Source organism: Bacteroides sp. AF32-8BH, from assembly GCF_003435205.1.
Taxonomy (GTDB): domain Bacteria; phylum Bacteroidota; class Bacteroidia; order Bacteroidales; family Bacteroidaceae; genus Bacteroides; species Bacteroides ovatus.
The window spans coordinates 1-56,378 of record NZ_QVLZ01000027.1 but is presented as its reverse complement, the minus strand read 5'-3'; the positions used below and the strand labels follow the sequence as shown (position 1 = coordinate 56,378).

69 protein-coding genes and 1 tRNA gene (1 of these 70 running past the window's edge) are annotated in these 56,378 nt (G+C 39.1%); 64 read left to right on the top strand and 6 right to left on the bottom strand.

Annotated features, from left to right (window positions below):
- The 29 genes from DWZ47_RS18920 to DWZ47_RS18785 form a co-directional block, all read left to right on the top strand.
- Nucleotides 1-9 carry the end of a GNAT family N-acetyltransferase gene (locus DWZ47_RS18920; protein WP_117514185.1) on the top strand. The gene continues 891 nt to the left of window position 1, outside the view, so the window shows 9 of its 900 coding nt (coding positions 892-900); its start codon lies off the left edge, out of view; its stop codon occupies nt 7-9.
- Nucleotides 6-884: a hypothetical protein gene (locus tag DWZ47_RS18915; protein ID WP_117514182.1), complete on the top strand. Its 879-nt coding sequence runs from the start codon at nt 6-8 to the stop codon at nt 882-884. The genes DWZ47_RS18920 and DWZ47_RS18915 overlap by 4 nt, the downstream gene beginning before the upstream one ends.
- Nucleotides 862-2,949 (top strand): amidoligase family protein, encoded by a 2,088-nt coding sequence (locus DWZ47_RS18910; RefSeq protein ID WP_117514180.1) that lies wholly within the window; start codon nt 862-864, stop codon nt 2,947-2,949. Before DWZ47_RS18915 ends, DWZ47_RS18910 begins: the two co-directional genes overlap by 23 nt.
- Before the next feature lie 71 nt (nt 2,950-3,020).
- The gene (locus DWZ47_RS18905) at nt 3,021-3,662 is read left to right on the top strand and encodes a ParB/RepB/Spo0J family partition protein (RefSeq protein ID WP_117514178.1); all 642 of its coding nucleotides are present in this window, start codon (nt 3,021-3,023) and stop codon (nt 3,660-3,662) included.
- Complete coding sequence (locus DWZ47_RS18900; RefSeq protein ID WP_158570388.1) at nt 3,640-4,005, top strand: phBC6A51 family helix-turn-helix protein; 366 nt, start codon at nt 3,640-3,642, stop codon at nt 4,003-4,005. Before DWZ47_RS18905 ends, DWZ47_RS18900 begins: the two co-directional genes overlap by 23 nt.
- The gene (locus DWZ47_RS18895; RefSeq protein WP_117514174.1) at nt 4,002-5,513 is read left to right on the top strand and encodes a hypothetical protein; all 1,512 of its coding nucleotides are present in this window, start codon (nt 4,002-4,004) and stop codon (nt 5,511-5,513) included. The genes DWZ47_RS18900 and DWZ47_RS18895 overlap by 4 nt, the downstream gene beginning before the upstream one ends.
- Nucleotides 5,514-5,753: 240 nt before the next feature.
- A complete protein-coding gene (locus DWZ47_RS18890) occupies nt 5,754-6,005 on the top strand; it encodes a hypothetical protein (protein ID WP_117514172.1) in 252 nt (83 codons plus the stop codon).
- Between the two features lie 13 nt (nt 6,006-6,018).
- Nucleotides 6,019-6,375: a hypothetical protein gene (locus tag DWZ47_RS18885; protein WP_147330789.1), complete on the top strand. Its 357-nt coding sequence runs from the start codon at nt 6,019-6,021 to the stop codon at nt 6,373-6,375.
- Nucleotides 6,376-6,386: 11 nt separating this feature from the next.
- Nucleotides 6,387-6,569, top strand: coding sequence for a hypothetical protein (locus tag DWZ47_RS18880; protein WP_117514169.1), 183 nt, complete (start codon nt 6,387-6,389; stop codon nt 6,567-6,569).
- Nucleotides 6,570-6,728: 159 nt separating this feature from the next.
- On the top strand, nt 6,729-7,046 hold the full coding sequence (locus tag DWZ47_RS18875; protein ID WP_117514167.1) for a hypothetical protein: 318 nt from the start codon (nt 6,729-6,731) through the stop codon (nt 7,044-7,046).
- A gap of 8 nt (nt 7,047-7,054) precedes the next feature.
- The gene (locus tag DWZ47_RS18870; RefSeq protein WP_117514165.1) at nt 7,055-7,327 is read left to right on the top strand and encodes a hypothetical protein; all 273 of its coding nucleotides are present in this window, start codon (nt 7,055-7,057) and stop codon (nt 7,325-7,327) included.
- A gap of 78 nt (nt 7,328-7,405) precedes the next feature.
- Complete coding sequence (locus DWZ47_RS18865) at nt 7,406-8,806, top strand: phage portal protein (protein ID WP_117514163.1); 1,401 nt, start codon at nt 7,406-7,408, stop codon at nt 8,804-8,806.
- 20 nt (nt 8,807-8,826) lie between these two features.
- Complete coding sequence (locus DWZ47_RS18860) at nt 8,827-9,117, top strand: hypothetical protein (protein ID WP_117514161.1); 291 nt, start codon at nt 8,827-8,829, stop codon at nt 9,115-9,117.
- A 21-nt stretch (nt 9,118-9,138) separates the two neighbouring features.
- Entirely contained in the window at nt 9,139-9,858 is a 720-nt protein-coding gene (locus DWZ47_RS18855) for a DUF2829 domain-containing protein (RefSeq protein WP_117514160.1), read from the top strand.
- Between the two features lie 137 nt (nt 9,859-9,995).
- A complete protein-coding gene (locus DWZ47_RS18850) occupies nt 9,996-10,301 on the top strand; it encodes a hypothetical protein (RefSeq protein WP_117514158.1) in 306 nt (101 codons plus the stop codon).
- Nucleotides 10,282-10,644, top strand: coding sequence for a hypothetical protein (locus tag DWZ47_RS18845; protein ID WP_005676525.1), 363 nt, complete (start codon nt 10,282-10,284; stop codon nt 10,642-10,644). Before DWZ47_RS18850 ends, DWZ47_RS18845 begins: the two co-directional genes overlap by 20 nt.
- Before the next feature lie 2 nt (nt 10,645-10,646).
- Nucleotides 10,647-10,775: a hypothetical protein gene (locus DWZ47_RS31275; protein ID WP_255421425.1), complete on the top strand. Its 129-nt coding sequence runs from the start codon at nt 10,647-10,649 to the stop codon at nt 10,773-10,775.
- Nucleotides 10,775-12,391 (top strand): hypothetical protein, encoded by a 1,617-nt coding sequence (locus DWZ47_RS18840; RefSeq protein ID WP_117514156.1) that lies wholly within the window; start codon nt 10,775-10,777, stop codon nt 12,389-12,391. Before DWZ47_RS31275 ends, DWZ47_RS18840 begins: the two co-directional genes overlap by 1 nt.
- Nucleotides 12,392-12,415: 24 nt before the next feature.
- On the top strand, nt 12,416-12,643 hold the full coding sequence (locus tag DWZ47_RS18835) for a hypothetical protein (protein ID WP_117514154.1): 228 nt from the start codon (nt 12,416-12,418) through the stop codon (nt 12,641-12,643).
- Nucleotides 12,630-13,061 carry a GTP pyrophosphokinase gene (locus DWZ47_RS18830; RefSeq protein ID WP_117514152.1) on the top strand — a complete coding sequence of 144 codons (432 nt, stop codon included), beginning with the start codon at nt 12,630-12,632 and terminating at the stop codon, nt 13,059-13,061. Before DWZ47_RS18835 ends, DWZ47_RS18830 begins: the two co-directional genes overlap by 14 nt.
- A gap of 236 nt (nt 13,062-13,297) precedes the next feature.
- Nucleotides 13,298-14,005: a hypothetical protein gene (locus tag DWZ47_RS18825; RefSeq protein ID WP_117514150.1), complete on the top strand. Its 708-nt coding sequence runs from the start codon at nt 13,298-13,300 to the stop codon at nt 14,003-14,005.
- 17 nt (nt 14,006-14,022) lie between these two features.
- A complete protein-coding gene (locus tag DWZ47_RS18820) occupies nt 14,023-14,424 on the top strand; it encodes a hypothetical protein (RefSeq protein WP_117514148.1) in 402 nt (133 codons plus the stop codon).
- A 13-nt stretch (nt 14,425-14,437) separates the two neighbouring features.
- Complete coding sequence (locus DWZ47_RS18815; RefSeq protein ID WP_117514146.1) at nt 14,438-15,775, top strand: major capsid protein; 1,338 nt, start codon at nt 14,438-14,440, stop codon at nt 15,773-15,775.
- A gap of 3 nt (nt 15,776-15,778) precedes the next feature.
- Nucleotides 15,779-16,117 carry a hypothetical protein gene (locus DWZ47_RS18810; RefSeq protein WP_117514144.1) on the top strand — a complete coding sequence of 113 codons (339 nt, stop codon included), beginning with the start codon at nt 15,779-15,781 and terminating at the stop codon, nt 16,115-16,117.
- A 1-nt stretch (nt 16,118) separates the two neighbouring features.
- Nucleotides 16,119-16,445, top strand: coding sequence for a hypothetical protein (locus tag DWZ47_RS18805; RefSeq protein ID WP_117514142.1), 327 nt, complete (start codon nt 16,119-16,121; stop codon nt 16,443-16,445).
- Between the two features lie 3 nt (nt 16,446-16,448).
- Nucleotides 16,449-16,991 carry a hypothetical protein gene (locus DWZ47_RS18800; protein ID WP_117514140.1) on the top strand — a complete coding sequence of 181 codons (543 nt, stop codon included), beginning with the start codon at nt 16,449-16,451 and terminating at the stop codon, nt 16,989-16,991.
- Nucleotides 16,991-17,413, top strand: a complete 423-nt coding sequence (locus DWZ47_RS18795) for a hypothetical protein (protein WP_117514138.1) — start codon at nt 16,991-16,993, stop codon at nt 17,411-17,413. The genes DWZ47_RS18800 and DWZ47_RS18795 overlap by 1 nt, the downstream gene beginning before the upstream one ends.
- A 29-nt stretch (nt 17,414-17,442) precedes the next feature.
- On the top strand, nt 17,443-17,991 hold the full coding sequence (locus DWZ47_RS18790; protein ID WP_117514136.1) for a hypothetical protein: 549 nt from the start codon (nt 17,443-17,445) through the stop codon (nt 17,989-17,991).
- 218 nt (nt 17,992-18,209) lie between these two features.
- A complete protein-coding gene (locus tag DWZ47_RS18785; protein ID WP_117514135.1) occupies nt 18,210-18,926 on the top strand; it encodes a hypothetical protein in 717 nt (238 codons plus the stop codon).
- A gap of 104 nt (nt 18,927-19,030) precedes the next feature.
- Here DWZ47_RS18785 and DWZ47_RS18780 read toward each other — a convergent pair whose 3' ends face one another.
- Nucleotides 19,031-19,528 (bottom strand): hypothetical protein, encoded by a 498-nt coding sequence (locus DWZ47_RS18780; protein WP_117514133.1) that lies wholly within the window; start codon nt 19,526-19,528, stop codon nt 19,031-19,033.
- Between the two features lie 19 nt (nt 19,529-19,547).
- Entirely contained in the window at nt 19,548-20,672 is a 1,125-nt protein-coding gene (locus tag DWZ47_RS18775) for a type I restriction endonuclease (protein ID WP_117514131.1), read from the bottom strand.
- A 183-nt stretch (nt 20,673-20,855) separates the two neighbouring features.
- Here DWZ47_RS18775 and DWZ47_RS18770 point away from each other — a divergent pair, with 183 nt between their 5' ends.
- The 28 genes from DWZ47_RS18770 (at nt 20,856) to DWZ47_RS18635 (ending at nt 44,143) form a co-directional block, all read left to right on the top strand.
- Entirely contained in the window at nt 20,856-25,079 is a 4,224-nt protein-coding gene (locus DWZ47_RS18770) for a tape measure protein (RefSeq protein WP_117514129.1), read from the top strand.
- A gap of 26 nt (nt 25,080-25,105) precedes the next feature.
- Nucleotides 25,106-25,531 carry a hypothetical protein gene (locus tag DWZ47_RS18765; RefSeq protein ID WP_117514127.1) on the top strand — a complete coding sequence of 142 codons (426 nt, stop codon included), beginning with the start codon at nt 25,106-25,108 and terminating at the stop codon, nt 25,529-25,531.
- 72 nt (nt 25,532-25,603) lie between these two features.
- Nucleotides 25,604-31,051: a hypothetical protein gene (locus DWZ47_RS30690; protein WP_199488159.1), complete on the top strand. Its 5,448-nt coding sequence runs from the start codon at nt 25,604-25,606 to the stop codon at nt 31,049-31,051.
- A gap of 5 nt (nt 31,052-31,056) precedes the next feature.
- Nucleotides 31,057-31,317 carry a hypothetical protein gene (locus tag DWZ47_RS18755; RefSeq protein WP_117514125.1) on the top strand — a complete coding sequence of 87 codons (261 nt, stop codon included), beginning with the start codon at nt 31,057-31,059 and terminating at the stop codon, nt 31,315-31,317.
- Nucleotides 31,318-31,331: 14 nt separating this feature from the next.
- Entirely contained in the window at nt 31,332-31,628 is a 297-nt protein-coding gene (locus DWZ47_RS18750) for a hypothetical protein (protein WP_117514123.1), read from the top strand.
- Nucleotide 31,629: 1 nt separating this feature from the next.
- Nucleotides 31,630-31,881: a hypothetical protein gene (locus DWZ47_RS18745; RefSeq protein WP_117514121.1), complete on the top strand. Its 252-nt coding sequence runs from the start codon at nt 31,630-31,632 to the stop codon at nt 31,879-31,881.
- Nucleotides 31,882-31,915: 34 nt separating this feature from the next.
- Nucleotides 31,916-32,524, top strand: a complete 609-nt coding sequence (locus tag DWZ47_RS18740) for a BACON domain-containing protein (RefSeq protein ID WP_117514119.1) — start codon at nt 31,916-31,918, stop codon at nt 32,522-32,524.
- On the top strand, nt 32,524-32,799 hold the full coding sequence (locus DWZ47_RS18735; RefSeq protein WP_117514117.1) for a hypothetical protein: 276 nt from the start codon (nt 32,524-32,526) through the stop codon (nt 32,797-32,799). The genes DWZ47_RS18740 and DWZ47_RS18735 overlap by 1 nt, the downstream gene beginning before the upstream one ends.
- Nucleotides 32,792-33,202 carry a hypothetical protein gene (locus DWZ47_RS18730; RefSeq protein ID WP_117514115.1) on the top strand — a complete coding sequence of 137 codons (411 nt, stop codon included), beginning with the start codon at nt 32,792-32,794 and terminating at the stop codon, nt 33,200-33,202. The genes DWZ47_RS18735 and DWZ47_RS18730 overlap by 8 nt, the downstream gene beginning before the upstream one ends.
- Nucleotides 33,203-33,214: 12 nt before the next feature.
- Nucleotides 33,215-33,751, top strand: coding sequence for a DUF4376 domain-containing protein (locus DWZ47_RS18725; RefSeq protein ID WP_117514113.1), 537 nt, complete (start codon nt 33,215-33,217; stop codon nt 33,749-33,751).
- Between the two features lie 19 nt (nt 33,752-33,770).
- Nucleotides 33,771-34,271, top strand: a complete 501-nt coding sequence (locus DWZ47_RS18720) for a hypothetical protein (protein WP_128131966.1) — start codon at nt 33,771-33,773, stop codon at nt 34,269-34,271.
- Complete coding sequence (locus DWZ47_RS18715) at nt 34,268-34,528, top strand: hypothetical protein (protein ID WP_117514109.1); 261 nt, start codon at nt 34,268-34,270, stop codon at nt 34,526-34,528. The genes DWZ47_RS18720 and DWZ47_RS18715 overlap by 4 nt, the downstream gene beginning before the upstream one ends.
- Before the next feature lie 66 nt (nt 34,529-34,594).
- Nucleotides 34,595-34,723, top strand: coding sequence for a hypothetical protein (locus DWZ47_RS31270; RefSeq protein WP_255421424.1), 129 nt, complete (start codon nt 34,595-34,597; stop codon nt 34,721-34,723).
- Nucleotides 34,724-34,793: 70 nt separating this feature from the next.
- Nucleotides 34,794-35,195 (top strand): structural protein P5, encoded by a 402-nt coding sequence (locus tag DWZ47_RS18705; RefSeq protein WP_117514104.1) that lies wholly within the window; start codon nt 34,794-34,796, stop codon nt 35,193-35,195.
- Between the two features lie 24 nt (nt 35,196-35,219).
- Nucleotides 35,220-35,507 (top strand): hypothetical protein, encoded by a 288-nt coding sequence (locus tag DWZ47_RS18700; protein WP_087318697.1) that lies wholly within the window; start codon nt 35,220-35,222, stop codon nt 35,505-35,507.
- Complete coding sequence (locus DWZ47_RS18695) at nt 35,507-37,480, top strand: hypothetical protein (protein WP_117514102.1); 1,974 nt, start codon at nt 35,507-35,509, stop codon at nt 37,478-37,480. Before DWZ47_RS18700 ends, DWZ47_RS18695 begins: the two co-directional genes overlap by 1 nt.
- Before the next feature lies 1 nt (nt 37,481).
- Complete coding sequence (locus DWZ47_RS18690; RefSeq protein ID WP_117514100.1) at nt 37,482-38,774, top strand: SGNH/GDSL hydrolase family protein; 1,293 nt, start codon at nt 37,482-37,484, stop codon at nt 38,772-38,774.
- Between the two features lie 80 nt (nt 38,775-38,854).
- Nucleotides 38,855-39,139 (top strand): hypothetical protein, encoded by a 285-nt coding sequence (locus tag DWZ47_RS18685; RefSeq protein ID WP_117514099.1) that lies wholly within the window; start codon nt 38,855-38,857, stop codon nt 39,137-39,139.
- The gene (locus DWZ47_RS18680; RefSeq protein WP_117514097.1) at nt 39,136-39,522 is read left to right on the top strand and encodes a hypothetical protein; all 387 of its coding nucleotides are present in this window, start codon (nt 39,136-39,138) and stop codon (nt 39,520-39,522) included. The genes DWZ47_RS18685 and DWZ47_RS18680 overlap by 4 nt, the downstream gene beginning before the upstream one ends.
- 365 nt (nt 39,523-39,887) lie before the next feature.
- Nucleotides 39,888-40,184 (top strand): hypothetical protein, encoded by a 297-nt coding sequence (locus DWZ47_RS18675; protein WP_117514301.1) that lies wholly within the window; start codon nt 39,888-39,890, stop codon nt 40,182-40,184.
- 69 nt (nt 40,185-40,253) lie between these two features.
- Nucleotides 40,254-41,219, top strand: a complete 966-nt coding sequence (locus DWZ47_RS18670; protein ID WP_117514095.1) for a hypothetical protein — start codon at nt 40,254-40,256, stop codon at nt 41,217-41,219.
- 22 nt (nt 41,220-41,241) lie between these two features.
- The gene (locus DWZ47_RS18665) at nt 41,242-41,658 is read left to right on the top strand and encodes a hypothetical protein (protein ID WP_117514093.1); all 417 of its coding nucleotides are present in this window, start codon (nt 41,242-41,244) and stop codon (nt 41,656-41,658) included.
- Nucleotides 41,659-41,705: 47 nt separating this feature from the next.
- Nucleotides 41,706-42,248, top strand: coding sequence for a hypothetical protein (locus DWZ47_RS18660; RefSeq protein WP_117514092.1), 543 nt, complete (start codon nt 41,706-41,708; stop codon nt 42,246-42,248).
- Nucleotides 42,249-42,255: 7 nt separating this feature from the next.
- Complete coding sequence (locus DWZ47_RS18655) at nt 42,256-42,531, top strand: hypothetical protein (protein ID WP_229092803.1); 276 nt, start codon at nt 42,256-42,258, stop codon at nt 42,529-42,531.
- 46 nt (nt 42,532-42,577) lie between these two features.
- Entirely contained in the window at nt 42,578-42,997 is a 420-nt protein-coding gene (locus DWZ47_RS18650; RefSeq protein WP_117514299.1) for a hypothetical protein, read from the top strand.
- A gap of 2 nt (nt 42,998-42,999) precedes the next feature.
- The gene (locus tag DWZ47_RS18645; RefSeq protein ID WP_117514088.1) at nt 43,000-43,425 is read left to right on the top strand and encodes a hypothetical protein; all 426 of its coding nucleotides are present in this window, start codon (nt 43,000-43,002) and stop codon (nt 43,423-43,425) included.
- Between the two features lie 252 nt (nt 43,426-43,677).
- Nucleotides 43,678-43,926 carry a DUF6965 family protein gene (locus DWZ47_RS18640; RefSeq protein WP_117514086.1) on the top strand — a complete coding sequence of 83 codons (249 nt, stop codon included), beginning with the start codon at nt 43,678-43,680 and terminating at the stop codon, nt 43,924-43,926.
- A gap of 1 nt (nt 43,927) precedes the next feature.
- Nucleotides 43,928-44,143, top strand: coding sequence for a fructan hydrolase (locus DWZ47_RS18635; protein ID WP_117514084.1), 216 nt, complete (start codon nt 43,928-43,930; stop codon nt 44,141-44,143).
- A gap of 28 nt (nt 44,144-44,171) precedes the next feature.
- Here DWZ47_RS18635 and DWZ47_RS18630 read toward each other — a convergent pair whose 3' ends face one another.
- The 3 genes from DWZ47_RS18630 to DWZ47_RS18620 form a co-directional block, all read right to left on the bottom strand.
- Nucleotides 44,172-45,422, bottom strand: a complete 1,251-nt coding sequence (locus DWZ47_RS18630) for a site-specific integrase (RefSeq protein WP_117514082.1) — start codon at nt 45,420-45,422, stop codon at nt 44,172-44,174.
- A 156-nt stretch (nt 45,423-45,578) separates the two neighbouring features.
- Nucleotides 45,579-45,651: transfer RNA gene (locus DWZ47_RS18625), tRNA-Thr, on the bottom strand.
- A gap of 108 nt (nt 45,652-45,759) precedes the next feature.
- Nucleotides 45,760-47,802, bottom strand: coding sequence for a toxin-antitoxin system YwqK family antitoxin (locus DWZ47_RS18620; protein ID WP_117514081.1), 2,043 nt, complete (start codon nt 47,800-47,802; stop codon nt 45,760-45,762).
- Between the two features lie 212 nt (nt 47,803-48,014).
- On the opposite strand from DWZ47_RS18620, the gene DWZ47_RS18615 reads away from it, so the two are divergent.
- The 7 genes from DWZ47_RS18615 to xpt all read left to right on the top strand — a co-directional run bounded on the left by DWZ47_RS18615 (nt 48,015) and on the right by xpt (nt 55,243).
- On the top strand, nt 48,015-48,596 hold the full coding sequence (locus tag DWZ47_RS18615) for an epoxyqueuosine reductase QueH (RefSeq protein WP_004297549.1): 582 nt from the start codon (nt 48,015-48,017) through the stop codon (nt 48,594-48,596).
- A 27-nt stretch (nt 48,597-48,623) separates the two neighbouring features.
- Entirely contained in the window at nt 48,624-49,502 is an 879-nt protein-coding gene (locus DWZ47_RS18610; protein ID WP_117514079.1) for a DNA/RNA non-specific endonuclease, read from the top strand.
- A 458-nt stretch (nt 49,503-49,960) separates the two neighbouring features.
- The gene (gene mltG / locus DWZ47_RS18605) at nt 49,961-50,998 is read left to right on the top strand and encodes an endolytic transglycosylase MltG (RefSeq protein ID WP_117514078.1); all 1,038 of its coding nucleotides are present in this window, start codon (nt 49,961-49,963) and stop codon (nt 50,996-50,998) included.
- Nucleotides 50,999-51,081: 83 nt separating this feature from the next.
- The gene (locus DWZ47_RS18600; protein WP_004297545.1) at nt 51,082-52,674 is read left to right on the top strand and encodes a thiamine pyrophosphate-dependent enzyme; all 1,593 of its coding nucleotides are present in this window, start codon (nt 51,082-51,084) and stop codon (nt 52,672-52,674) included.
- Between the two features lie 3 nt (nt 52,675-52,677).
- Nucleotides 52,678-53,259 (top strand): indolepyruvate oxidoreductase subunit beta, encoded by a 582-nt coding sequence (locus DWZ47_RS18595; RefSeq protein WP_004307241.1) that lies wholly within the window; start codon nt 52,678-52,680, stop codon nt 53,257-53,259.
- Nucleotides 53,260-53,273: 14 nt separating this feature from the next.
- Complete coding sequence (locus tag DWZ47_RS18590; RefSeq protein ID WP_004297543.1) at nt 53,274-54,581, top strand: phenylacetate--CoA ligase; 1,308 nt, start codon at nt 53,274-53,276, stop codon at nt 54,579-54,581.
- An 89-nt stretch (nt 54,582-54,670) separates the two neighbouring features.
- On the top strand, nt 54,671-55,243 hold the full coding sequence (gene xpt, locus DWZ47_RS18585) for a xanthine phosphoribosyltransferase (RefSeq protein WP_004297542.1): 573 nt from the start codon (nt 54,671-54,673) through the stop codon (nt 55,241-55,243).
- A 17-nt stretch (nt 55,244-55,260) separates the two neighbouring features.
- On the opposite strand, the gene DWZ47_RS18580 is transcribed toward xpt, so the two are convergent.
- Nucleotides 55,261-56,022, bottom strand: coding sequence for an EFR1 family ferrodoxin (locus DWZ47_RS18580; protein ID WP_032843327.1), 762 nt, complete (start codon nt 56,020-56,022; stop codon nt 55,261-55,263).
- Nucleotides 56,023-56,378: the final 356 nt, after the last annotated feature.

Genomic DNA, 56,378 nt, shown 5'->3' with positions numbered 1-56,378 from the left:
GAGCTATGAAAGTTATTGTCTATACCAAGAATATAATAGAGAACATTGAAAAGGCGCAATCGTTTGTTAATGTTCCCATTTCATTAATGTTTAAGGACTTCTATGAAGATATTCATGAGCATATAGCGGATAAAATAAGAAATAAGATTTTCGGGTTACATTTGAAAGATAGCGTATGTTATTCTATTGGGAAAGCGACAAAAGATAATATAGGTGCAGTAGTAACATCATTTGCTGACTCTTGGAAATATCTCACTATTAATGGAGAGGGTTGCCAAGGAATACACAACTACTACATTCCAATTGACGCTTACGATAACAGAGAAGGTTTAAGCATTCATGAAGCAAGCAAACTAGCTAACGAAATAAGGATGCTTTCAGATGCTCATATATACGGTATGATTACTTCCGGTTGCCTCAATGACAAATACCCGCCAATGTCGCGATTATACGACATCTGGGACAACCTAAAAGGATATATTGAATCCATCAGTTTAGGAGGAAGTTTTTGGCTCGGACAGTATGACAAACTTCCAAACTTCATAAGTGATGTGCGAATAGGAGAATATATGCTGTTTGGCACTATTCCATATTGCAATAATGAAGAGAAAAAAGGCTTTAATGGGATAGAACTACAAACAAGAATAATAGGCATCTATCCAGAGCGTAATCAACTCATTCTCGATTGCGGTTATTCAATGGCGGACATGGCTAAATGCAGAATTCCCTATTATACCAATTTGAAGTATGTAGATAGCTCCAGCGAATATACAATAATGCAATGTGACCATGTTTCGGATTATCACATTGGTGATGTGGTTCGTTTTGTCCCTGATTATAAATCATTAGTCAAGTTGAGATATGCAGAACACGAATATAGATAAACCGTGGATTGACTATATAGCCAATCGCACATTTGGCATGGAACTGGAGTTCGCTGATGGTGATAAAGAGCACATTCCTCTTCCATCGGGTTACAAGTGGACGGATAACAAGCTAACCATGATGAATAACTCGGATGGATCGGCAGTTACGCATCACGGTCAATTTGGCGGGGAAATAAACACACGCCCATACCATTATTGTATAGAAGATTTGCAGGAGTTGAAGAATTTTATTCAGACCATGAGAGATGCAGGAAGTTATCTCATGTGGAATGAAGGTTTTGATGCACATCTATACATCAAAGATATGGACTTGAATGTTATCAAACGTTTGTTTGCCCTCTCCTACTACACCGCTTATCCAATCAAACGAATATTTGACATTGCCGAGTGGTGGGAAACAAAATATCTCGTACCCAGTCCACCTTGGGATGTTGTAAAACGAGTTCTTGAAGCAGATAATATTGAGAATTTACTGAAAGTTTTTAGTAATGGGTCAGATAGAGGACATATCCGGTACTGGCTCAACTTATGTTCTATTGAAAAGATAGGAACAGCAGAATTCCGTATCTTCAATAGTTCATGGGACTTCGACAAGGTGCTGGAAACAATCAAATTCATGTATTCATTTGTAGAATATGCCTATCTACATGAAGACATGGAAGAGTATAAGCAACTCACCACTATTGACAAATGTCTTGAGACATTCCATATAGACTATTCCAAGGTTCCCCAAAGACATAAACCGTTACTTTGGGCAGCAGAACACTCGGACAATGTTACGATAGTAGGCTCCATGTTTAAGAAAACTAATCGTATGCTTTCCTTCATCAAGAAAGAAGCGGCCAAATTTGATATTGCTCATGTGGTAAACTCATACTATATGGATATAGAGCAAATACTTACCAACCGTGAGATTAAGGTGTATACAAAGGAGTATTTTATCTACATGATGTATAAGGCAATCAAGGGAGAGATAAAAGAACTGCGTTTTAATGATGAATATGAGTTTCTGAATATCAAGTCTGAAAGTCCGGCTGAAATTATTGCCACTATCCATCTGTTCAATGCCATCAAGAAGCATAAGAACTCACAAGATATTTACCATAAGTCGCTTTATGACGATTTTATGGCAAAATTGGAGCATTACCATAAGAAGTATACGGAACGTTACCAAAAGCTCGTAGACAGCCTTAAAAGTAAGTCTATTGAAATATTTTATTGTGCTGATATATCAGATGCAATTCTTAACTGCAAAGAGAATGACATATTAATCTATCAGAATGAATTTCATTCCGGTATGAAAGCCACAAGCAACGCATTACAGCGTTTCTTATTGGATGATTTTGGATCTCAAGAACGAACTAAAACGAAATATGCAGAAATAGATGAAGAACAAGTTAATTACATGGCTCTCTCGCAGCATGGATTTATGGGCAGAAGAGAGGTATTCAAAGACCAACGCACATATATTTGGTCTAATGTGGTAGAAAGTGGAGACAGCAGTTTTAACAAGCGGACTATCATCCCTCTAAAATATAAACGGTTGCCAGACGATTACGTACTTACAAATAATAGCAAACTCCGGTTTGTTCGTGCTTCTATGGCAGAAATTGATTATCTGCGCATGATTTACTTGAAGAAAGGCATCATACTCGGATCAGCTCCGTTCTGTTATTTGTGGTTCTTGGATGATTACGTGTTCGGAGCTTGTATGTTTGACTTCCTGAAGGTCAGCAAATACGGCATGGATGCAGTTTGGATGAAATCGGATTTTGTCATAGACCACCCTCTGCCTAAGTTGAGCCGATTGCTAATAATGGGCGTTCTTTCATCAGAATTTAAATCAGAACTGGATATAAGATATAAACATCAATGTGGTGTTATTGCTACTTCCGTGTTCACCGATAAACCTGTAAGTATGAAATATCGTGGTGTATTCAAATTACATGAACGTTGCGTTGGTAAACTCCATTACATACAAGATGCAGGTATTCGTGGCAACTTAGATGATATTTTAAAAACATTTGTAGAAAAATACAGTGATGAACCAAGAAAGGAATAATATATGGGAAAATTCAAGATAGCAGAAGTACAGTTGTCTGATATTAAACTAGTTAAAAAAATGCACATTTCATGCAGCAAGACACGTTTAATGCATTAGTAAATAACATACGTAGAGACGGACAACTTTCATCCGTTCCGTTTTGTGTGAAACATCCGGATGGCACATATACAGTAGTAAGTGGAAATCATCGTACACAAGCTGCAAAAATGGCAGGTCTTACCTCTATCCATGTCATGTATATAGATGAAGAGGAGACAAATAATGACTGGTTACTTGCTACGCAGTTAAGCCACAACAGTATTGTCGGTCAAGACGATGCAGAAATTTTAAAGCAATTACTTGATGAAATAACGGATGTCGCACTGAAAGAGTATGCTCATATCAGTAATGAAGTACTAGAAAGCGTTAAAGACATCAACTATACAGTTGAAATGCCGAATAATGAAATTGTTCCAGTAACTCTTATGTTTGTAGATACACAGAAAGTCTCATTTGACAAATTAATGGAAACATTGGATTGCTATTCAGAAAAAGAACTTGGCAACCTTACTTTATTGGACATGGAAACAATGTATCGATTAAATGAAGTATCCGCAAAAGTTCAGGCGAAATACAAAATCAAAGCACAGGCTTTGAGTATATGCAAAATGTTGGAAATTGTGAATAATGTATTGGAGGGAAGTAAAAATGGCACAGAAGTACAGGCTTAATACAAGGCAAAAGAAAGCTAAGTTCTTAAAAGCATTGGAAGCAAGGATGCTGAATGTTACCGCAGCTTGTGAAGCTGTAGAAATCTCACGCTCCATTGCTTATAAATGGAAATCGAATGATCCAGATTTTGCTGAAAAATGGAAAGAAGTAGAAGAAAGTTTCTATGATAAGCTAGAAACGACAATGTTTGCTAAAGCTTTGACGGAACAAGATAACACCATGCTTATTTGGTTAAGTAAGACTAAAATGAAGCATCGCGGTTACGTTGAAAAAGTAGAGCAAGATTTGAATATTAATCCATTTGAGAAATTAATGCAAGAATTGCCAGACGATGAAGAATGAGCAAAGATAACAAGTCTATAAGATACATGAGAGCATGGCGGGAGGATTGGTGCAAATTCGCTCATGATGTTCTTCATTCAAGGTTAGACAAGGAGCAACAAGCCATTCTTCAATCCGTTCAGCATAATCCAATGACTGCTGTAGCGTCAGGCACGGCAAGGGGAAAGGATTATATTGCGGCTTGTGCATCTATGTGTTTTATGTATCTTACTCCACGTTGGAAAGAAGGTAAGTTAGTTAAGAATACCAAGATTGCCATGACAGCTCCTACAGCCCGTCAGGTTCAAAATATCATGATACCTGAAATATCCCGCTTATTTAGAAATGCAGGGTTCTTGCCCGGACGCTTATTGTCTTCCGGCATTAAAACTGATTACGAAGAGTGGTTTCTAACTGGGTTTAAAGCTGGTGACGACAATACAGAAGCATGGTCTGGTTTCCATGCTGTAAATACCATGTTTGTTGTTACTGAAGCTTCCGGTATATCAGAAGCGACTTACAACGCTATTGAGGGTAACTTACAGGGTAATTCTCGCTTTCTCATAGTGTTCAATCCTAATGTTACTACTGGTTACGCAGCTCGTGCCATGAAGTCTGACCGTTTTGCAAAATTCAGACTTAGCTCTCTAAATGCAGAAAATGTAGTAAAGAAGCAAATAGTAATACCCGGTCAAGTGGATTATGAATGGGTTAAGGACAAGGTGATAAATTGGTGCTCCCCCATTCAGCGAACAGATTTCAACGAGGGAGAAGGCGATTTCAATTGGGAAGGTAAGCTATACCGACCTAACGATTTGTTTCGCGTCAAGGTACTTGGTATGTTCCCGAAAGTTTCTGAAGATGTGCTTATTCCTTATGAATGGATAGAAATAGCAAACAGGAATTGGCAGGAATTACAGGCAAGCGGTTTCACCCCAGCCAAATCTTGTAAGCTAGGTGTTGACGTTGCCGGTATGGGACGCGATAATAGTGTGCTTTGTCCGCGATACGGTAACTACGTTTCTCAATTTGAAGTTCATCAATCTGCCGGACGTGCGGATCACATGCACGTAGTAGGTATGACGATTCCCTACCTGAAGAAGAAAGGAGCAAAAGCGTTTATTGATACTATCGGTGAAGGAGCTGGAGTATATTCCAGGCTACTAGAAGAAGAGTATAGGAATGCTTTTTCTTGTAAATATTCCGAAGGTGCAGATGGCTTACACGATATTACTGGCGAATATGAATTTGCCAATGTGAGAGCATACCTATATTGGGCTTTACGTGACTGGCTCAATCCTAAAAATGGTTTTGGAGCTGCTCTCCCACCCTGCGATCAACTAATGGAGGAAGCTACCGAAACCAAGTGGAAATTCCTTAGTAATGGAAAGATTATCATTGAGCCTAAAGAAGATGTCAAGAAACGTATCAAACGTTCTCCTGACTATATGGACGCATTAGCGAATACGTTTTATCCTAGAGATTACAACTTTATTAGTGATGAAGAGTTGCTCAAAGATTTTTTGTAGTTGTGTTTCTTTTAGTACCTTTGCGTTTGAAAACACTTCTTTTTGGTGTTTTCATTGCTCTTATGTGCGCTGGCTTGTGAAAGTCGGCGCCATTTTTGTTTTATAGCAAAAGTTAAATATTTGATTTTGAACGAATTACGCCTAAAATAATTGAATAAATATTTGGTTAACTCACTGATAATGAGTATCTTTACAATACTAAAAGAAACCAATAATACTAACAATTAAAACATAAGAGCAATGAAAAAAGAAGAATGGATGAATAAAGAAAAAGAGTTGCAAGCTAAATTTGATGAAGCCCAAGCTAAATTTGATGCAAATCCCTGTACGAAAACAGCAACAACACTCTCTAATGCAAGAGAAGAACTCAAAAAACATAATAGAAATGGATACGATGGCCGTGACAAAGAACATAGTCGAAGATTAGCTAAAGAAATAGCACAAATTTTCGCTTATGCAAATGGTCAATCAGAAACTCTTCCAGCTTTTTAATTCCGATATTACAATGGAACATTCAAAAGAACAAATAAAAGAAATTATGTTGTCCCTATACCAACAACTTGGTGGACATAAATTTGTAGTTATGACGGGTTCAGAATTTACCGGTTATATGGAAAATGAATCTGGCAACATGGAGCAGATTATTAAATTGAGCAGGAACAAATCTGGCGCGGATAAATTAATCGTCACTTATGAAGAAGGTAAGGATGTTTATTCTATGAGATTCATCAAATCCTCGAAATTCAACAAAAGGACCTTCTCTTTCTCTGAAACTGAAGAGATCTACTTTACGAGCGATATTTATTCTGAACAGTTGCAAGAAGTGTTTACACAAGTGACAGGTTTATATACTCATCTTTAAAACAGGTTTTAATGAAAGCAACAATTATCCAACAAAGAACAATAGAAAAATTTATCATGTCAGAGTTTGTACAAGGTAATTTGGATACGAAAGAACAAGTTAATTGTATGCTTCTTCTGATTCAGAAAAAACTGAATATGTCAGTAGAGCAAGCGAGTAACTTTATGAGAAATGCAATTGGTATCAACGCTTAAATATACGATTATGACAAAAGAACAATGGATTCACCATAAAAACGTAATGTGTGAAATTAGCCTAAATTTTCATTTTGCTTGGCTCGCCAACCCTAGCCCGTTGAGATCAAGATTGTACAATAACCACTGTAAAATGTTTTTCTATTAGCATACACGATTATGAAAGTATATGATATAAATGGAAATGTAGTAGCAGAAGGCTACTTAGTACCCAATCCTAATTTCATTCCCAAAGGTGAATACAAAGAAACAGAACTTGATTGTCAAAAGAAGAGAGCTGATATGTTGATAACTTCGATTGATGGCAATTTCTATGAAATCAGTTTACCTAAAAGTACTACACTCCGCCAGAAGATAAACAAAGACATACAAGGATATGGCAGAAACGTAAAAAGGTATAATGAAGATATAATTCATGTAACAGAAAAAGTTCTAAGGATTTTGCAAACTAAATATACTATAATGTGTGACTTTTAAAAATAGATATGACACAAGATCGAATTGATATATTTGAAAAAGTACTCCTCCTTTATGGAGAATACGTCTTACTCAATCTTTATTCTTCTGCTAAAGTTACGGAAAGATATGAAGACTGCGCTATCATGAGAGATTTAATGAAGAAGTACAATATTGATGAACGTGATGATATACAAGATTGGCAGGCTGAATTATGGCGTTGTGGATATTCTGGTGAGATTGCTGTCATTAATTTCCCTTATTACATGCATGAAGCTATCAAATTAGTTGGATATTTATAAATAAAAGTGATATAAATTACGCGACTTTTATTATATTTGCACCAAGTAAAAACGAATATTAAGTAATATTCTACTCAAATGGACGAAATCACCTCTATCTTAGACAGTACGCGGCCCGTTGATAACATAATCAACGATTTGAAAGAAAAGTCTGTAACAGTCCCCTCATGGGATAAACTTCTCAAAGACTACGAACCAACAGAACATGATATAGTATCTGACACAGTTACCCGTAAAGATAAGATCCGATCTAATGGAGATACAGAAAAAGCTTCCCGTATCTACATCGGACTTGAAAAACTCCTCACCAAGCGAATGACTGAATTCATGTTCGCTATCCCGGTTAAACGTGTATATCACAATATAGAAGACAATGAAACCCGCCAAAGTATTGCGAAAGCGATTGAAGCGATATATAAGTATGCTCGTATTGACAGTGAAAATATTAAGCGAGGCAATGCTTACTTTGCTTCATGCGAAGTGTTCACCATTTGGTACACAGTTGAGAGTCCCAACACTCTATACGGCTTTAAAAGTAAATATAAGCTAAAATGTAAGACCTACTCACCAATGGACGGTGTTAGGTTATACCCTCTACTTGATGAGCTTGGCGATATGATCGCAATGTCTTTTGAATACACAAAAAAAGTCAAAGACGAAGAAATTACGTATTTTGAGACATACACGGCAAACATTCACTATAAATGGAAACAACAGGGAAACGGTTGGGAATTAGTTAAATCAGAGCTGGTCGTTATTCTGAAAATACCCGGAGTATACGTTTATCGTCCTGTTCCCATTTATCACGGTCTTTCCTATATCAGAAAAGAAATCGAATATACCCTTTCACGCAATAGCGATGTCATAGCATATAACTCCGCTCCTATCCTAAAAATAGCAGGTGGCATAAAAGGAGGAGAAGATAAAGGAGAAAGCCGTAGAGTTTACCGAGTAGAACAAAACGGGGACGTGTCCTATGTTTCATGGGCACAATCTATCGAGGCGTTAAAATATCATGTCGATACCCTTGTTAAGTTGTTCTGGTCACAATCACAAATGCCGGATATTTCCTTCGAAAACATGAAGTCTCTTGGCAATATCGGATTTGATGCAAGGCAGACTTTACTTACTGACGCTCATTTAAAGGTTGGAGATGAAAGTGGTGCATGGATAGAAGCATTTGAACGTGAATGTAGCGTAATCAAAGCTTTCCTGAAAATGATGAATGTTTCTTGGAAAAATGAAGTAGATAATGTTGAGATTGAGCACATCATAACTCCATTTATCCAAAATGATGAAAAGTCAGAAATAGAAAAATGGGTTACAGCAAGTGGTGGAAAAGCTGTTGTCAGCCAATTAGAAGCCATCAAGAACTTAGGTATCTCTACTGATCCACAAGAAACTCTTGCCCAAATCCAAAAAGAAGATGCAGATGCTTCCAGAAGCAGGATAAGCAATATATTCGAAGAACCGGAATAACAATCTAAAATATAAATATTATGGCAAAAACTGATGTACTAAAATTTAGTAAAGAAAAACAGGGCTATTCCTGTGAGTTTACTTCTGTTGGAAAATGTGTAATACAGATAGACAGAGAGAAGAGTGGAACACTTAGTATATACGCAAAGTTGGAAGGAATGGATTATGCGCTATTGTATCAATATCCTGCCTCTCAATTCAATGACAATATGATTTTTGAGCTTGACGTACAAAAGGGGCTTTCTATCAAAATGCTAAGTTCGGTGGGTGTTATGATTGCAAAGATGGCTTATGAAGAGGAAGATGTTTAATTTGTAAATAAATATACTATCATGAAAAAGTACATTGGAACAAAACAGATTGAAGCCGAGCCGATGACATTGGGCGACTTCGTTCAAGAAACCGGTAAAAATCCCTATGGTAAGGGCATTGAGAAGCATGAGGAAACAGAGCAAGGTTATCATGTCCGTTATGAAGACGGATATGAAAGCTGGTCGCCTAAAGATGTCTTTGAAAAGGCTTATCACGTGGCTGACACTGTCCTTGACCGTTTGCATATTGAACATTCTAATTTGATAGAAAAGTTCGAGAAATGCGCTGTTTTTGTAGATTCTGAAAAATTCCGTGAAGCAATTAAGGAAGATTATCCGGCTTTCTTACTTTCGTTGCAACGTGAGATTATGGGAAGATACGGATGTATCCTTGAACAAAGAATGGCTATCGCGAAAGGAAAAACAGATATCACTACACTACCTAGAATGTCCTTTGGCATTGCAATCGAAGCGTTGAAGTTTGGTTTTGCTATCCGTAGAAACGGCTGGAACGGCAAAGGCCTGACGGTATTCAAGCAAGTGCCTGCACATATTGAAAGCGATACCATTCCCAAGATGCAATCGCTTCCTCAATCAGCAAAAGACCTTATTCTGAAAGGAAAAGGTTTTATTGACTATACAAGTCAGTGCCTTATCTATAACGAGAATACGGGACGTGCTGATTCGTGGGTACCATCCATCAGTGATGTGTTTGCAGAAGACTGGGAAATTGTACAATAGCCTATCTGCCAAGCTGTAGAAAAGGTTAAAGCAGCGTAGGCAGATGTTTACGCTGCCGGCTTAAAACTTAAAATCATGAAGACAAAAATATCAAACTGGCTTATTAGATTAGCAAAAAAATCAATCCACAAGAAAGATTGAGCAGTATTGAACGAGTTGAGAACTACGAAGCAAAGAAGCTTGGTATCTGCCTTGCCCGAACTAAAAAAGAAATCAAGGATTACCGGAAAAAGAAGAAACTTGATGAAGGTTGGTCTAATCGAAAATCAGATGAAATGTTTATCAAGGAAGTTAAAGATGAAATTCGCCAATCAATTATCAGTTCGATCAACCAAAGGGGACTAATAGAATACTCCGTTGAAAAAGTAGGTGATGAACTCCACGTTACTGGTGAAATCAAAGTATATATAAAAAAATCAGAATATGCAGGTTCCTATAGATAACATAACTTTTAGCGAAAGTGAATATCATCGTGGAGACAAGATCTGGAAAGCTCAAACGCTCTACGATTTTGCCAAGGCAAAGGAATACCCAGTGCTTGATATGCCGCTATGGAATATAGACCTTACAGCTGAACCATTTGAATGTAATCAGCTTCACAGTTTCATTTTTCAATGCAAACGGGTGAATCAATGTTCTCTTGAATATCCTATTATCCTTGACGAAGTAGGTCAAATTGCTGATGGCTACCATCGTTTATGTAAAGCGATATTGGAGGGAAAGGAAACAATTAAAGCTATCCGATTATTGGAGATGCCAGCACCTGATAGAATTTCGGAGGAATAAATATGAAAAAGCATACTAGAGTAGTCACAGTGGAATACATAGTACAGGATTGTCCTATCTGTGGTAAGATTATAGTAAAACACCACCTCTACCCTACCGACGACAAGGATAAGAAAAAGCAAATGAAATAATGGCAAAACCCAAGATTCCAAATCAGAAAAAGAAGTACCAAGAACTCAACAGGAGATTAAACAGATATGTAGCCCTCGTTGAGCAAATATACGATACCCTGAATTTGGAAGCTGCCAAAGCCGTTTCACGTACTAAATATTCCCCTGATAGCGATAAGCCGTTTAAATGGTCTGACTACCCTCAAACTAAAAAGCAAATTGACGATATACAGAAGCACTTTGTAGAGGATATAAACGCAACTATCTATCGCGGTACTACCGAAGAATGGAAGAACAGTAATGAAGCACAGGATTTAATAGCAAACAAAGTATTAATAGCTTATAACGCCCAAGTTGACAGAGAGAAATATAAAGTTTTGTATCAAACAAATTCAGGTGCTTTGAAAGCATTCCAGAACCGAAAAGATAAAGGATTCAATATATCTGCAAAACTCTGGCAGCAATCTATGATCTACAAAGAAGAACTAGAGGCTGCGATCTCATGCGCTATTCAAAAAGGAACCAGTGCTGTTACGTTGAGTAAGCAAATAAGTAAGTATCTTCTTGATTTCCCATTACTGCAAAAAGATTACAAAGACAGATATGGCAGTGCTGAACATATACAAGATTGTGAGTATCGTTCCATACGTCTAGCTCGTTCAGAAATAAACATGGCTTATAGAACAGCCGAAAACGAAAGATGGAAACAAATGGATTTCGTAGTCGGATATGAAATAAAACTAAGTTCTTCTCATCATAGTCGTATGCCACATGGAGACATTTGTGACACACTTGCCGGTAAATATCCTAAAGACTTCACCTGGACAGGATGGCATCCGAATGATTTATGTTATAAAGTTCCTATCCTCAAAACAGAAGAAGAATTCTGGGAATGGGATGGACGAAGCGATGTTTCCACAGAAAGTATAAATGAAGTAAAGGATGTTCCTGACGAATTCAAAAAATGGGTACTCGAAAACCATCAAAAGATCGAGAAAGCCCAGAAAAGAAACACCCTACCTTATTTTTTGAGAGATAACAAATCAATTGTTCAAAATATAAATACCGAGAATTCAGCTAAAGAGCTTGTTAATCGTGCTTCTTTAGTCGGGAATGAGGTACAAAGTTTAGCGGAATCCATAGCTAAAAAGAATAAAGGATTTGTAACGCCAATCAATTACAAAAGCATCTCATCAATAACAAGAAAGGTTACAACGGAAGGTATAACTCCATACGATATAAAAGACGCAGTTAGGACGACAATTATAGTCCCCAGATCACAAATAGATCAAGTATTAAACGAACTGTCTGAAAGCGATTCGTTTGTACGACTGAAAAGGCAAAAACCAGAATCATTTATGGGATATAGTGGCAATATAGTCAATATCCAAACATCTAACGGATTAATTGCCGAAATTCAAGTTAATACAGAACGTATGATTTATGCCAAAGAAAAGCCGGAAGACGCAAAAAGAATTCTTGGAGAAAAACGTTGGAAAGAAATACAGAAGCAAACAGGTATGGAAGGAGGATTAGGACATAAATATTATGAAGAATGGCGAGTATTAGACAAAGCTGATAAAAAGGCACAAAAAATAGCTGAAAAATCAATTGAATATTATAGTCATTTCCAATAAAAATCACTATCTTTACATATAAAAATGAACCAAAAGGAATTATATAATAAATTACAGTCAGGTGAAACGGTTTATTTACTTGACGATTTTGAGGAAGCAGTTATCCGTTTACATCTCGATAACGGTCAAACAAAATCGTATATAAAACATCGTGGGCGTAACGAGATAGAAATTCCACAATCCAATAAAACAGTTTGTAATATAATTCTTGGCGGAAAAGAAATTTCAAAATCAGAATATGACAGATATTAGTACTTTATTAGAGAAAGCGCTTCATATAGCAACAGATGCGCATATTTATCAAGTTGACAAAGCAGGAATGCCTTATATACTTCATCCTATCCGCGTCGCAAATAAATGTTCTACAGATAACGAAAGGATTGTTGCTTTGCTGCATGATACGATAGAAGATACTGAAGTTACCGCTGATTTTTTACTAATGGGAGGATTCCCACAATATATTGTTGATGCTATTATTTCAGTTACTCGTAATAAAGGAGAAAGTTACGAAGATTTTATAAAACGTTCTAAGCTTAACCCTATAGGAAGACAAGTTAAATTGCATGACTTGGAAGACAACATGGATATAACACGTTTGAACGAACTTGCAGAGAAAGATATTTACAGATTAAACAAATACCTAAAAGCATATAGATACCTAAAGGAATAGCCTAATTAAATGCCTTTCATTCAGGCAAATCCAAACATTTACTTTTTATATACTTTAACACTAAAAGTGATTGAGTTTACGCCACTTTTACTACTTTTGTATCAGATGCGTATGAAGACGTACGCCACAGAACTTGTCGTAAAAACTCATTGCTCTATTGTTTGGTAAAGTTCTAAGCGAATAGTCTGCTGGTATACGTACTTCGCAGACTATTTTAGTAACCAAAACATTGTACAATGGACAGAAAACAACAAGTGTTTCTAAAATTGAAACCGAAAGTGAAGGCATTCGGGTTCAATAAAAAGGAATTGATGAGTGTCGCTGCCAAGATTGCCGACAATCTAACTTCCACAGACGATGCCTCCGATGAGGACGTAAACGCAGAAATTGATACAGCTATTGATGCGGTTCTCCCCTACCTACAAGTCAGCCAGTCTTTTGCAAATCGAGTAATCGAAGAAAACCGCAAAAAGAATGACGACGACGATGAAACCGATGACGACGATGACGATGAGTCATCAAATTCCACTAATCGCCAACCGGGTTTAAACAAAAAGAATTCCCAAAACAAAGGAAAGAATGATGCCCCCGATTGGGCTAAAAGTATGATGCAAACCATTGAAGCTTTAACAGGCAAAATCTCCGCATTAGAGGGAGAAAAGCTAACAGCTTCTCGAAAATCAAAACTTGAAGCCCTTTTAAAAGATGCTGGTACATTCGGAACTCGCACATTGAAATCCTTCAATAAAATGAAGTTTGAAAATGATGAAGAGTTTGAAGAATTCTATTCCGAAGTTGAGGAAGATTTGAAATCTTACAACCAAGAACGTGCCGACGCAGGACTATCTAGTTTGGGGAATCCTCCAGGTGCAGGAAGTAAGAAACAAGAAAAAAATGAAGTATTAACTGATGAAGAGGTCATAGCAATAGCTAAAGGCCTTTAATCAAAAACAAATTAAAAATGGGTGCAAAAGCAGATTTAGTCAACGAACAAGAAACAATCCTAACCGGAATGGATTCGATTGTTATTCGTAACTATTTGGGCGGAATTATGAATGGCCGGACGTTAGACATGACTGGATTTAAGCAGTCTGTAATCAAAGCCGGGCACATCGTTATCCGCGATACAGAGAACGATACTTATAAGCCGATGCCTGTTAATTCTGCAGGTACAGCTTACGATTCATTACCATCCAATCATGAATATGTTGGCGTAGTTGTTTGTTCAAAACCTGCCGACAAACCATTTGTAGGCATTATGTATGCTGGTGAAGTTAATGATGTGGCAAGTCCTTATTCCGTTGACAGCATCAAAGCTGCATTAAAAACGGCATTGCCACAACTCGTTTTTTTACACGATTAAAAGGAGGTGAAAGATGAATGAATCATTGTTTATTGAATTTGTAAGAAGAATATGGCCTAAATTAAGCCTGTATGTGAAAGAAAAGATCAATGATACAAACAAGACATTGACCTATCTTCACAAAACGATGCTTACTAAAGTGTACTCCCCCGATCAGAAATGGGAAGGCACATCTGCCAATACTACGTATGTCGCTGCTGATATGGTGGCTATGGACTCTCCGCTTTCACCTAAAAAGCGAGATTCTATCGCACGGTCAAACGGAGAATTGCCTAAGATCGGAATTAAAAAGATTCTAAGAGAGACTCAAATTAATGCTATCAACATTATGAGAGCTCATTTATCCAACGCCAGCACGGATGCAGCTAAGAAATCTGTTCTTAACCGCATAATCACTCGTATGTTGGACGATGGAACAGCTTGCTCTATTGGTATTGATGAGAGAAATGAAGCAAATTTCCTTACAGGACTATCCGATGGTGTCATCATTGTTGAGGGTGACGATGATAAAAATACTGGTATAGGTCTCCGTGTTGATTATGGTTATTTACCAGAACATAGCTTTGGGGTTGTTACTACCGGTGAAGTTACAGGAGATGATATTGAAAGAGTTATAAGTAAAGCTAACGATGACGGTAACAGTATTTCAGTTATTATGCTGGCTTTATCTACATATAACAAAATGCGTCAATCTCAATGGGCTAAAGAACTAGCCGCAAATTATCGTGGTCAAACCTTTGATAATGATACTAAACTTCCGGTTCCTACATCTACTTTATTTGACGAAGCGTTTTCGGATCAATATGGTGGCATTTCGTTCTTGAAAGTTGACCGTTCTGTTACCTATGAGAAGAATGGGAAAAGGGTTTCTTATAAGCCGTGGAATGCAAACAAACTTATATTCCTCCCTTCCGCTGATAATGTAGGTTCTTTTGTATGGGGAACTTTGGCTGAAGCAACTAATCCCGTTAATGGAGTGGAATATACTACTATTGACGAATATAAGTTGATTAGCCGCTACTCTAAAACAGACCCATTGCAGGAATTTACAAACGGACAGGCTATCTGCTTACCGGTTATCGAAAACGTAGATCAAATCTATTCTTTGGATATACTGGAAGCCCAAACAGTAGACACAACAGAAGAAGAGAAAGATACTTCTGATGTTAAGATTACAATTTGGGGAGCAACTTACAAAAAGCCGGAGTTTGTGACGGAATATAACAAGATTGCAGGCAAGAACCTTACTTCCACCGTTTCCGATGATAAGCTAATCGCAGCAGTCAACAGATTAAGTGACGCAGACGAAGAAGCATTGAAAAAGGCTGTTGAATCTCATAAAGCATCGTAAACCATGAAGACAATTCAGCAAGCCCTCATAGACGAAATACATTATCCGATCCCTATCGGTTTTATAGAGAATGTGATGATTAAACGTAATCTCAATGGTGATGATGAGTTTAATTACGACATAGCTCATTCTAACGAATATCAGGGAGCTCTAGCTGATTGTCTTTGGTCTTTGGTTCAGGCTATCAATTTCTCTGAAGCAGACAAGTCCTTCGGGGCTTTGTCTGATAAAGACAAAGAACGAATACTATTACGTGTTAACTCCATCTACAATACTATTGGTGAGCCTTCAGTAGAACTGGAAGCAAAACCAATGGTATATGTGGGTGATTGTTTGTTGTAGTATGGCAGTAGCAAATAGAAATCCACATCGTTTACAATACCTAGTGGCTGTACCTGGCTATGAAGATGAAAATGGAAATTATCATCCCGGTTCATCTGAATGGAAGGGCTCAATCCCTTGTGATGCAGTACCTTCCGGAAAGGCGGAAGAAAGGGAGTTTGAAGACGGTGTTGTAAGAAGCTATTCATATACGGTTTGTCTTCCAAGTAATTGTCAGACCTTTACTATTGGAGACAGGGTTAAAATAAATCTGCTCGGAGGAATTGAAAGAGAATTTGAAGTAAAAGGTTTCCATCGTTACCAACTTCAGTGTAAAATTTGGGTTTAAAATATGGGAATAAAATTATCCGGCAAGCTGGACGAAATACATAAGACTTTAATGAAAGAAGCAGAACGCGTAGAAACACTAACAATACGTGCTTTAGCTTATCTTGGAGAGCAATGTGTACGAAGAATCCGAGATCGTCCCGGAGAAAAGAGCTGGTTTGACCAGTCCGGTAATCTTAGAAGTTCTGTTGGATATATTATTTCCCATAATGGCAACATAGTTTCAAGCTACGGTTTTGACAGTAGCATGGGGAAAGCAGCCCATACAAAACAAGTTGAATATGTTACTAAAGATGGCAAAAAAGTTTCATTTACAGCACGTGTCAAAGCCGGAGGTCAGGAAGGTGCAAAAGCCGGGAAAGACCTTGCCGAAGAACTCATAAAAAGGTATTCTAATGATTATGTACTTGTCATTGTTGCCGGAATGAATTACGCTGAATATGTAGAAGCGATGGATAATAAAGACGTACTTGCATCAACGGAATTATGGGCGACAGACAAAATTCCTCAAATGCTTGAAAAGCTAAAAAGGCAGATTGCTAAATAATGAAATCAGACATTGAAATACAGAAGTTCGTTTACCACAAGATTAAGGGAACAAGCCTTGAACAGAATGTTTCTGGTAAATTGAGTGACAGAGGAAGACCCAATAAATCAGATAAGGAAGATATAGTTATATCTGTTCTTGCTAATGAGGGATGCGGTCAGATCCAGAGAGCTTATGTTAATGTCAATATATATGTCAGTGACCAATGGAATGAAGAAACAAAATCGTGGGAAAAAAATACTCAACGCGTAGGTGAACTATGTGAATTATGCAAGTTCCTTGTTTTTATACGCAAAGATGAGTATCATACAGTTCCTTCAAAATGCAGTCAGAAAACTAATTCCACAGGCATTCCTTTTGAAGACGGACATACCGAGCATTTCATCAATAACAAACTGTATATTGAAATAAATAACGAATAAGTATTAACTATATTAAGTGATATAGAACTATGGCAGTAATCGGATGGGGTAAACCCCGAATTTTCGTAAAAGACCTGGATGCTACTTCACCCAAATGGGAAGAGCTTCCTACACCTGTGGAAGATTCCACACAGTTGACAACAACAAAAGGCGACAAGCAAGAAGCCAAAATTGAAGGCGGAGAAAATGAAGACGTCAAGTATGGTAAAAACACCTATGCCCTAGTACTCAACATACGTGCGGCAAAAGGGCGCAAAAGACCTATCAGCGACAGTGATGGAGTAGTTGCTCACAATTATGCTGTTGCGCTACAACCGGAAGATCCTGAAGTTCCCGGATTTTGCATGGAAAAGACAACGGTATCAGTTGAAGACACGTTTACCAGTGCCGATGGTGGTGTTTGGGCATATACATTTGATGCCTTAAAATCTGCTGCTGATAAGAATCAAGTCCAATGGGGTAAAATTATTGTTACTCCTACAACAGGATCGCCTATTACAAAAATTGAATGTGACCCGGATGACGAAGATGGTGATGGAGACAAGTTTGAAGTCGCTCCGAATTCCGGCATAGGCTAATAGGCTGCAATAGGTATAGTTTTTATAGAGAATAGTGCATCTATTAGGTGGATGCACACATGCGGATTAAGCACACACAGGCGTGCGTCGCTCTACCAGAGTGAAGGGGATGGTGCAGGCCCATCAATCCGCTCTAAAAATCATGAGTTGATTTGTTTTCATGTCTGAAATTGGCAGTCTGTGAAGATAGCCATTTTATTTTCTAAAAGTAATAGTATATGGTCGAAAATAGAAAAATAATAGAAATGAATATCGCTGATACCATAATGGAAAGACCATACGGCTTTCGGGTTAATAAGCGGCATTTTTATCTATATCCAATAACGTTAGGCAAAACATATCTACTTTCAAGGCTCATTGAAAGTCTTGATATGAAGGCTGATATTATTAAAGCAAACCCATATATGGAAGCATTAAGATTATGCCAAGAAAAAAAAGAGATTGTTTGCCGACTACTATCTTATCACACACTCAACAAGAAAGAAGAACTATTTAATGACAGAATTGTAAATGGCAGATGTCAGTTCTTGAGGAAAAATCTTTCAAATGAAGAAATGGCTCAACTTCTTGTTATGGTTCTTACTAAAGATAATACAGATGAGTTTATCAAATATTTCGGGATTGACCGGGAACGTAAAGAACTAGCTAAAGTTTCAATGATAAAAAACAAGAAAGGCAATTCCATCACTTTTGGCGGTAAAAGCATATTTGGTTCTTTGATATTGCCAGCATGTGAAAAACTCAACATGACTCCACAGCAGATTGTGTGGGAAATTAGTTTTTCATTCCTTCAAATGCTGATGGCAGATGCTATTACTTCCGTATATCTTACTGACGAAGAAAAGAAAGAAGCCCGTATTTCCAATGACAGGACATTTGTCAATGCAGACGACCCGAAAAACATGGAAAAGATAAAAGCTATGAGATGGGACTAAATACGACAAATAGAACAAAAAGCAAAAATAGAAGGCAAAAAAATCACGAGGGTTATATAAAAATCCTCGTGATTTATTGGTAAAACTGAACAATTTTAAAATAATTACTCTAAAGTTATTGTAGTATTGTTAGCTACTGATGCATCAAACTCATAACCTATTTTCATTTCAGCTTTAGATCCACAAGGAAGAGGAATGCAAGTACAACAAAATATAACAACAGATAATGGAGTTCTGTTTTTCCCTGTTATATATACTTCAGAGGATGAAAAGTTGACATTATCTCCAGATGGAAGAGTTAAATAACGTAGTTTAATACCTAATCTTCCTTTGGTTCCAAACCATGCCGATCTTTTTGCTTCATACACTATCCCCTTAGCTATAGTGCCAGCTGGAATAGCTACTATTTTATCTACAATAACATCCCTAGAAACTTTAAAATCGATATTCTGTCCTTCATGTACTTGAGAGGCTCTAACATTACTTATGGCTTCCAAAGGAACAACAGTACCAGCTTTAATGATGACTTCTTTCTTTTCTTGAGCAAACCCCATTATTGAATACACAAACACTGCTAGTAAGAATAAAATTTTCTTCTTCATAATTATTGAGTTTTAATTTTCACAACTTTTCTATTGCCATTTTAAGTGATTCTTCAAGTCTATCCGCATATTTGAATATGTCATCTATGCTATCAATTTGAATCCAGTCGCAGCTTTTGTACCTGTCTACTGGTATCCCAATTCGTTTCTTTCTTGCACCAATGGAAATGCGGCATATCCAGAACCATTCGCTGTTATCAAGATTAACGACGAAATATGTTTTATAATCTTTGTAAGTTATACGTGCGGCATCTACGCTTTTTCTTAAGATGCTCCTCACAATATTGTAGGCGTCCAATTCCTCCTGTGTAGTTATAATTCCGGAGTCCTTGTCCATATATACAACTCCTTCCGGGAGTTTGTCGTCTGTATCTTGTCGGGGAGAATCTGACAAACTTCCCTCTTCGAAAACTGAATCATCAGCCTGTTCATCGTTCTTCATTGCTGTATTAAGCCTGTCAGATATTATGTCATTGACAACACTAGACATTGATTTCTTCACAAGTGGCGTGAACATCTCAACAACTTTCTGGGTTATTTGCCCTGTTGTGTATACCTGTTTAGCAAAGAATTTCACAAAATCTGATGACGGTGAAACAAATTCACTATTCAATATTGTCTTTATTTCTGTCGTGTATTTAAGTTCGTTTGCAGTACTTAAAATATCATTTTCATCGTAATAAGATTTATGAAATTTCTTCAACTGTTCTATATCTGTATCCGAAAGTTCCAGCATATTCACGACAAGAAAAGGTTTCTCATCCATAATGTTTACCTTTTCCAGATCAGTATAAAAACGATATTCTATACCATTAGTAAGCACTCCGAAACGTGCATTAGAAGCGACAAAATACTTTTGTAATTGAGTATCATGCAAGTTCAAATCTTGTTTACAATGTTTGCACTCAATAAGAAGAATCGGATTTTCATCCTTCATTATAGCATAATCTATCTTCTCCCCTTTCTTCTTTACTAAGTCGCAATCCATTTCAGGCACAACCTCAAAGGGATTAAAAACATCGTAGTCCAAAGCAGCTATCATTGGCATAATGAAAGCATTTTTTGTTGCTTCTTCTGTAGCTATCCTATCTTTCTGTTTCTTTATATTTTCAGATAGCTGCATGATTTTGTCTTTAAAATCCATTGCTCTATTTATATTGTTGTATATGTGCAAATATATTTAATATATCTACGCAAACAAAATTAAAGATAAAAAATAAACTTTTAAGGATGTTTTAATAACAAATATAGCACTACAAAGAAGCATATTTTGTATATTTGCAATGCCGTGTGATGTTGCACGGAACTATTTCTATCGAAAAGACTTATGGCTGGATTACACTTCGATATTACCGGTGACAACTCCAACTTTATACGCAAACTACACGAGTGTGAAAACGGAGTAAAAAACGCTTCCAAACAAATAGAACAAAGCGGGCTAGGCATTGAAGATTTGTTTAACCGTATGACTAAAGCTGCTGCCGCCTTTGGAGCAGGTTTTACCGCTAAAGAATTAATCTCAAATATTGCGAAGGTTCGCGGAGAATTCCAACAGCTAGAAGTCGCATTTAGAACAATGCTTGGCAGTGAAGATAAGGCAAATGCCCTCATGCAGCAACTTGTAAAGACAGCAGCCACTACCCCATTCGACCTTCAAGGCGTAGCAAATGGAGCAAAACAACTTCTTGCTTATGGAGAAAATGTTGAAAACGTAAATGACGATTTAATACGTTTAGGAAACATTGCTGCCGGTCTATCTCAACCTCTCGGAGACATCGTTTATCTTTATGGTACTACTATGACCCAAGGTCGTCTATATACACAAGACCTGAATCAATTCACAGGGCGTGGTATTCCTATGATTCGCGAATTGGCAAAAGTGTTCGGAGTAGCCGAAGGAGAAGTAAAAAGTTTAGTTGAAGCAGGAAAAGTGGGTTTCCCGGAAGTCCAGAAAGTCATCCAAAACCTTACAAATGAAGGAGGAATGTTCTACAACCTTATGCAAGAACAGTCCAAGACAATCACTGGTCAGATTTCCAATATAGAGGATGCAATTTCTACCATGTTTAATGAAATAGGGAAAGCTAATGAAGGTATTATTAATGATGCTTTATCCGGAGTTTCCTATCTTGTTGAAAACTATGAGAAAGTAGGACGAATATTAATAGAAATCGTAGGGACCTACGGGGCATATCGCACCGCTTTAATGGTAACTAATGCCTTGCAAGCTTTACAAGCATCAGGTATTACAGCTTTAACAGCTAAAGAAGCAGCTCACTATGGATGGTTAGTCTTGACAAAAAAAGCGCAAGATGCATTGAATTTATCAATGCTGAAAAATCCCTATGTATTAGCAGCTGCTGCTATCGCGGGATTGGCATACGGCATTTATAAACTTGCCACTGCAGAAAGTGAGACAGAAAAAGCCATCCGTGAAACAAATAATGCTCTTGAAGCTCAAAAAAGCCACTACGACGATCTGAAAAATAAAGCAGGAGAACTTTCCAATATTCTAAGTAATGAATCCAAATCTATAGAAGAACGCTTCATCGCATATCGCCAATTACAGCGTTTAATGCCTGAAGTTTTTCAAAATATGGATTGGGAAACAGCAAAAAGAAAAACAAATGCCGAATTAATCAAACTGGAAACAGATGAAATGTTGCGCCAACAACGTATTGGTTTAAAGACCAAAGTTGTAATGTCACAACAAAAAGTACAAGGCCTAGAAAATAGTATAATCAGAACTACAAACAGAGGGGGATATACTGGTGCACTAAAAGAAGATTTAGCTGCCGCTAAAAAAGAACTTGAGATTTACACAAAAGCTTTAGAAGATTTTGAAAAAGCTGATGAGCAAGCTAAAAAAGAGTCCGAGAAACCTGTTATATTCAATAAGAAGTATTGGGAAGGTCAAAAGAAAGAAGCTGAAGATGCCTTAAATTCTATAGCATCTTCTCAAAAAAAATTGTTGGATGCTGGTAAGTTTGAAGGAATTGACGCTTCCGTTATAAAATCCTATAAAGATAACACTAAGAAGCTAAAAGAGGCAGAAAAAGAATTAAAAGTCTATGACTCTTCTTCCAAGCGAGAATCCGCAGCTAATAAGCAAAAAAAAGAACAACAAAAGACAGCCGAAGAACTTTTGTCGCTTCGTCGCCAAAATCAACAAGCGGAAATCAATCTTATGAAGGAAGGCACAGAGAAAAAGCTGAAACAGATTGATCTTGACTATCAAAAGGAACTTGACGCCATCAAGAAACAAGAAAAAGAATTATCAGAAAAGCAAAAGGGGAAATTAACCTCGGAACAATCTATCGAGATTTCCGATCGTTATACAAACGCTGAAAACAAGAGAGACAAAGCAATTGCTGATATAACCAAGGAACAACTTAAAGCCGAACAACAGGCTTTAAATGATTATTTGAAAGAATATGGAACATTCCAGCAACAGAAATTTGCTATAGCGCAGGAATATGCTGAAAAGATAAAAAAAGTACAAGAAGAAAATGGAGTAAATAGTGCGCAAGTTAAGTTATTAGAAAAGCAACGTGACGTTGCCATCCAAAACAAGGAAACCGAAGCTATAAAAGCCAATATAGATTGGGTTACTGTATTTGGTGAATTTGGGAGCATGTTTAATGATATGATTAAACCGGCACTTGAAGAAGCAAAGAAATACGTCCAAACAGATAAGTTTAAAAGTTCAGACCAAGACAGCCAAAAAGCATTGATTGATGCCATCAACCAAATGGAGCAATCTTTAGGCGGAGCTGGTGGTTTAAACTTCAAGAAGTTAGGTCAAGACATAAAAGCATATCAACTAGCTGAACAAAATCGTCTTGCTGCTATTGAGGAAGAGACTATGGCTCATGACAAGTTAGCCAAAGCCCAAGATGATTACACCAAAGCGTTAAAAAGTGGAACAGAAGAGGAGAAAAAAGCAGCTCAAAATGCTTTTGAGATAGCCCAACAAAATGCAAATGCAGCATCTATAAACGTACAAGCTCAAACAAGTGCTGCCAATGAAATGCAACAAAGCCTAACTAACACCGCAACAGCTTTAAAGGCTAATATGGAAAATGTAACGAGTGGATTACAGAAGTTATCTTCTGGAGGCATTAAAAATGCCTACGAAGGATTGTTGCAAATTGGTAAAGGAGCCGGAGGAGCTATGGAAAAGTTTGCTGATAAACTTGATAAAGTTCCGATTGTCGGTTGGATCATATCACTCATTGATGTGTTTAAGGATGGACTTAGTAATTTTGTTGGAACTTTGCTGGATTCAGTATTCAATGCAGTTAGTGGAATTCTTAGCGATGTTTTATCCGGTGATTTATTTGTCACATTAGGCAAATCCATACGGGATGGCGTAAGCAATATTTTTAATGCTATTTCCTTTGGCGGATTTGACTCTCTAATAAACAAGATTAGCGGAAGCAATGCTAAAGAAGTGCAAGAGGCGATCGACAGATTAACAGACCGAAACGAAACATTAGAAAAATCGATTGACCGATTAACTGATGTAATGGATAAGTCCGCAGGTTCCAAATCTATATCGGCATACGAACAAGCATATAAATATCAAAAAGAACAGATTGATAATACTCTCAAAATAGCACGTGAGCAAGCTAGATACAGTAATTCGCATCATAGCTGGCAATATTATATGGAATGGAATGACGAACAACTACGTTGGGTTCGTGAAAATGTGGATAAGAATTTCTCCGGTACTAACTCGTTATGGGGACTGACACCCGAACAAATGAGAGAGCTTCTTAGTAATGCTGATATATATGAGCAAATTAAGAGTTCCGGCAAAGGCGGATATGGAGAACGTGTAATGGAAAAGCTTGAAGCGTATGCCGACCAAGCTGGAAAATTAGATGAGTTAACAGAGAAAATCAATGAGTCTCTGATGCAAATTTCTTTTGATGGTTTGAGAGACAACTTCTTGGAATCATTAATGGATATGGATAAGGATGCTAAAAGCTTTTCTGAAGATTTCTCCGAATATATGCAACGTGCACTACTTAATTTCTCTATGGGAGAGTTGTTTGATGATGAATTGAGAGAATGGTATAATGGCATTGCAAAACTGATGAAGGAAAATGGAGGGAAACTTACTAAACAACAGTTGGAAGATGCTAGAAAAGAGTACGATGCAATGGTTCAAGACGCGATAAATGAAAGAGATAAAATTGCTGAAATAACAGGATATACAGGTTCTTCCTCTTCATCCCAAGAAGCTTCAAAGAAAGTATCAGCGTCGGTCACCCAAGATTCTATAGATGAGTTGTCCGGGCGTTTCACTGCTTTACAAATTGCTGGAGAAGAAATAAAGAATCAAATGATAGCTGTTATGGTTGGGGTTAATTCCCTTATAGGAATCTCATCTGCCGGCAATGAAACATTAAGCAACATTCTCAATCAGCACGTTATAACAAACAGTTATTTGGAGGACATTACTAAATATACTAAACTTTTGAATGATATAAGAGCTGATATTTCAGAAGTTAAAGTCAATACTAAAGGTTTATCAACTCGTTGATATTGAACATTATAAAATATAAGAATATGCCTAAAGGTGAGCTTTTTATAAACAACAAAGATTCCTACGATAGCTGGGGTATTAGTATGGACACGTCTTCCCTATCAGCATTGATGACCCCTGCACCTAATAAAGAGTTCATAGAGAACAAGTCAAGATTAGAACACGGAAAGCGTATAATAACCGCTAATCCTAAAATGGACGAACGTAATCTTACTTTGACCATTCATCTCACAGCTAAAGATGAAGATGATTTTTTCGAGAAGTACAACAATTTTTGTAAAGAACTTGCTACCGGTATATTAAATATTAGGACAAAGTACCAACCTAATATTATGTACCGTACAGTATATCTCTCATGTAATCAGTTCACACAGTTTATGAGAGGCATAGCTAAGTTTTCACTAAAGTTAGTTGAATATAATCCATCGCCTGAAAATCGTACAATTTAACGTTTTAAGTGGCATAGTTTATTTCACTTTTATTATCTTTGCATAAACATCGTATGAAGGTATACGAAACTTATGATAGACATCAAAGACATATCCGGCAACATTCGCTTTTCGACTCCTATCAATGAGGGTTCGAAGAGACGCTTCCTTTTGATGCAGGAAGATTATATTACTTTGCTATTTAGCCTTTCCAATCCGGTTTATTTCAAACTAGGAGACTACGTAGACAATGAATTAGGTATATTTGAGTTGGTAGACCTGTATAAGCCTACCTACAACTCCAATACCGGTGCATACGACTACGAACTACGTCTTGATGCTTATTACTGGAAATGGAAGAACAAGAAGTTTTTCTATACACCGGAAACCACCGGACGCGAAGCCGCATGGAATCTCACCGCTACCCTTGACACGCATTTGAAAGTCTTTCTTGATAACCTGAAAGCACTCGGTTACAAGTTCAGAGAAGAAGAATTTATATACGAGATTGACAGTACAGTAAAAAACACTTCCAAGCTCGTTTCCTATGACAACGTAAACCTGATCGACGCTCTCACGCAGATGGCGGAGACTTGGGAGTGTGAATGGTGGATAGAGAATCATAAAATTTGTTTCGGACGTTGTGAATACAGCCCACCCGTTGATTTCAAAGCCGGTGATTTGACAGACACAGAAAATGTGAATGTCAACAGCATGACACGCAGCGACAGCCAGACCACTTATGCGACCCGTATCTACGCTTTCGGTTCCACCCGTAACATTCCTTCCAGTTACCGGAAAGATTTGATATTCGATGTAAAAGAGGTTAATGGACGTAATATATCCGATACGTCAAGACCGCTCAAAAACAGCTATTTCCCTCTTAGTTCTAAGATAGAGAATAAGGTAAAGTTGACATTCCCCGAAAATGCTGCCTATGTATTTGAAAATGTTCCTGTTAATGAGACAAATTTAGCCGACGTTGTTAAAAAGACAAACATAGGAACTCTGGAAAAAGGTAATTATGAGTTTAATATTACTCATATAAAGTATTCGACTATCATGTCATCCGGGGTAAGATTTAACGGGATATTCAGATTGTGGGTATCATTAAACTATACTGTAAATTCTATAGAGGAAACTATTACCCTATTGAATGAGCAGGTTAATGCAACCGCACCGGTAGGTACTGAAGAAATTCTCGAAATAAAAGACAAACTTGTAAGTTTCAGTCTTCCTTCACAAGCTTCAAACTGTTCTATAGACGTTGGGGTTAGTGTTTGGTATATAACTTCAACAAGTAGTGCTATAATCAACTTCCTGTTAAAAGAAGAAGATATAAAGTACGGTGACAATGGTAACTCTGTCTCTATAACATTCCTTACCGGTGCAAATGCCGGACAGACTTTTCAAGCGATTTATAATCCGACATTCTTGTCTGGAGATAACTCAAACGTTATCCAACTACCGGAAGGTGTAACCGTCTCTTCAGGTAATCGGTACACCATTAACAACATCATAAGCGGTAAAGTCCCCGATAACTACTTCAGTAAGGATGACAAGGAAATGACCCTTAACGGAGTTGTTCAGAAACGCCTTATGCTTCCGGAGGGTATTTCTTATGTAGATGCTTATAAATACAGCCCGACCGGTGAACGTATCAATATCGGAGATGAACGCTATAATGATCCGGATAACGTGGAAATGCCAGAAGAGGAAGCAATCGAAGAGATCGTTATATTTGAGGATGAATATCCCCAATACAAGGGCACAATATCCAGTGTCAGCCACGATGACAAGGTAGACGATAACGATAAGGAATATCGGATCTATAATTTCAAAGATACGGGACTGAAGAACTTTACAGAAGATTTTAGGCTGGATGGTGAGGAACTTCACATGATATTCCAAACTGGCAAGCTTGCCGGGATGGACTTTGCTATCAATATTGTAGAAAGCGATAACACCGGAACAACCTTCGAAATTGTCCGCAATGAGGATTACGGTCGCTTTCTTCCGGATGATGTTCTTTATCCGCAAACCGCACACATGGAGGACGGTGAAGAAGTCCCCGCAGACACATATATCCTTTACGGCTTTGATACCGCATACATCTCCGAACAGATGTTGCCGGACGCAGAGCAGAATCTACTCAAAAAGGCAAAGGAATACGTAAAGAAATCCATGATTGACCCGTCCACCTACGATTGTGAGATGGATGCTGATTTCATCTACAATAAGGGTAATATCCGTACATACGAAGTCGGGGCTAAGATCAATCTGATAAATAAGGCATTTTTCCCGGAAGGCAGACAATCAAGAATAATCGGTTTCGAGTGGCCGCTGGATATTCCTTACGATCATCCGATTTATACAGTCGGTGAAACTGCCTCATATTCTCGTATCGGAGAGATAGAGAGCAAGCTTGATTCCCTTACTTACAAGGGACAAACCTATTCCGGCTCTGCTGTCGGAGGTGGTGGAATCAGTGTATATGTTATTGGGATTAATGACAAGACAATCCCGTCTGACAGAAACGTATTCTCTGCAAAAAGAGTGCTTCAGGAGATTATAGCTTATGCTATAAGTAAGACGAAAGATGATACAGCACTAGGGCTTATTTCATTCCTGAACGGCATTAACGTTACCAAAGGTATTGTAACGGACACGATAACTGCAACAGGATTGAGCAGCAATATTGTAAAGGTGCTTGATAAGCTTACAGCCAATAATGCCGCCTTCTCCGGCAATATATCTTCTGTTGATTATGCTGAAAAGTTACTTGGCTGGCTGATAACCCCATCCGGAGATATAGATGCGAAGTCGTTGCGCCTACGTGATTTCCTTGAAGTACCGGAATTGCGATATAACCGGGTATCAGTTATCACGGGTGAGGAATGGAACGCACCTGGAGGCGGTATAATCGAATCAGTGGACGAAGAGAACAGCATCGTTTACCTGAAGCTTGAACCGGGAGAGGTTGCAGCTGTTGAAGTGGATGATATTTGCAAGGCTAACTTTAACAATGACACAGGCTTTCAGACAACCTATTTCCGGATCACCGAAAAGCTGGATAATGGTTCTTTTAAATACGTTCTCCGCAGCGGATATACTTACCATCCTCAAAAGGCTATGCACTTTGTTTGCTACGGTAACTTCACCAATGCGGAACGCCAGAAGTCCAGCTATTCCACGCAGAATTATATCCGTTTCCTTAAGGGTGTAAACAACTGGGAGATCACAAAGGATATGATTGCCATGCAGTTGGGAGACCTGTCTAACCTGAAACTGTTTGGAATGGATATGACCGGACATAGTGCATATCTTAACAGAATCTACATGACCGGTACGATCAAGCAGATTTCAAATGACGGTGTGACGGAAGTACCGGTTCCGGTTTTTAAGGGTGAATGGAAATCCGGAACGTATTGGTATTATGACGAAGTAACCCACAACGGAAGCACATGGATTTGCATTGAATCTACGACTACGCAGGAGCCGTCAGATTCTTCTACTGACTGGTTGAAGGTTATTTCTAAAGGGGAAGATGGGCAAGATGGACAGGATGGAAAAGACGGTAAAGGCGTACAGAGCGTTGATGTCCTTTATTACCTATCCAGTTCTTCAACCTCCCTTTCCGGTGGTTCATGGTCTACAAACTCACCAACTTGGGTAGATGGGAAATACATTTGGAGCAAAACCAAAGTGGTATATACAGACGGTTCATCTATTGAAACCAATCCCGCTTGTATCACCGGAGGTAAAGGTAATACAGGGGATGATGGTAGGGGAATATCAAGCATTGTCGAAGAGTATTATCTGTCTACTTCTTCTAATTCTTTGGTTGGTGGTTCATGGAGCACAACGCCTCCGACATGGGAAAATGGGAAATATATTTGGACTAGATCAGTAATAACATATACAGACAGCACATCAACAACCACTAACCCTATCTGCTCTACCGGTTCCACGGGTGAAACTGGGATCGGAGTCAAGAGTGTTGCCGAACAATATTACCTGTCTACATCATACAGCACGCCTACCGGTGGATCGTGGCAGACTTCTGTTCCGGCATGGCAGGATGGCAAATACATCTGGACACGTGTAGTTATCACCTACACTAACAATACATATACAGAGACAGATCCGGTATGTGTAACAGGTGGAAAGGGACCAAGCGGAAACGATGGCGTAGGGATAAGTGCCGTTGATGTTTTGTTTTACCTGTCAACCTCTTCTTCATCATTGGAAGGCGGAGCGTGGTCTACAACGTCTCCCAAATGGGAGGATGGTAAGTACCTATGGACTAAAACAAAGGTAACTTATACGAATGGTTCGACATGGGAAAGCGATCCGGCTTGCATCACTGGAAGCCAAGGAAAAACAGGGTTACCCGGTGCAATGCTCCGTCCCCGTGGAGTATGGAAAGCCAATACCGAGTATTATAACAATGAGACATTCATAGATACAGTAATCTATGACGGTCAGAACAAGTTATGTAAGATCACGCATACGTCTACAACTTCTTTTGACTCAACAAAGTGGGAAGAGTTCAGCGAGTTCGAGAACATAGCAACAAACGTCCTTCTTGCGCAGAATGCGACGATTGATGTTCTCGGTTCTTCCGGAATATTTGTTGGAAACTTAGATAAAACGAAGGGCTGGATAATGACTGAAGGCTCTATTAAGCATAATGTTACAGGTGTCGAGCTAACATCTGACGGTAAAATATCTCTTCCAGAAACCGGTGGAATAAACGTAGGCGGAAAGACTTTCATAGAAGCCGGCAAGATAAAGACGGAGTTTATTGATGTTGATAATTTGACCGTAAAGAAACTAGCAGCCGTAGAGGGAACAATTGCCGGGTTTAAAATATCTGATACACATATCGGTGTTGATGATCCCAATCATAACAATGCTTATGAAGGATTATCCCTATACAAAGATTTCATTAAATTTTCAGATGAAAAATCATGGGCTGGGATTGGAACTAATGTGTTTCCACTTTCTTCGGGAATGTCATGCTTAGGAAGATTTGATTTTACAAGCTCGGAAGTAGATTCTGGTACTGCCGTTTATGCAAAATTCCGTCCGGCTGTAGACGATTTAGGCTGGTCACAGCAAACAGCAATCCAATACGATGGTAACATATACGGCATAGGACAACGTGCAATATTCGAAGATGGATATATAGGGCAAGCCTATACAGATGTGCTTACCACTTTTATAAAAAGGACTCATAATTTTGTGTTTAATGGTCAGTCTGTTGTTAACTTAGGAATGGTTTTACCAGGAAGAAGTAATTTAGGAATAAATAATGATGTCTCTTTTCTCTTAAGTATTGTCATTACATGGAACCCAACCACAGCTCATCGGATTACCTTAAAAGGTTCATCTGATGGTAGACTGTTAAACAATGCAGGAGAAGTCCTTAGCCCAGAGTTGGATTCAAATGGAGCAATTTCTTTGGGAAGAGGAAATACCCTTTTGCTTAGATATTGCTCCTCACATTATTATATAGTTAGCTATAGATATCAATAATAATTATGAAAATAGACTTTCGAAAAATAGAATTAACCGATCTCGAAGGGAACAAGAGTACCGTCGATGTATCTAAAGCATTCGGAAATGCGATTTATCAAAATACAGGTGATCTTGGAGAATTTAATCTTGCTCAAGATATATACCGGAAAGGAGAAGTTGATATATCCCCTGAACAAGCTAAATCTCTAAAAAAGTATACGCAGTTATTTACTCGTGTCATTGATCGAATAGCTGTCAGCAATGCTCTATCACAAGAAGAATAAATAAGTTGAAAACAATGGTAGCAAAAGGAACGATCATAAAATTAGCAGTATCTATTGAACTACCTTCGGGCTTGACAATGGATGACATAGATTTCGAATGCAAGTTCTCTGTAACTCTCAATTCCCAGACGATCAAGAAGTCGGAAATGGTACGTAATGATAAGAACAGCTATACTTGTTTCCTTGATACCAACATCATAGGGAGGGGAGAAATTTGGATAGAAACCACGGCTTATCTTCCTGACACTGATTATGAAGGAGGAATAAGACCGGAGGTAGACAAGTCGGCAACCGGAATAAGAATTGTATAATATGGGATGCATACGGGTTAACATAGAAGCCTCGAAAGGAATAAAGGTGGGCACATCTCCTTTGTCTGGGATAAATGTCTCTGTAAATCCCAGCCGTTCAATTAAAGTGTCGGTAGGGATTGTCTGTGACGTTGGCAAAGATGCTTATTTGAGAGTAGAGCCTGATTACATCTGGTTGATGCCCTCCAATAACTTTGAAGATAACGTAGATGTATTGTCAAATGTGGTATGGACCACAGCAACAAAAGAATAAAATTTTATTGTTTAATTACTTAATGATTTGAATTATGGCAAAGCCTAGTTGGTTAAATTTAAACCCTTCAATTGGAAGCGGAAATGGGACAATTGCAAACAGTGCAAGTGCTCATACAGGTCGTACAGCTAGAACCGGTACGGTGACAATAACGGGTGTCGGAGTATCTACTCCTGCAACTTATAAAGTAACTCAAACTCCTAAATCCGAGTTTGCATCTTTTGATAACGGAGCGGAAATGTCTGCGCCCAAAGCTGCCGGGACTGTCACAGTTGAAGGTAAGACTAATTCTCAAAAGCTGACCTTTGCATGGGCGGGTAGCGTATCAGATGTTCCCATTCCAGCGAAATATAGTGCGAATGGGACACAGACAGATAATGCGGCTAGCATCACAGGTGACCCAGGTGCTACAGCAGAGTTCCCATTCTCCATAGAACTTGAATTCCCAGCAAATGAAACTATTGAAGAAGTTGTAAGAACATTAAAAGTAACCGCAAACGGTGGTCAGGCTGTACAGATTGCAATCAAACAGGCAGCAGGAGACGCAAAACTATCCGTTTCCCCAACAGAAATTACAATTCCTCAAAACGGTTCAGCTGTTTCCGTTGCTGTTACGTCTAACACTTCTTGGACTGCCGCATAATGGATATACTTGTACCTTGGAAGAAAGGAGAAGGAAACATTGTCATTACGCCCGGCCCTAATGGAGCCGCAAGCGTAATGAGCGATGTTGCCAATGAAGGATTGGACAGGCAACAAACTGTCGTGTTCTCGACTACTAAGGGCAATAATCCAGTTTCCGTTTCTACTACGGTATCTCAAGAAGGGAAAAGACAGGCATTTGCAGTGACCGAAGGACGGTTTATACTGTCTGACGGCAGTACGTTTAACGTTATAAAGAGTAAGTTCTATGAGTGATTATAACAGTCAATATTCGGGAGCTAGGATTGAAGAACTATTGGCAATGATACCCAACTTGGCTAAAGCAGACCTCTCCAACGCTATGACGGTTTCTTTGGGAGCAAACGGTTATGCCAAGTTCAATAATGGGCTTTTGATACAGTGGGGGACAAGAGTCGGAGCAACCGGGGGGGCAATTAATCTGTATTTTCCTACCAGTTTCTATAATACTGATTATAACATTTATTTCACTGGAGCAGTAAATAATACAGGTGAATCTTTTATATATGCTCCGGGGTATGACCTTAATGGTAAATATACATCATATTGTAGAGTTCTCACCCGTGGAATAAATTCAACTCCGGCTATTGTTTGGACTAGCTGGAATTTTACATGGTTTGCAATTGGTAGATGGAAATAAGGAGGTAATATTATGGGAAAAATATATTGGAAAAATGGTTTCTATGATAAACCACAAGAAGGAGCAGTAGAAATATCGGTGGAGTACTGGCAGGAATTGCTTGACGGTCAATCATCCGGAAAAGAAATCAAGGAGAACGAAAGCGGTTACCCGGTATTGGTTGAGCATGAGTACACCATTGATGAATTGAAAGAGATAAAGATCGCAGAGATCAACGCTTACGACAAGTCGGATGCTGTAAACTCCTTGACGCTGGACGGAAAACAAATATGGCTGGATAAAGACACCCGTGTAGGATTAGTCAACTCAATAAACATAGAAAAAGAAGCGGGCCGGGTATATACTACTTTGTGGTACAATGCGGAGAAGTATGTAATTCCCGTAAATGACGCTTTAAATATGCTTGACCAATTAGAATTATACGCTCTTGATTGCTACAATACTACACAGGCTCATATTGCAGCCGTGAAAAATTTGCTTAGCAAAGAAGAGGTTAATTACTATAATTATAAAACCGGTTATCCGGAGAAACTCAATTTTGTATTATAAACTATAAACAGATAAAGCTATGATTCTACTAGTATTAATGTCGTTCATCCTCATTGCCGGCTACGTCTTTGCAATGATTAAAAAGATGGAGGAAATTCCTTACTCTATCAGTGACACCTACTATGCCCTGACGCATAAGTTTTGGTTCGGTTTGTGCATGATCGGCTCCGGTGCATTGCTTCTTCCGGCAGCATTTGAAGCAAGTACGGAAAACAGCCAGTTTCTTGTATTCCTTTCGGTTGTCGGGATGATTGTATTGGGTGTATCTCCCAATTTCAAAGGAAGCCAGAAAACCGCCCATTGTATCGGTGCTGCTATGTCTTTAATCTTCTCCCAGATATGGGTAGGTTGCAATTCTTGGTATTGGTTATTGTTATGGGCTGGATTCATTGCGTACATGGCTATCTCCATGAGTGAGCACTGGACCGGTAACTTCATCTCCGACTTCATAAAGAGAAAGCCGATGTTCTGGATTGAGGTAATTTCATTGTTGACCGTTTATCTAACCTGTTTAGTATGAAAAAGAATACAAAAGAAGATATACAAGTATGGACCGCAGTGGGAATGTTGTTTGCTGGAGTCGGATTATCCGTTGCAGGTTTTGTTGTAGAGCCGTTAGGTCAGATTCATGACAGTGTATTGTGGTTTTTTGCTCAATGTCTGATATATGCTGGCAGTATATTTGGGATTGGGATTTATGTTAATGGGAAGTTTAATAGTTTGGTTGATAGGCTTAACAACAATAAAGAAGTAAAGGGTGATGAATCACATAAATAAAATCAGCGCATTAGCCAGCAAGCTTCTATCCAAGATCGGAATAGACGGCATGGCACATATTATAGTATGCCAGAACTTAGTTATGTGGCTATCAAAATATACGCCACTGTGGTCAGCAATCATTATAACCGTCGTGATCTTCGTCCTGAAGGAAGTATACGACAAATACTTCAAGAAAACAGAGTTTTCAATTAAAGACATCATCTGTGATTGCGTAGGTCTGGCGTTGGGAGTATTAACATTGATATTATAGGAGGAAATAAGCATGAGTTTACCAAGAGGTTTGAGAAATAATAATCCGGGCAATATCCGGATCACAAAAGATAAATGGCAGGGATTGAGAGAAAAGCAGGAGGACAAATCGTTCTTCCAGTTTACAGAAATGAAATGGGGCTACCGTGCCCTTATCCGAACCTTGCAAAACTACCGTAAAAGACATGGCTGTCAGACGGTGGCAGATTTTATCCACCGGTGGGCACCGGAGAACGAGAATAATACAGCCGGATATATCAGCCGTGTATGTAGCGAAATGCAAGTCCCGAACACATACGTTCCGGACATCAACGACAAAGCAACCATGTGCGCTTTTGCTGCTGCCATCTCACGTGTTGAGAATGGAGTTCCGGCTGTTATGGCTGACATAGAAGCCGGATGGGATTTATTATAAACTTTATCAATAGGAGGAACAATCATGAAATCAGCAGATATCACATTTAGCCAGATCGCAGAAAAACGTTACCTAAGCGATGCCATACAAGTAAATTCAGAAACTATTGGGCTTCAGCTAGAGTTTAAAGAATCCGGGAAACTGGCTGTTTATATAAGCTATGATGGAGAAAAATACTCCGTTGTAGAGACTAGAAATTTCACTACTCTGAATTTCGCCCGCCCCGTTGTCGGTCTTATACCCGGACAATACATCAAGGTTGAATGTGAAACGCAGCCTGTCAAGGCTCAATACTTTGAATCAGAAGAATAATGGGAGCGATAGGATTAAATCCGATTAGGCTTGACCGGATAGGGCTTGATCCTATCCGCATCAATGCGATTAAGTTGGGAGTTCCGGGAGCTGCTTCCGAGCGTCCTTACATCGACCCGGAAGTCTTAGCCTCCTTGAAAGCTGTGTGCATCTGCTACGGTAAGAGTAACGACGATCCGGACAGGGCTATAGTTAAGAACTTGGTAGACCCTGACAATCCGTTTGTAATCAGCAACGCAGCTTACACTGAAGGAAGTGGCTACGCAGATAAAGATAGTCCTTACTATGGCGCCTTCGTCACCGACGGAGTTGATGACCTGATTACTTCCACCAAGACAGTACAGGAGATGCTGGGAGGTAGTAACGAGATTACGGTGGTGAGTATGATTCATAAGTTATCATTGGATAACAATTGGACAAATCTAATTGGAGAATTAAAAGAAGACCATACATTTGTTGCCAATAGAGGAATAAATACTGATAAAACAGGAATATATGGCTATACTTATAACTATAAAGAGAATGCTATTGTTATAAATAATATATTAGGTGATAAGAATGATTATATAGTTAGAACTTCCACATCTTTAGGTCTTGATAATAAGTATTATGTTACAGGTTTTAAAAGTGCCGGTATCATTCAAAATATATCTCAACTCGCTTGGTACTGGACTTTCATTGCCAATAGAGTACTGACTACTGATGAGATTAATCAGGTAATAGCCTACTATAACTTGGATAGAACTCTTAAACCTGATATACTGTGTAACACCATCAAGCAGGGAATCACCAACGAGAACCACGCAGAGTTTGGTGACAAGCTGATTGACTTTTCAGGTAATGGTAGGGATATTCAGTTGAACAATCTAGCTTGGGATGGGGATAGTGGTATTGGGAAGTATAATTATCCTAATTGGAAAGTCACGGCAACTATTGCCAATACGTATTCAACTATTGTAAATTATCCAACTGTTAACGGTACTTATTCCATTAATGTTAATGGTGTATCAGAATTGATGCAATCAATAGGGCTGCATTTGGAGATAAAGTACACTACTTCTACGGGAATTATATATAATGATATAAAACAAGATGGTGTATATTCATATATTTTACCTGATGGAGCTACGGATTTAACATTAAGATTTGGAGGTATTCCAGGAATTGTAAATGAACCATGCAATATAACTATCACCCAGATTCCCTCCCACGCAGGTGCTCTCCGCCTTGACGGAGTAAGTGACTTCGGTAAGGTGACAGGGATGCCGATTTACAAGGATTATACTGTTGTTGCTGATAGAGAAATAGAAGCATCAGATGGAGGTATTGTTAGTAAAGGAAATCCGGGAGCGTTTATCCTAGAACTAGAGGCAAATGCGGGGAGTTGTTATAGTTTTGGGCTAAATACCACTAATTTAAATATAGAAAAATCAAGGAAAATATCGTATTTATCTAAGTACTTATACAACGGAGTATCAATTGAGGCAGGGACAGCGGAAGATAGTGACTCCATGTGGCTAGGAACAATTCGAGATAGAGATTCTCGTTTCTTCAATGGAGCTATCTACTCTCTCATGTCCTTCCCATATAGTATGTCCGAGTTCTTGATCGAGCGTCAGTTGAAGAAGCACAAGCTGGGTACGCTGTATCCGGATATGGTGGAGTTCAGACCGATAGTGAAGAGTAATCTACCTTATTCTTCCATTTCCTATTCTGTTAATCCCGGAGAATATATCTCTGTAGATAGCATGGTTACCATCACTGTAACGTTGCCAAATACCTCTGATAAGCTAATGGAGGTGTCGTGCAATGCTATCAGCGACATATCCATATCTGGTGATAATGGCGTTTACGAGATTACGGGAAAGATAGTCAAATCCCCTCAAAAGATAAACCTTGTTATCTCCAGCTACTTGACAATGCTGAATAACGAGACTTTAATTTCAAATGAAACATTAATTAAAAACGAATGATATGGAAAATTTAGAAAAGATACAGGAAATCGGAACTACCGAAAAGGCTTGGATTGAATATGCACAAGCTATCGACCGAAACAACGAAAATATAAGAATAGCGTTAGATGGTATTATTCGCAAAGAAGTGCTTCAATCTACTATGAAAAGAATAGCTATTTATGTCCCTTTTCCCAACATGAAATTACCTATTTTTTTGAAAGTTCAATGTGCTTCTCCTACAGTTCCTGTTTTTAATATATATTACAAGGATAGCCAATCCGGAACACTTAAGGTTTACCTCAAAAATCAATCATTTGATACTGAAATAGAAATTAATATTCAGCCCGGATATCCTTATTTATATATCTATTCTACGAGTATTGATGATGAGGTAATCGAACCTGTAGATTATTCATTTACTTACACGACTCCTGATTCTATGGAATATATACTAAATAACATAGATTTGAAAGGTTCTAAAATTGTAGCATTTGGAGATAGTATTACAGAGCTTAAAGATGATAAAGGTCGTAGTTATAGTGATTATATCGAGAAATTTTATGGTGCAAAAGTGTTTAATGTAGGTATTGGGGGCACACAGATTCGCCAGAGGACCCACCCTGTAGAAACTCCTACTAGCGAATTGCAGGGATATGCCGCACTGGATGTTATAAACATGGTGAAAGCCGCTTGCTCCCAGGATTTCACTATGCAAGAAAATGCTGCGACCTATTTGAAGGAGCTTAAAAATAGTGATAAAACAGCTATAATTGAGTTGTTGAAGTCCGTAGATTGGGATTCTGTTGATGCAGTTACAGTTTTTGCAGGAACAAATGACTGGCCTTCATATTCTGCGACTTTAGGTGAGAGTGGAAGTACGGATATTGGTAAGACTTTAGGAGCTGTCAATGAAATTATAAGATTGTTATCATCGACATACCCTCATGTGAAAATCTATTGGTTCACCCCTATTGTTCGATATTCGTCTTACTCTATTTCCGAATGGGATGATAGGTATTGGAGTGATAGGATGGGTAGCACTGAACAACCATATCTTCCACAATCAGGAAGCAATGAGCCTAACACCTCTGACTCATTGAAAAATGGGACACTTAAAGATTTTAGTGAAGCTATTGAAAATGAAGTAAGACTTAACCATATCCCATGCTGTGATATGTATAATACGTTGGGGTGGAATAAGTATAATTTCAGCCAATACTTTAATGATAGTGATGGTACACACCCTAAAAAAGGATTCAAGGAAATAGCTAAAAAAATTGCTTCCTTCCTAATCGCAAATAAAACGTTTTAATAGCAATTATGAAATACATTACATTCCCCACAGCGAATTTGAACGAAATTATTAACAAAATAACATTTATAAAATAACTTATGTCAACGTTACAGTACATCGTTTTTCCATATTCCGATTTGGAGGAAGTTCCACAAGAGGAGCTGGATAAAAGAAATTTAGTGCCTCGTATAAGCTTGAATGGTAAAAAGGCTTTGATGAAAGCCGAACATTATGCTGAAATATTTGCAAGTAAAATGATTATGACTCTTTCAGAGGACGGAGAGACACCGATTGTGTCTTATCCTTATCCGGTATACGAAGGCGAAGAATTGAATACTTTGCTGGCAAGTTCGGAGTGGTCTTCAAGCGATAGTGTTTTATGAAAAACTTGCTCTACATCATTCTATTGACATTGGCAATATGTCTCACATCCTGCCGGAGCATCAAGTATGTTCCGGTAGAGACTGTGAAGACGGAGTATAAGACACGTGATAGCATCCGTTTTGACAGCATCTATGAGCATGACAGTATATTCCTATTCGTAAAGGGAGATACTGTCTACAAGGAGAAGTATCGGTATAAATACCGGTATCTGACAATTAACAAAACAGATACGGTTATGCTGACCGATTCCGTGCAGATCCCTTATCCGGTGGAGAAACAATTAACCCGGTGGCAGCGGATGAAAATAGAGCTTGGCGGCTGGGCTGTTGGCGTAATTGTAATACTATCTATTGTGTTAATGCTTAAGCTATTCAGAAATTAACCGGCACTATCTTCACAGACCGTTTCCGGTATGAAAAGTTTAAGTTTTACCTATATAACAATTTCCGTTGGAAAAAGGTTTATCAAGAAAGGAGGGCAAAATGATACATTAATTAATCCTAAGCACTAAGTTTACCCGGTAAAGTAGAAGGCCGGTTATTATAACAAATGTAGCTCTTTCGGGGGACAGAGTAAAAAGAACCCCTAGCACAAAAGTTGACGCCAATCGAACTTTTAAACATACAAAAGCATGCCGAAGATGTGCCAGGGGTTATAATATCCTTAACATTATTCAGCATGCTTTTGTTCTTTGTTCTGTATAATTCGATTGGCAAGGGCAAAAGTACAACAAAAAAATTAATTACCATGTGTAAGTCAGAGATTTTTGCCGAAATATTGAACCTTGTAGGAAAAGAAACTGAAGTTTCTACTGAACTAATCCTTTCATCAAGCAAAGTGACCGAGGTTGTCGATGCCCGCTCTATCGTAGTATTCTTCCTTACTGAATACGGTCTATATCCTGAACAGATAGCCGCTCTACTTCATAAGACATCTGCCAGTATACGCTATCTTATATCCACTTTCGAGAGCCGCAAAAATACAAACAAAATGATTGCAATATATCTGCAAAATATTCGCAAATCGCTTGCAAATGAGTGCTGATTTATGATATCGCTAATATATACTTTTGTGTGCGGTTGATATTGACCGTAATAAAAAGTATAAATCTCTATGGAAAGAACGTACGTTTTTAATCAGGACGGTGGAGCGGCTTCAGGAAACGGCCTGCTTGCTTCTATTCTTCCGTCTTTGCAAAACAGAGGAGTTGACACCGGTTACCTGATGGGTCTGCTTGGAGGCGGCAATGGCAACGGTGGCTTCTTTGGTAACAATGGTGGTTTTCAAGACATCATTGCGCTTATTGTGATTGCAGCTATTTTCGGAAATGGTAATTTCGGCTTTGGCGGCAATAATAATCAGGGGGCGAACGAAGGAAGGGAGATGATTATGCAGACACTTAACCGAAACGGTGTCGACATTGCATCACTGGCACAAGCCGTGAACACTTCTTCCGATCAAATCCTTGCCGGTATTAACTCCGTATCACAGGCAATCTGTGGGCTTGGTAACCAAATGGGTCAGAACACCAACAGCATCCTTACTGCAATTATGCAAGGCAACAACGCTCTGACATCTCAAATTTGCAACTGTTGCTGCGACATGAAGCAGCTTGTAGCCACACAAGGATATGAGAGCCAGCTTGCAATGTGCAACCAGACTAATACATTAGTCAACACAGCCAACCAAAATACGCTTTCTTTGCGTGACAGTGCAACAGCTAATACGCAGGCTATCATTGCCAAGTTGGATGCTATGCAGAATCAGGCATTGCAGGACAAGATTGCGTCTCTTACTGCGGAAAAGGCAACCCTTACTGCTGAAATCTCCCAACGCAACCAAAATGCTACAATTTTAAATGCAGTAGGTCAACAGATTGCACCTCTTGCAGCGGGATTGCAAGCATTGCAAAGCGATGTTGATGGAATCAAATGCAAGTTGCCTAACACAGTTCCGGTTCAATACCCTAACATTGTCGGTGTAAACATGGATACTTACCGTGCGGCTGCTTTCGGTGCTTATGCCGGTGACGCAGCATACGGACGTAGCGGATGCGGTTGTAATAACTACTGGGGTTGATCCGGTAAGAAAGGAGGTAATTATGTGGCCTAACTTTTTTACAGGATTCCCCTTTCTGTTTCCGAGCATTGGGCGGGTGAACTTAAACACCTTGCCTACTGTATCGGTAACGGTCGGCACGGAGAATGTGACGTTGGAACTCCCTAATCATGCGTTCCGTAATCGGGACTATGTAGGAGGGTTCTATGTTAATCTTCGCCAGCCTATCCCTTCCGGGACGGCAACAACGCTTCCTGTACTGATTGGGACCAATGGGGACACAAGACCGTTGATGGCTTACAATAACGAGCCTGTAACAGTCGCCAACCTAGCCGGTACAGGCATCTATGAAATCCATTATAACAAGTATACAAACGAATTGTATCTGGTAAATGGAGGATATAGACCGACTACTCCGGCAGCTCCAACTTCGGAAGCGGTAGCAGCAAAAAGTAAGTAAAAACACGGGCTATCGTGTAATGCGGTAGCCCTATTAAATCAATCATTATGTTTCAATCGTTAAGAGCAAATAATCAGTTGTATATTCTTCATAAGGATGCGAATCCTTATATTGAAATAGGATCAGTAGTCAGTGTTTCGGCTCCTAAACCCAAGTACCCTATGCCTACTCCTATTGGTCAAATTCCCCAGACGGAAATGGTTGTGGATATTGTAATTAACATAAGTGGCCAAAACACAACTTTTCAGAATCTTCCGGCAGGAGGAGATATTGCGGATTTTGGACAGAACGGTAATATTGTATTATCCTGTTCCCGTGATGCAATGAACTCGGAAGTTACATCTATGAAACAGAAAAGCATTGATATTCTGAACAGCATAGATTTTCATCAAAGCGTGATTGCCGGCTGCGACAAGATGCTAACCATTCTTAACCCTGAATTTGCAGAAAAGCAAAGACAGGAGCAGGAAATAGCATCATTAAAAGGTCAAATGTCCGAAATGAGCAAGAATATGGCGGACCTTATGGAAATGAATAAGCGACTGATGGAACAGCTTGGAACAAAGGAGACATCTAAAAACAGTAAATAATATGGGAATGTGGACAATTAGAGAAGAGCATGATGGATATGATCGTGACTTCGGAATGAGAGGAAAAAGCGAAATTGAAGAAGCTTATCGTGAAGGTTGTCGTCATGGTTATGAGAAGGCCATGAGTGAAATGCGTGGCGGTGGAATGGGATTCCGTGAGAATGGACGCTACGACAGCGATGGCATGAACGAGCGTCGTATGCCGGGTTATTTCCCGGAATCCCCTATGTACGGAGATATGGGAGAGCGCAGACGCAGACGCTCAAACGGTGAGTTCTATTAATCGTATGAGGGGAGAAATCCCCTCTTATTCTAATAAAGCAATTATTATGGGACAAAGACTAGATGTGTATGACAAGATGCCGCCGGCAATGAAAAATTATCTGTCATTATACGGCTGGCACTTCTCTAAGAAGATGTGCGAATGGGCTGTTTCTAAAATGGAAGTTGAGAACAAGACTACCAAGCAGAAGGAAAAACTCGTTCCGATCAAAAAGGAAGAGGTGGAGGAGCTTCTGAAAAAATACGGAATTAAACTGGAGAAAGATGCCGGGTACGATTGCGTATATGTAGCCAATATGGCGAAAGCTGATTATTATAAGAGTTCCATTACAGATGAATCCCGTTTGGCATTATTCTTGAAGGATTACATAGATGATCCAGACGGGTATGACGGACTTCCTTTTACCCGTTTCTATGCGGATTGTATCGGAAGTGGCACACCTATAATGTGGGATGATATGCTCTGATTATGATAGTCCAGGATTTCTACATACCGAAATATGATTGGAGAGTTAGGGTGTATTATGCCGTAACGACTTACTGGACCAGTGAGATTCTGTGCGAACTTCACCGTATCGGTTGTAGAGGGGAAGATTTCAAACAGGCATACAGAAACCTATCTTCCGGGGCCCTCAATACCGGTCTTACTTATTCGGACTTTGAGGAGCGTGAGACTGTGATGGTAATTGCTCTCACTTCTTCCCCGGGAGAGTTCCAAAACTCATGGGACCACGAAAAAGGGCACTTGTGCCGGCATATCTCACAAGCATTCAATATTGATCCCTACGGGGAGGAAGCCCAATATCTTTCCGGTGAGGTAGGTCAGAAGATGTTCCCGATAGCGAAGAACTTCTTATGTGAACATTGCAGGAAAAACTTATGTCGAAGATATTAAGGGGCATTTTGGCAGGAATATATGTAACAGTCGAAAATGAGAGAAAAAGACTACATAGATGATTTGATTTCACAGGCCGACGACCGGTATCACTCGGATTTCTGCCGGCTTCTGCTGGTGATGCTATGGAACGCCTAGAAAGGTGGTTGTACTGGCTGATTCCTCTTGCGATTATTGCAAGGGTTATATCTTTGTGTTTGTCCCTGGCTATGTAGTCGGGGATTTTTTATACCTTTGCCGAAAACTAACATTATGGCAGAAGAAAAGAAATACGACTACGACTCGATAAACGAGCTATTAACTTGGGCTAAAGAAACGCTCAATAATAAGAGATACCCAGCCGGGGAATTCCAGTTAGATAAATGCGCCAAGATTCTCGATTGCGGAAAATACCTTGATTCGATGATAGCGGTGATTTCGAGGAACTGGGAGAATCCTACGTTTTACCCGACTATTGACCAGTTGAGAACATTTAGAGAAAAGATAGAGAAAGGAAAATAATATGACTTACTTATGTGTTGACAAAGATGGGACTGAACGTATTATTGAATGTGAAGTCTATTGTGAAAGAGGAGGAGATGAAGAACCCTACAGAGATGAAGGATGTTGGGACTATGATCCGCATAATGATGTATGCATCGAACTCCCCAAAGGTACAATAAAGAAAATCCTTGGACGAGAACTAACATGGGAGGATGAACCTGTTGAATTGAGATAGAAAAGGCAGCCGGATAAGCTGCCTTCCCCTACCCTTTCATCATCATTATATCGGCTTTCATTTCAATATATTCCTTGTATTTATCAGGATTATTAATATAATCAATAACCCTATTTATAGCTATTTCAGCTTGCTTAAACCGAGTTTTTGTGTAATACCTGACAATTCCCCTACCCTTGTCTGAATGAGCAAGACAATAGTCTATTACATTATCGGGTATTCCTAAATCAAAAGCATATTGAGCGAACGACTTTCTAGCAGAATAAAAGACTACCTTTTCTTTTATTCCCAAATCCTTTGCTAATGTAGCAAGAGATCGGCATGTATACCTTGAAAAATTATGATACGAAAATTTATATCCAAAATCCAGTTTTTTTGTCTTATTATCTATCCACCTATCTATTATCATCTTTGCAGGTTCAGTAATTGGAAGTAGGCAATGCTGTTCGGCTTCCGTTTTAAGCCTCGTTTTAATTCTGACATAATCTACTTTGTCATTAACAAAACGAGTATTCATTATATCTATTAAATTCATTCCGCCTAAATAAAAAGAAAGCATAAACACATCCCTTGCAACAATGTATTTTTTCTCTTTTGGATTACTGCACCTTATTATATTAAGGCTTTCCAAAGATATATCAACTTCGCGAACTGGAGATTTAGGAATTTTCTTGTTCACAAATGGATGTATATCATATCTGACATAACCTGAATTTATATTTCTATTAATAACAGCTTTTATTTGAGACATCATCATCCCAATTGTTGTATTCCCTATGTTCCTTTTTGTTTTCAAGTATTTTGAAAATCCTTCAATCATATTTGGAGTTATATCTGACATAGGTATTTCTCCCCTAGTGAACTCCGTAAAATATCGACAACTTCTTTCAATTAATACAGCATAACTTTCCCTTCCTTCAGAATTCAGTTCACTTATAAAATCACTGCAAGCCTTTTGATAAGTAATATTATGCTTTCCTTTCGAATCCAAGCCAGATATAAGCATATCTTTAATTTGCTTACAAGAATAAAGTGATTGATGGTTTATTTCATCCAATTTATCCTGTAGATCATTCATCATGCTTCTTAGCTTGGAATTAATAATTGAAGCATCAGGACGCTTTGTTACTTGTCCATCCTTAAACTGCGACAAGTTATCAATAATGAAACGTGTTACAATATAACATGTCTCTTTCTTATGACATACGGCTATTCTTATTTTATGCCTCCCGTCCTTTAAAACTTTTGCTTTGAAAATTGTAAGTTTAAGAGTTGCCATAATAGATTAAAATTTAAAGGATAAGTTTTGGATAAGTTTTTTTGTCCACCACTGGACAATTTTTCCTTTTTTTTAATCTATATATTGAAGAACTAGTACATAAAAACGGGAACCTAAACCGCTAAATATAAGACAATTAATAGGTTCCCATTTGAGAGCCGCTAGCCAGACTTGAACTGGCGACCTACGCGTTACGAATGCGTTGCTCTACCAACTGAGCTATAGCGGCGTTTGTCTCTCGTTTACGGCGTGCAAAATTACAGCTTTATTTGAGAAAACAAAAAGAATCCGATTATTTTTTGAGCTTAATTTTTAAATCAACTTTTGTTGACGTTATCTAAAACTTTTCTTTGCGTTCAAATTTTCCGTCCTCGGTATAGTACTTCCATGTACCCTTCGGTTTATTATTTGCATACTTTCCACGAAGTTTCAATGTCCCATCTTCATAATATTCGCGGTAACGACCATGGCGTTTCCCTTCTTTTACTTCCGCTTCACTCTTCAATGCTCCCTCCGGATAAAACTCCCGTAAAACGTTTCCTTCAAACTTTTCGATATAGAAACGTTTCAGTTCGCTCATCTGCTCTTTTTCGGTCTCTGCATCTTCGTTCATTTCCTTATCATCTTCATCGGTAGCAATAGCAACGGCAACCTCTTCCGGTTGATATGGGCTATAATCCATCACATACTGCAAAGAAGCCGACTGATCCTCTCCTATAATCTGCATAGTCCAGTAAGGAAATGAATACAAAACGTCTTTGTTTGATTGTATTTCATTCCATGTAGCAGGATTCATCATCGGTTTCAACTGGGAATAAAACTTGCGCACATCTGTATATAAGAAAATAGTAGAACTTGATTTTAAATATGACAGTGCATTTTCAAAACCCGGATTATTTTTTAATAAATTCTTCTGCTCGTAATCTTCTACAAAGGAAAGTAAAGAAGCAGCTTTATTACTAAAAACTACATAATCGTCAACATAAGTATAGTATGGCTTCTCAAATTTATCAAATAGCTTTCCAAAGAACAAGCGGAAAAAGCCTTTCATTTCGACATAATTAATCTCGAAATCCTTATAATTAGCAGTCTTAATCTTAACCGGAGTACGTCGCTTAATCTTCTTTTCAATGAATTCCATGTTCTTACGGGCATCTTTAATACTTTTAGCCCTGATAGCCAGAATCAGTTCGGGATCATGTCCTAACAAACCTGGTTCGGATTGGATAATAGCAAACTCTCCTGACATCCAACTCAAAAAGTTTTCTTCCAAAGATATACCGAATAACCCTTCTATCTTTTTCCGGGAACTTTGATAAGAATCATACAACTGTTTATTGTGAACCGACAGTGCATTCTCCAGTTCCTTTACAAAGGTCACCGGACTATTGAAACCTATATTCGTATAAAGAGCTGTCCGCCCGGACAGAATCTCATGTGCTTTCATTTTATGTTTTCCCGAATTCAACAAAGCAGTGACATAAGGATCGGCAGAATCTTTTTTCAACGTATATCCTTTCACTTCCATCCGCTCCTTATTCGTATTTAAATAAAGTCCGGCAAAATTCATGGAATTGCTAAACAGATCAATGTACTCATTTCTTGTACCTAAATAAATAGACATAAATTGAGGTACACGCGCATAATTGACGAAGACCCTGACAAGTCCCTTACCGGAAACCAACTTCTCTGTTTCAATAAAAGACTGATCAAGCCCGATTTTAGGTTTATTACGAGAATCAATAGCCGACTCGACAAGTCCAGATGTATAAGAACCTACCAAATGATTATCGACAAAAGCAATATAGAAAATATCCCTCGTCTCGGGATCGCGCATTTCAAGGATATTAATGCTATTATGCATCCGATTAGTCACAGTAAAACCACTCATAACCAATACGGTTTCAACCTGGTCTTTCAATAAGTCCATCTTTGATGTCTTCTGCATATCCAGGATAAGTAGAAAATCCCAATTAGTGGGACGAGTCTTATGGAGCGAAATAAGCATATCCCGCTCACCAACAAGCGACAATAATACCTTATTGCTTTTAACAACGGAATCCAGCTTCTCCACACTTTTCGTCACCTCCTCAAAAGATTTCGCTTTCTTCAGGCATTGCCACGTCTCGCTTCCACTAAACTTCTCCCAATCTTCAATCGGAGCCGATGACTGAATAATAAATGCCGCATCTTCCGGAACCAGATAGATCTGCTGAATATTACGATCAGGTGAGACAAATAAATAAACTACGGAATATACAACATATACCGCCAAAGCCAATGCAGCCACAACTAAAGTTCTCTTCACTATTTTCGAGGTACTTTTTTTCTTCTCCGGGCCTGCATTTTGCTCTCCTTGCCCGCAATTTAATTCATTCATTATTGAGTTGTTATAAACTTGAATGGACAAAAATAGTAAAAAAGATGAGATTAATTAGTTAATTCATACTCATTTAGTGAATTAGTTCAATAAACAAGATTTTATAAAAAACAGTATAAAGGAGATATCCTCCCTCCTATTTTTATAAAAAACTATTCTGAATAAAGCATAAACCATTGACTCGTATCGTAAATATGTATTAACTTTACAGCATGAAAAAGAAATTCCAACTCGAAGTTCCGGGAGGAGCCGATAAAGTCTTACTTCATACCTGTTGTGCTCCTTGTTCATCAGCCATTATTGAATGTATGATGCAACATCACATCACCCCTGTTATCTATTATTGCAATCCTAACATCTATCCGCTGGAAGAGTATATGATAAGAAAAGACGAATGTACACGCTATGCCCAATCATTGGGATTGGAGATAATAGATGCTGATTACGATCATGAAAACTGGCGATGCCATATAGCAGGAATGGAGCAGGAACCCGAAAGAGGAGGACGCTGCCTACGTTGCTTTAAACTACGCTTATTGGAGACCGCCCGTTATGCACATGAACATGGCCTTTCCGTAATAACCACAACGCTTGCTTCCAGTCGTTGGAAAAGTCTGGAGCAGATTAATGAAGCCGGACAATATGCCACCGCTTCATACCCGGATGTCACATACTGGGAACAGAATTGGCGGAAAGGCGGACTTAGCGAACGACGCATCGCCATCATTAAAGAGTATAACTTCTACAACCAACAATATTGCGGTTGTGAATTCAGCATGAGAAAAGAAGAATAAAACAAACCCGCCATTACTAGCTAACCAATGAATCGAAGTAAAAAAGGTAAAAACAGAAAGCTATTCAAAAAGAAATCACATTCCAATAACAGATTAGGATGTATCATCGCCATCATTGTGCTCATTCCTATTCTTTTTGGCGTCTATTTATATTGCCAACAGATTAATACCCAGAATAATAATGAACCTCAAACCGATGTCTCCCTTCAAATTCCACTTGGCAAAGATCTGGAGACACCTGTATCACTAGTTCCCCGGCAAGAACAAATCATCCGCCATAGCGGATATACGGTATCATATAACAAAGATTTAAAAATTCCCAATTGGGTTTCTTACGAATTAACCAGGGAAGAAACCAAAGGAAAAGAAAAAAGAGGTAATCGCTTTATTGCCGATCCACTAGTGACAGGTCCGATTGCCACAAATGCCGACTATACCCGTTCAGGATACGACAAAGGACACATGGCTCCCGCAGCAGATATGAAATGGAGTCCTGAAGCCATGAAAGAATCATTTTATTTCAGCAATATGTGTCCGCAACATCCACAACTAAACAGAAGAGGATGGAAAAACCTGGAAGAAAAGATCCGGGATTGGGCTATAGCAGACAGCGCCATCATTATTATATGTGGCCCTATTATTGAAAAACATCCCAAAACAATCGGAAAGAATAAAGTCGTAGTACCTCAAAAGTTTTTTAAAGTAGTCCTTTCTCCTTTTGTCAAGCCGATGCGAGCTATCGGTTTCTTATTCAATAATGAGCAGGCAGTAGAACCTCTATCATCCTATACGGTAACAATAGATAGCATCGAGAACCTGACTAACATAGATTTCTTCGCACCTCTGCCCGATGAGATAGAAAACAAAATAGAAGCAGATATTAATTACTCCCTGTGGCCTAATTAAGTAGCAAAACTCGTTTCTCTGAAATGAATTCATTTCCCTGTGCCAATGGCATTCTAGTTACAAACAGACTTGCACTTCAATAAAAGGGAGTTGTTGTATTACTCTCAAGGTTTCACATTGTAACGTCAAGAGATTGTCTTATTCCCACATATTGTGGGAAAGTATTCTCTTATTTTATGAGAAAACATTCCCATATATTGCGAAAAAATAGTCCCACAATATATTGGAATAATGGAACTACGCTGGAAACAAAAAGATAATTGCAATGAATGCCAAGCAGCACAATAAGCAACTGAATAAATCAAGCAAGGCAAACGCAACGTGAAAGAATGGATTCATTACCGCATCGAAAGAAAACATACTTTTGATATAGTCTTCTTATGATTCATCCTAAAAAGAGAACACTCCTATCCAAATTCTTTTTATCTTTGACGAACTTTTTAAATACACCTCAAAAGATGAAGAAAAAAAAGAGAAATATTCTACTATCAATTCTAATCGGAGCATTCCTCCTTTGTGCAGTTGCCGGAGGCACCTTTTATTATTATCTGTTTGCCCCCCAATTTCACCCATCTAAAACCGTATATATTTATGTAGACCGGGATGATACTGCCGATTCTATCTACCATAAAATAAAAGAATTCGGGCATGTCAATAAGTTCACCGGATTCCAGTGGATGGCAAAATACAAGGATTTCGATCAGAATATCCATACCGGTCGTTATGCCATTCGCCCCAATGACAATGTTTATCATGTATATAGCCGTTTTTCCAGAGGTTATCAGGAGCCTATGAACCTTACTATCGGAAGTGTCCGGACATTAGACCGGTTAGCACGAAGCATTGGAAAACAACTCATGATAGACTCTGCCGAAATCGCCAGCCAGTTATTCGACTCTACTTTCCAGGCTCAAATGGGATACACAACCATAACACTCCCCAGCCTTTTCATACCGGAAACCTATCAGGTATATTGGGACATGAGCGTAGACGATTTCTTTAAACGAATGAAGAATGAGCACGAACGCTTCTGGAACAAAGAACGTCTGGCACAAGCCACCGCTATCGGCATGACACCGGAAGAAGTCAGCACTCTTGCTTCCATCGTCGAAGAAGAAACCAACAACAACGAAGAAAAGCCAATAGTAGCCGGATTATATATCAACCGTTTACATCAAGATATGCCTTTGCAGGCAGATCCTACCATCAAATTTGCACTACAGGATTTCGGTCTGCGCCGAATCACCAACGAAAATTTAAAAGTCGACTCCCCCTATAACACCTACATAAATACCGGACTGCCTCCAGGCCCCATCCGTATCCCTTCTAAAAAGGGAATAGACAGCGTATTAAACTATACCAAACATAACTATATCTACATGTGTGCTAAAGAAGATTTTTCCGGAACTCACAACTTTGCATCCAATTATGCTGACCACATGGCAAATGCAAGAAAATACTGGAAAGCCCTGAATGAAAGAAAGATTTTCAAGTAAATTTGTGATAAAACGAACGGAAAAGCCTATCTTTGCCCGATAGATTAACAAACTGTGATCAACACTAAATAAAAGAAATATATATGAGCAAGCAACTCTTACTTGGCGATGAAGCCATTGCACAAGCTGCACTGGATGCCGGACTTTCAGGTGTTTATGCCTATCCTGGTACTCCTTCAACTGAAATTACGGAATATATTCAAATGGCCCCAATAACGACCGAACAGAATATACACAACCGTTGGTGCGCCAATGAAAAAACAGCGATGGAAGCTGCGTTGGGTATGTCATTCGTTGGTAAACGGGCATTAGTTTGTATGAAGCACGTAGGTATGAATGTAGCTGCCGACTGTTTTGTCAACTCTGCCATCACAGGTGTGAAAGGCGGATTGATCGTAATAGCAGCAGATGACCCCAGCATGCACTCTTCGCAGAACGAACAAGACAGCCGTTTCTACGGAGATTTCTCACTGATTCCTATGTACGAACCCAGCAATCAGCAGGAAGCGTATGATATGGTATACAGTGGTTTCGAATTCTCTGAAAAATTGGGCGAACCTATCTTGATGCGTATGGTAACCCGCCTTGCACACTCCCGCTCTGGAGTAGAACGCAAAGCACAAAAACCACAGAATGGCATCTCTTTCAGCGAAGATCCTCGTCAGTTCATCTTGTTACCTGGAAATGCCCGTAAACGCTACAAAGTATTACTTGCGCGCCAAGACGAGTTTATCAAAGCTTCGGAAGAATCACCTTATAATAAATATACAGATGGTCCTAACAAAAAGTTAGGAATTATCGCTTGTGGCATCGGCTACAACTATCTGATGGAAAACTATCCTGAAGGTTGCGAATATCCGGTACTTAAAATCGGCCAGTATCCATTGCCTAAAAAGCAATTACATCAATTGATTGAATCCTGTGACGAAATCCTCGTTCTGGAAGACGGACAACCATTTGTAGAAAAACAATTGAAAGGTTATCTGGGCATCGGCGTTAAAGTAAAAGGACGCTTGGACGGTACCCTGTCACAGGATGGAGAACTAAATCCTGACTCTGTAGCCCGCGCCGTAGGTAAAGAAAATAAATCAGAATTCGGTATTCCTTCTGTCGTAGAAATGCGTCCGCCTGCACTTTGCGAAGGTTGCGGACATCGCGATATGTATATCACACTAACCGAAGTTCTGAAAGAAGAATACCCATCTCATAAAGTATTCAGCGACATCGGCTGTTACACGCTAGGCGCGAATGCTCCTTTCAATGCAATCAACTCATGCGTAGACATGGGCGCCTCCATCACGATGGCGAAAGGTGCGGCTGACGGAGGTCTTTTCCCGGCTGTAGCTGTCATCGGAGACTCCACATTCACCCATTCCGGAATGACCGGACTATTAGATTGTGTGAACGAGAATGCCAGTGTAACCATCGTCATCTCCGACAATGAAACTACCGCCATGACAGGCGGACAGGACTCTGCCGGAACCGGACGTATCGAAGCGATCTGTGCAGGTATCGGAGTAGATCCGGCTCATATCCGCGTCGTTACTCCGTTGAAGAAAAACTATGAGGAGATGAAGCAAATCATTCGCGAAGAGATCGAATACCGTGGTGTATCTGTCATTATTCCACGTAGAGAGTGTATCCAGACATTAGCACGCAAAAAAAGAAGTAAGTAAGCCATGAAGAAAGACATTATATTATCAGGAGTCGGTGGACAGGGAATTCTGTCTATTGCTACAGTGATCGGCAAAGCTGCCTTGAAAGAAGGATTATATATGAAACAAGCAGAAGTGCACGGAATGAGCCAACGCGGAGGAGATGTTCAATCCAACCTCCGTATCAGCGACCAGCCGATTGCTTCAGACTTGATCCCATCAGGTAAATGCGACCTTATCATTTCATTGGAACCCATGGAAGGATTGCGCTACCTCCCTTATCTTAGCCCTAACGGTTGGTTAGTGACTAACGAAACTCCGTTTGTCAATATCCCCAATTATCCGGAAGCAGACAAAGTAATGGCAGAAATCAATAAGCTGCCTCACAAAATTGTGTTGAACGTAGACAAAGTAGCCAAAGAAGTAGGCTCCGCCCGCGTTGCCAACATAGTCTTACTGGGAGCAACCATTCCATTCCTTGGCATCGACTACGGAAAAGTACAAGACAGCATCCGTGAAATCTTCCTGCGCAAGGGAGAAGCAATTGTAGAAATGAATCTTAAAGCATTGGCTGCCGGCAAGGAAATTGCAGAAAAGCTAATGTAATAACAGGCATTATCATGAATACACAATACTGGGAAGAAGAACTAGAAACCATGAGCCGGGAGAAGTTGCAGGAATTACAACTTCGACGGCTTAAGAAAACAATCAATATAGCTGCAAACTCCCCATATTACAAAGAAGTTTTCAGCAAACATGGCATCACTGCAGATAGCATACAATCATTAGACGATATCCGCAAATTGCCCTTTACTACCAAAGCCGATATGCGTGCCCACTATCCTTTCGGGCTGGTAGCAGGTGATATGAGCAATGATGGTGTACGTATTCACTCTTCTAGTGGTACTACCGGAAACCCGACAGTTATTGTTCATTCACAGCACGATCTCGACTCCTGGGCCAACCTGGTAGCCCGCTGCCTGTACGCAGTAGGAATACGCAAGACCGACGTCTTCCAAAACAGCTCCGGATACGGTATGTTTACAGGAGGGTTAGGCTTCCAATACGGTGCAGAACGCCTGGGCTGTCTGACAGTCCCTGCCGCAGCCGGAAACAGTAAACGACAGATTAAATTCATCAACGACTTCAAGACTACCGCTTTACATGCTATCCCCAGCTATGCCATCCGCCTTGCCGAAGTCTTTCAGGAAGAAGGCCTTGATCCCAAAGGAACCACACTGAAAACGCTGGTTATCGGTGCTGAACCTCACACCGACGAACAACGCCGGAAAATAGAAAAGATGCTGGGCGTAAAAGCATACAACAGCTTCGGTATGACAGAAATGAACGGTCCCGGTGTTGCTTTCGAATGTCAGGAACAAAACGGAATGCACTTCTGGGAAGACTGTTATCTGGTAGAAATTATCGATCCGGAAACAGGAGAACCCGTTCAGGAAGGAGAAATCGGAGAATTAGTACTTACGACTCTCGACCGGGAGATGATGCCGTTAATCCGCTATCGCACCCGTGACTTAACCCGTATTCTTCCGGGAAAATGCCCCTGCGGCCGCACGCACATCCGTATTGATCGTATCAAGGGACGCAGTGATGATATGTTCATTATCAAGGGAGTAAATATCTTCCCGATGCAAGTAGAAAAGATACTCGTACAATTTCCCGAATTAGGCAGCAATTACCTGATTACACTGGAAACAGTCAACAACCAAGACGAGATGATCGTCGAAGTAGAATTAAGCGACCTTTCCACTGACAATTATATTGAACTGGAGAAGATCCGCAAGGATATAACCCGCCAATTAAAGGATGAAATATTGGTGACTCCCAAAGTTAAACTGGTAAAAAAAGGCTCTCTCCCGCAAAGCGAAGGAAAAGCCGTCCGAGTAAAAGACTTAAGAGACAACAAGTAACAATTCAAATTTCCATGTGCTAATATACCAACCGCTGTTCACCATGCGGAATGGAATATTAGCACATTATTTAATTAATATCATACAGCATGCAATTACTTAAAAAAAGAATTCTGCAAGACGGAAAGTGCTACGAAGGAGGTATCCTGAAAGTAGACGGTTTTATTAATCATCAAATGGACCCTGTCCTGATGAAATCAATCGGAGTTGAGTTTGTCCGCCGTTTTGCAGCCACAAACGTAAATAAGATTATGACAATCGAAGCCAGCGGCATCGCCCCTGCTATCATGACAGGCTACCTGATGGATTTACCAGTTGTATTTGCAAAGAAGAAGTCTCCTAAAACCATCCAGAATGCACTAAGCACCACTGTGCACTCATTCACTAAAGATCGTGATTATGAAGTCGTTATCAGTGCCGATTTCCTCACTCCAAATGACAATGTTCTTTTCGTGGATGACTTCCTCGCGTATGGCAATGCCGCATTAGGCATTATCGACCTCATCAAGCAATCCGGAGCAAACTTGGTAGGAATGGGATTCATTATTGAAAAAGCCTTCCAAAATGGGCGTAAAAAACTTGAGGAGCAAAGCGTCAGAGTAGAAAGCCTGGCTATCATTGAAGACTTATCCAATTGCTGCATTAAAATCAAAGACGAGTAGATTAATTGGCGAGTAGATTAATTAGGATTGAAATACTGCCCTTTATCTTTCGTTCTTTTCCCATATTGCACCGCATGCTGCGGACAAACATGATAACATGCCAGGCATGAGGTGCAATCCATCCCCCAAACAGGCTTTCTGCCCATCATCATAATATTCCCTACCGGACAACTCTTCTCACAACGCTTACATCCAATACAAGCATCCGTAGTATAAAAATTCCCGGGAGACATCTGAAAGCGATTAAATAAAGGATTGATAATCCTCGTCTTAATAAAAGGAATACTCCCTTCATGACAAAGAAACAACTCCTCTCTCCTACTTATTGAAGCATTTATTTGATTGAGAGTCGGAATAGCATCTGCCAGTTTTTTCTCCTCCAATTCTTTCTTATCTACGTCAAAACCGGGAAGCAATACATAATTATTGGGCATAGTCACAGAAAAGCCTGCATGACACTTCCAGCCTTTATGACTCAAAGCCTTCTCCAGCACCTGCTGCGTAAGCCCGGTATCATCCCCACAGGAACAAACAAAAAACAAATATTGTCTTTTATACCCCTTTAAAGAGAGTTGCCGAATAAAATTAAGTACGATTTCAGGAGGAGCCCACGAATAGATAGGAAATACAAAACCGATCTTTTCACCTGCCTGCAAACTAAACTCCAATGCTTCATTCTTTAGCGCATCGGGAATAAAAACCAACTCTTCTTTTTGCTCTTTGGAAAGCTGATTTGCAATCCACTTAGAATTACCTGTACCGGAGAAATAAAATATCATAGAAAAGTATATAAAAAAAGCCGCATCGACGATGTGATGAAACTCTGATAGAACAAGATTTGAGCGCTCGCCCTCTTTGTAATCCACCGGCTTAAAGCTGTCCCGAAGGATGTGGCCCGCCATTGAAGAACGAAGCTTTCTCGGTGCATCAGATTAATTTGAAGAGTTTCCCGATCCAGTCGATACGGCTAATATTTTTGTATCACAAATGTAATAAGAATCTATGAGACTAACAAGAAAAAAAAGGAATTTGTTTACCTACTAACATTTTTTTCACTCCCTTTTATCCGCCTAACAAAAGAAAAGGAGGTTGTGTCAAAACGCTGACACAGCCTTTTTTATGCGCAAAGCCCAGA

Bases quoted from the DNA above. Each gene is read 5' to 3' on its own strand.
- DWZ47_RS18595 (WP_004307241.1), top strand. From the start codon at position 52,678: ATGAAGAAAGACATTATATTATCAGGAGTCGGTGGACAGGGAATTCTG.
- DWZ47_RS31270 (WP_255421424.1), top strand. From the start codon at position 34,595: ATGCCAGAACTTAGTTATGTGGCTATCAAAATATACGCCACTGTGGTC.
- DWZ47_RS18735 (WP_117514117.1), top strand. From the start codon at position 32,524: ATGGATATACTTGTACCTTGGAAGAAAGGAGAAGGAAACATTGTCATT.
- DWZ47_RS18700 (WP_087318697.1), top strand. From the start codon at position 35,220: ATGAAATCAGCAGATATCACATTTAGCCAGATCGCAGAAAAACGTTAC.
- DWZ47_RS18685 (WP_117514099.1), top strand. From the start codon at position 38,855: ATGTCAACGTTACAGTACATCGTTTTTCCATATTCCGATTTGGAGGAA.
- DWZ47_RS18865 (WP_117514163.1), top strand. From the start codon at position 7,406: ATGGACGAAATCACCTCTATCTTAGACAGTACGCGGCCCGTTGATAAC.
- DWZ47_RS18600 (WP_004297545.1), top strand. From the start codon at position 51,082: ATGAGCAAGCAACTCTTACTTGGCGATGAAGCCATTGCACAAGCTGCA.
- DWZ47_RS18705 (WP_117514104.1), top strand. From the start codon at position 34,794: ATGAGTTTACCAAGAGGTTTGAGAAATAATAATCCGGGCAATATCCGG.
- DWZ47_RS18780 (WP_117514133.1), bottom strand. From the start codon at position 19,528: ATGAAGAAGAAAATTTTATTCTTACTAGCAGTGTTTGTGTATTCAATA.
- DWZ47_RS18790 (WP_117514136.1), top strand. From the start codon at position 17,443: ATGGCAGTAATCGGATGGGGTAAACCCCGAATTTTCGTAAAAGACCTG.
- DWZ47_RS18815 (WP_117514146.1), top strand. From the start codon at position 14,438: ATGAATGAATCATTGTTTATTGAATTTGTAAGAAGAATATGGCCTAAA.
- DWZ47_RS18840 (WP_117514156.1), top strand. From the start codon at position 10,775: ATGGCAAAACCCAAGATTCCAAATCAGAAAAAGAAGTACCAAGAACTC.
- DWZ47_RS18765 (WP_117514127.1), top strand. From the start codon at position 25,106: ATGCCTAAAGGTGAGCTTTTTATAAACAACAAAGATTCCTACGATAGC.
- DWZ47_RS18755 (WP_117514125.1), top strand. From the start codon at position 31,057: ATGAAAATAGACTTTCGAAAAATAGAATTAACCGATCTCGAAGGGAAC.
- DWZ47_RS18775 (WP_117514131.1), bottom strand. From the start codon at position 20,672: ATGGATTTTAAAGACAAAATCATGCAGCTATCTGAAAATATAAAGAAA.
- DWZ47_RS18610 (WP_117514079.1), top strand. From the start codon at position 48,624: ATGAATCGAAGTAAAAAAGGTAAAAACAGAAAGCTATTCAAAAAGAAA.
- DWZ47_RS18845 (WP_005676525.1), top strand. From the start codon at position 10,282: ATGCAGGTTCCTATAGATAACATAACTTTTAGCGAAAGTGAATATCAT.
- DWZ47_RS18615 (WP_004297549.1), top strand. From the start codon at position 48,015: ATGAAAAAGAAATTCCAACTCGAAGTTCCGGGAGGAGCCGATAAAGTC.
- DWZ47_RS18905 (WP_117514178.1), top strand. From the start codon at position 3,021: ATGCAGCAAGACACGTTTAATGCATTAGTAAATAACATACGTAGAGAC.
- DWZ47_RS18770 (WP_117514129.1), top strand. From the start codon at position 20,856: ATGGCTGGATTACACTTCGATATTACCGGTGACAACTCCAACTTTATA.
- DWZ47_RS18800 (WP_117514140.1), top strand. From the start codon at position 16,449: ATGGGAATAAAATTATCCGGCAAGCTGGACGAAATACATAAGACTTTA.
- DWZ47_RS18830 (WP_117514152.1), top strand. From the start codon at position 12,630: ATGACAGATATTAGTACTTTATTAGAGAAAGCGCTTCATATAGCAACA.
- DWZ47_RS18725 (WP_117514113.1), top strand. From the start codon at position 33,215: ATGGGAAAAATATATTGGAAAAATGGTTTCTATGATAAACCACAAGAA.
- DWZ47_RS18680 (WP_117514097.1), top strand. From the start codon at position 39,136: ATGAAAAACTTGCTCTACATCATTCTATTGACATTGGCAATATGTCTC.
- DWZ47_RS18675 (WP_117514301.1), top strand. From the start codon at position 39,888: ATGTGTAAGTCAGAGATTTTTGCCGAAATATTGAACCTTGTAGGAAAA.
- DWZ47_RS18670 (WP_117514095.1), top strand. From the start codon at position 40,254: ATGGAAAGAACGTACGTTTTTAATCAGGACGGTGGAGCGGCTTCAGGA.
- DWZ47_RS18900 (WP_158570388.1), top strand. From the start codon at position 3,640: ATGGCACAGAAGTACAGGCTTAATACAAGGCAAAAGAAAGCTAAGTTC.
- DWZ47_RS18580 (WP_032843327.1), bottom strand. From the start codon at position 56,022: ATGATATTTTATTTCTCCGGTACAGGTAATTCTAAGTGGATTGCAAAT.
- DWZ47_RS18655 (WP_229092803.1), top strand. From the start codon at position 42,256: ATGTGGACAATTAGAGAAGAGCATGATGGATATGATCGTGACTTCGGA.
- DWZ47_RS30690 (WP_199488159.1), top strand. From the start codon at position 25,604: ATGATAGACATCAAAGACATATCCGGCAACATTCGCTTTTCGACTCCT.
- DWZ47_RS18785 (WP_117514135.1), top strand. From the start codon at position 18,210: ATGGTCGAAAATAGAAAAATAATAGAAATGAATATCGCTGATACCATA.
- DWZ47_RS31275 (WP_255421425.1), top strand. From the start codon at position 10,647: ATGAAAAAGCATACTAGAGTAGTCACAGTGGAATACATAGTACAGGAT.
- xpt (WP_004297542.1), top strand. From the start codon at position 54,671: ATGCAATTACTTAAAAAAAGAATTCTGCAAGACGGAAAGTGCTACGAA.
- DWZ47_RS18665 (WP_117514093.1), top strand. From the start codon at position 41,242: ATGTGGCCTAACTTTTTTACAGGATTCCCCTTTCTGTTTCCGAGCATT.
- DWZ47_RS18885 (WP_147330789.1), top strand. From the start codon at position 6,019: ATGGAACATTCAAAAGAACAAATAAAAGAAATTATGTTGTCCCTATAC.
- DWZ47_RS18695 (WP_117514102.1), top strand. From the start codon at position 35,507: ATGGGAGCGATAGGATTAAATCCGATTAGGCTTGACCGGATAGGGCTT.
- DWZ47_RS18645 (WP_117514088.1), top strand. From the start codon at position 43,000: ATGATAGTCCAGGATTTCTACATACCGAAATATGATTGGAGAGTTAGG.
- DWZ47_RS18870 (WP_117514165.1), top strand. From the start codon at position 7,055: ATGACACAAGATCGAATTGATATATTTGAAAAAGTACTCCTCCTTTAT.
- DWZ47_RS18835 (WP_117514154.1), top strand. From the start codon at position 12,416: ATGAACCAAAAGGAATTATATAATAAATTACAGTCAGGTGAAACGGTT.
- DWZ47_RS18630 (WP_117514082.1), bottom strand. From the start codon at position 45,422: ATGGCAACTCTTAAACTTACAATTTTCAAAGCAAAAGTTTTAAAGGAC.
- DWZ47_RS18880 (WP_117514169.1), top strand. From the start codon at position 6,387: ATGAAAGCAACAATTATCCAACAAAGAACAATAGAAAAATTTATCATG.
- DWZ47_RS18915 (WP_117514182.1), top strand. From the start codon at position 6: ATGAAAGTTATTGTCTATACCAAGAATATAATAGAGAACATTGAAAAG.
- DWZ47_RS18640 (WP_117514086.1), top strand. From the start codon at position 43,678: ATGGCAGAAGAAAAGAAATACGACTACGACTCGATAAACGAGCTATTA.
- DWZ47_RS18715 (WP_117514109.1), top strand. From the start codon at position 34,268: ATGAAAAAGAATACAAAAGAAGATATACAAGTATGGACCGCAGTGGGA.
- DWZ47_RS18590 (WP_004297543.1), top strand. From the start codon at position 53,274: ATGAATACACAATACTGGGAAGAAGAACTAGAAACCATGAGCCGGGAG.
- DWZ47_RS18650 (WP_117514299.1), top strand. From the start codon at position 42,578: ATGGGACAAAGACTAGATGTGTATGACAAGATGCCGCCGGCAATGAAA.
- DWZ47_RS18810 (WP_117514144.1), top strand. From the start codon at position 15,779: ATGAAGACAATTCAGCAAGCCCTCATAGACGAAATACATTATCCGATC.
- DWZ47_RS18720 (WP_128131966.1), top strand. From the start codon at position 33,771: ATGATTCTACTAGTATTAATGTCGTTCATCCTCATTGCCGGCTACGTC.
- mltG (WP_117514078.1), top strand. From the start codon at position 49,961: ATGAAGAAAAAAAAGAGAAATATTCTACTATCAATTCTAATCGGAGCA.
- DWZ47_RS18820 (WP_117514148.1), top strand. From the start codon at position 14,023: ATGGGTGCAAAAGCAGATTTAGTCAACGAACAAGAAACAATCCTAACC.
- DWZ47_RS18795 (WP_117514138.1), top strand. From the start codon at position 16,991: ATGAAATCAGACATTGAAATACAGAAGTTCGTTTACCACAAGATTAAG.
- DWZ47_RS18890 (WP_117514172.1), top strand. From the start codon at position 5,754: ATGAAAAAAGAAGAATGGATGAATAAAGAAAAAGAGTTGCAAGCTAAA.
- DWZ47_RS18750 (WP_117514123.1), top strand. From the start codon at position 31,332: ATGGTAGCAAAAGGAACGATCATAAAATTAGCAGTATCTATTGAACTA.
- DWZ47_RS18740 (WP_117514119.1), top strand. From the start codon at position 31,916: ATGGCAAAGCCTAGTTGGTTAAATTTAAACCCTTCAATTGGAAGCGGA.
- DWZ47_RS18730 (WP_117514115.1), top strand. From the start codon at position 32,792: ATGAGTGATTATAACAGTCAATATTCGGGAGCTAGGATTGAAGAACTA.
- DWZ47_RS18855 (WP_117514160.1), top strand. From the start codon at position 9,139: ATGAAAAAGTACATTGGAACAAAACAGATTGAAGCCGAGCCGATGACA.
- DWZ47_RS18895 (WP_117514174.1), top strand. From the start codon at position 4,002: ATGAGCAAAGATAACAAGTCTATAAGATACATGAGAGCATGGCGGGAG.
- DWZ47_RS18620 (WP_117514081.1), bottom strand. From the start codon at position 47,802: ATGAATGAATTAAATTGCGGGCAAGGAGAGCAAAATGCAGGCCCGGAG.
- DWZ47_RS18745 (WP_117514121.1), top strand. From the start codon at position 31,630: ATGGGATGCATACGGGTTAACATAGAAGCCTCGAAAGGAATAAAGGTG.
- DWZ47_RS18805 (WP_117514142.1), top strand. From the start codon at position 16,119: ATGGCAGTAGCAAATAGAAATCCACATCGTTTACAATACCTAGTGGCT.
- DWZ47_RS18690 (WP_117514100.1), top strand. From the start codon at position 37,482: ATGGAAAATTTAGAAAAGATACAGGAAATCGGAACTACCGAAAAGGCT.
- DWZ47_RS18825 (WP_117514150.1), top strand. From the start codon at position 13,298: ATGGACAGAAAACAACAAGTGTTTCTAAAATTGAAACCGAAAGTGAAG.
- DWZ47_RS18910 (WP_117514180.1), top strand. From the start codon at position 862: ATGCAGAACACGAATATAGATAAACCGTGGATTGACTATATAGCCAAT.
- DWZ47_RS18860 (WP_117514161.1), top strand. From the start codon at position 8,827: ATGGCAAAAACTGATGTACTAAAATTTAGTAAAGAAAAACAGGGCTAT.
- DWZ47_RS18635 (WP_117514084.1), top strand. From the start codon at position 43,928: ATGACTTACTTATGTGTTGACAAAGATGGGACTGAACGTATTATTGAA.
- DWZ47_RS18875 (WP_117514167.1), top strand. From the start codon at position 6,729: ATGAAAGTATATGATATAAATGGAAATGTAGTAGCAGAAGGCTACTTA.
- DWZ47_RS18660 (WP_117514092.1), top strand. From the start codon at position 41,706: ATGTTTCAATCGTTAAGAGCAAATAATCAGTTGTATATTCTTCATAAG.